Origin of the sequence: Mesorhizobium sp. B2-6-1 (genome assembly GCF_006440475.1) — a bacterium.
Classification (GTDB): domain Bacteria; phylum Pseudomonadota; class Alphaproteobacteria; order Rhizobiales; family Rhizobiaceae; genus Mesorhizobium.
Genome location: NZ_VFUH01000008.1, coordinates 170612 through 228282, shown reverse-complemented (window position 1 = coordinate 228282; position 57671 = coordinate 170612). Strand labels below are relative to the sequence as shown.

The window sequence follows — 57671 nt, the reverse complement described above, 5'->3', positions numbered from 1 at the left end:
CATGGCGGCCGCGCCGGCGCAGATTGGCGATCGAATTGAACGAGGTCGTGGGATGACCGAGTGCATCCATGGACATATGCACGCCGCCATTGGTGATCTGCTTGACCGCCTTGACGACGTTCGGGGTCGTCGCCGCGTTGATGGTCGCCACCGCGCCGATCTTCCTGGCAAAGTCCAGCTTCTCTTCGGTGAGGTCGATGGCGATGACATTGGCACCCATGGCGCTGGCGATCATGATCGCCGACAGGCCGACGCCGCCGCAGCCATGCACCGCCACCCATTCGCCCGGCCTCACCCGGCCCTGGTCGACGATGGCGCGGAACGAGGTGACGAAGCGACAGCCGAGGCTGGCGGCAGTGGCGAATTCCATCTCGTCGGGCAGGCGCACGAGGTTGGTGTCGGCGTGCTCGATGGCGACATATTCGGCGAACGAGCCCCAGGCGTTGAAGCCCGGCTGGGACTGGTGCTCGCAGACCTGGTGATTGCCGGACGTGCATTCGAAACAATGGCCGCAGCCGACGGCGAACGGGACGGTGACGCGCTCGCCAGCCTTCCAGCGGGTCACCTGCTTGCCGGCGGCTACCACGACGCCGGCCAGCTCGTGACCGGGGACATGCGGCAAGCGGATATCGGCGTCATGGCCCATCCAGCCGTGCCAATCGCTGCGGCACAGGCCTGTCGCCTCGACCTTGATGACGACGCCGTCCGGCGCCGGCTTCGGATCGGGAACGGTCTGGATCGTCGGCGCCTCGCCGAATTTTTCGAAGACGACGGCTTTCATCGGCAACTCCACCTTGCGCGCACTTCGGGAAACGATAGCCGATTCCCTGGCCGGTCAAGCGGAAATCGATTCCGCCAGACAAGTCGGCCGTTTGGGCATACGCCGATGGCGACGCTGCGCGTCGCCGAATGAAGGTTACTCGGCATCGATCTGGTTTTGCGGCGCGGCGTTCTGGAAGGCCGGCAGGGCCATGCAAGCGGCATTGATGCGCGAGATCGTCGGGTAGGGCGCCATATCGACGCCGAAACGGGCATTGCTGGTGACTTGTGCCGCCAGGCAGATATCGGCCAGCCCCGGCGTGTCGCCGTGGCAGAAGGTGCCGGTCTCGGGCGAAGCCATCAACAGGTCTTCGAGTGGCTTGAAACCCTCTTTGACCCAGTGCCGGAACCAGTTGGCGACATCCTCGTCGCCGGCGCCGAACAGGGTTCGCAGCGCGGTCAGGATACGCAAATTATTCACCGGATGGATATCGCAGGCAATCATCTGCGCCAGCATCCTGACGCGGGCGCGCCCAACTGCGTCCTTCGGCAGCAGAGGCGGTTCGGGCGTCGTCTCGTCGAGAAATTCGATGATCGCCAGCGATTGCGTCAGCAGGGTGCCGTCGCCCAGGATCAGCGCCGGCACCAGGCCCTGCGGGTTGACCGCGAGATAGGCCGGTTCGAGATGCTCGCCATGGCGCAGGTGATGCGGCACGTAGTCATAGGTCAGCCCCTTCATCTCCAGCGCAATCCGCACCCTGTAGGAGGTGGAGGAGCGGTAGTAGTTGTGAAGGACGATGTCGCTCATGCATTCACCGATTTGGTTGGCCGATGGTCACTTCGATCGTGCCGATGCCGTCGACGCCGCCGGTCATCGTCTCCCCGGGGTTGACCGCGCCGACGCCGGCCGGCGTGCCGGTGAAGATGAGGTCGCCTGGCTGCAATTCCATGCCTTCGCTGCAGATCGAGACGATGTCGGAGATCGGCCAGATCAACTCGGCGAGGTCGGCGTCCTGCCGGATCTTGCCGTCGACAGCCAGCCAGATACGGCCCTGGTTCGGATGGCCGGATTTTTGCGCGGGAACCAGAGGACCGCACGGCGCGGAGCGGTCGAAAGCCTTCGACCAGTCCCATGGCCGCGCCGCTTTCTTGGCTTCGTCCTGGAGATCGCGGCGGGTGAGGTCGATGCCGACGGCATAGCCCCAGACATGATCCAGCGCCTGGGCGCGCGGGATGCGGAAGCCCGACTTGCCGATCGCGACCACCAGTTCGATCTCATGGTGCAGGTTGGTCGTCAGCGGCGGGTAGGGGATCGTAGCGCCGGAGTCTGCCACCGCATCGGCGGGCTTGGTGAAGAAGAAGGGTGGATCGCGCTCGTCATTGCCGAACTCCCTGATATGCGCGGCGTAGTTGCGCCCGACGCAGAAGATGCGGCGCACCGCAAATCGCTCGTTCGAGCCGGCCACCGCGACCGAGGGCGTTGGCGGAGCGGGGAGGACAAAGGCGGTCATGGTCTGTCTCTGCAGTTGGATGTCGGGCCGCGGGCACCTTCGGCCGAATTGAGAGGCCGGGCAAGGCGTCGCTTTTCATAAAGCATTGGCCGGCCGGCCGTATAAGGAATCCGGAGTTTCCATCACTTTCGGGGCGATGCATCGTCCGCTGGGATAGACTATTTGCCAATAAGTCGGCCATGGTCGCGGGATTATACTGCGGGCGGCAAACCGAAACGAGCCACATGACAGCAGCCACTGACAGCGCCCGGTTCCTGATCATCGACGATCATCCGCTGTTTCGCGAGGCGCTGCACAGCGCCGTGCAGATGGCCTACCCGGAGGTCGACACGGTGGAGGCGCGCTCGATCGCCGAGGCACTCGACCTGCTGGCCGGGACAAAGCCGTTCGACCTTGCCCTGCTCGATCTCAGCATGCCCGGGGTGCACGGCTTCGAGGGGTTGCTGCAGCTTCGGACCCGCTATCCGCGCCTGCCCGTGGTCATAGTATCCGGTTACGAGGAGCCCAAGATCATCTCCGAGGCGCTGTCCTACGGTGCTGCCGGCTTCATCCCGAAATCGGCGCGCAAGAGCGATCTGGCCAACGCCATACGCTCGGTGATGGAAGGTGCCATCTATGTTCCGGAAACTTATGAGGGCCGCCCGCCCGACGCCGACAGCACCGACCGCGCCGACATGGTGCAGCGCCTTTCGACATTGACGCCGCAGCAGTTGCGCGTGTTGCAGATGCTACGCCAGGGCCTGCTCAACAAGCAGATCGCCTATGAGCTGCAAGTGGGCGAGACCACAGTCAAGGCGCACGTCTCGGAGATCCTGCGCAAGCTCAACGTCTACAGCCGCACGCAAGCGGTGATCGAGGTTTCGAAGCTTGATAATGCGGAGCTTTTCAGGGATCAGGCGGGGTTTTGAGGGGCAGGTCTAAGCCAGCAGATGTGCCAGCAGCGCCCTTAGTTGCGCGGGCTTGAGCGGCTTGCGCATCAACTCGATGCCGCCGGCCCGCGCCGCCTTGGCGACGGCTTCGGAACTGTCGGCGGTGACGATCAGCGCCGGCACCGCGCGGCCGAGATAGCGGCGGACCTTCGATATGGTGGCGGTGCCGAGATCGCCGCCGTCGAGATGCTGGTCGGCTATGACGATGTCGGGCACCCAGTCCGTGTCGCCGAGCATGTCGAGCGCGTCGTCGGTCGAGGTCGCGGCGCGCACCAGGCATTGCCAGCGTTCGAGCAACGAGGTCATCGCCTGCAGCACCTCGACATCGTTCTCGACCAGCAGAACCTTGGTGCCGAACAAGCCATAGCCGCGCGGCCGCTCCAGGCTTGCAGCGCTGGCGACGGCGTCCGCCGTGGCACCGATGCCGACGGGGACATCGATGTGAAAAATCGTGCCGCGACCGACCTTCGAGGAAAACGTCACGGGATGGCCGAGCGCGCCGGCGATGCGCCGCACGATGGCCAGCCCGAGGCCGAGGCCGCCGCCGGCGAGTTCGGCATTGGCAGGCATGATGCCGCGATGAAATTCCTCGAACACCGCCTCGCGCTGGTCGTCGGGAATGCCGCAGCCGGTGTCGGCGACATCGATGCGGATGGCATCGCCGCGGTGCCTGGTGCCGACAAGGACACCGCCCGAGCGGGTGTAGCCCAGCGCATTGGAGAGGATGTTCTGCAGGATGCGGCGCAGCAGCGTGCGATCGGAGCGAACCACGGCGTTGACGGCGCGGAATTTCAGCGACAGGCCCTTCAGTTCGGCCACAGGCTGGAAATCCGACCGCAGCGACGAGAACAGCGCCTCCAGGCTGACGTCGCCAATGTCGGGCTGGACCACACCCGCATCGAGCTTGGAGATGTCGAGCAGCGTGCGCAGCAGGTCCTCCATCGTCTCCAGCGAGCGCTCGACCTGCCGTACCAGTTTCCGGCCCTCGTCGCTGGTCTGCACTTCGGCAAGGGCGGAGACGGACAGATGCGCCGCATTCAACGGCTGCAGCACGTCGTGGCTGGCCGCCGCGAGAAAGCGGGTCTTGGACAGGTTCGCCTGCTCGGCATTTTCCTTGGCGGCGCTGAGGTCGATGTTCGATTGTTCCAGCCGCCGCAAGGTCGAGTGCAGTTCCTCGGTGCGGGCGCGTACCCTGCTTTCCAGTGAGATCGCGGTCTGGAACAGCGAGAAGGCGTTGCCTTGCTGGTCCATCGAGCGCTCGACGCGGCTGACCAGCGCAGCGTTGATCTTCTTCAGCCTGTCGGGATCGTCTATGTCCTTGAGGGGCACGGCAGCGCTCACTCGGCGGCCGGGCGCTCGCCGAAGGCGATGCCGGTGAAGGTCTGGTTGAGATGCATCGACCGGTATTGTTCGCCATAGGTGCCGAAGCCGATGACGTTGTTGACCCGGTAGAGTTCGGAAATCTCGCGAAAGACCTGGCGGTTGCGCGCATCCAGCCGGCGCAGGACACAGTCGAAGCCGATGATCATGTCGATGCCGCCAAGCCTCGCCTCGACGTCGAGCAGAGCCGCGCGGGTCGATTCCACCATGTCCTTGGGTTGGGCGATCGACAGCACGACACCATCGTCGATGGCGCAGAAGAACGACAGCGAGCCGTCCGCATGCATCTTCTGGATGGAGCGGCAGTAATATTCACCGCCTACCTTCACCACCACCGGATGCGAGGCGAAGCTCAGCGGTGTCAGCGTCTGCGCGACGATGCCGACCGAAGCGGCATATTCCTCGGCCGCATTGGTGGCATTGAACTCGCGCACGATGCGGTGATCGGGATCGGACGCGGTGACCACCAGCTTTTCGTCGGTGGGAACGAAATTGTCGGTCTTGAAGACATGGAAAGGGATTTCCGTGGCGACCAGCACGATGATGGCGCTGTCGGAGGTGACCTTGCCGTTGGAGATCAGGCTCGTCGTCTCGAATTTCAGGTCGTCACCGGCGGAACCGCCGAGCAGTGGTATGTCATCGAGGCCCCAATGGATGGCCGAACTCACCGCTTCCTCGGCATAGGACAGTCCGTCGATGAAACAGAGCGCGAAGGTGTTCCTGGTCCGCTCGCCGCCGATGCGCCCATGCAGCGTACGTCGCAGATCCTCGACATCACCAGTGACCCTGTCCAAGCCCGATGACGAAAGGTTGTCGACCGTGGTGCTGACCGCGGTGAATGAACCCGAAGGGAGCAGCATGGCGAGGATATGGCCTTCCTCGAGGCCCTGCGGCGTGATTTCGCCGGCGGTCGAGCAGCCGGCGTAGTGTAGCGCCGGCGCATGGGCCGCGATTGCGCGCGAAAGGGCGCCGGCCTCGACAAGGCGCTGGGAAAAGAACAACAGGGCGAAGCCGGCCTCGATGGCGGCCGCCTCCGCCGCCACCGCGCGTGCGAAGACGTCCGGGTCGGGCTCGTCCGTGGTCAGCGCCGACAAACCGCATGCGTAGCGCGTCCGTGAAACGGTCAGCGACGTTCTCCCGCATTTCCTCCGACGCTGCCTGTGCGCGGCTGTTGATGTGCTTCTTGCGCCAACGTCGAAAGCCATTGTTGCCGCCAATCGGCATTTTGGCAATGGGGCGAGGGGAATGCGTGTTTCGCCCTGCCATGGCCGAAAGTACAATGATCCGGCTTTTGCGCCGCGCTGTTTTTTACGGCTTGTGCGGTGTACGAATAACGCATGGCCGAAGCCAACACCGCGTCGGCAGCGTGATGACCAAGGTGATACCCAGGGAGGATTCATGTCGGACGTTTCGTTGATGGTGAACGGAAAACAGGTCCGCGGTGCGGCCGAGGACCGGACGCTGCTGGTTCACTTCTTGCGGGAGAATCTCGGCCTCACCGGCACCCATGTCGGTTGCGACACCTCGCAATGCGGCGCCTGCATCGTCCATGTCGACGGCAAGGCGGTGAAGTCCTGTACGATGCTCGCGGTGCAGGCGTCCGGATCGAGCGTGGTGACGATCGAGGGACTTGCCAACGGTGCCGACCTGCATCCCGTGCAGACGGCGTTCAAGGAGCATCACGGACTGCAATGCGGCTTCTGCACGCCCGGCATGATCATGACGGCGACCGACATGATCAAGCGCCACCCCGAAGGCCTCGACGAAGCGACGGTGCGCGCAGAGCTCGAGGGCAACATCTGCCGCTGCACCGGCTACCACAACATCGTCAAGGCGATCCTCGCCGCATCGGAGGGGATGAGCGGCAAGGTCAGGCAAGCGGCGTGAGAAAAGTAGTGAGTAGTCGGTACGAACCGGCGCCGATCTCCACCACTCACTACTTCCTACTCACTATTTCGGGAGGAATTTCTGATGGGCATTGAAGGTGTTGGCGCTCGCGTGGCGCGCAAGGAAGACAAGCGGTTCATCACCGGCGCCGGTCGCTATGTCGACGACATGGTGGTGCCCGGCATGAAGCATGCGGCCTTCGTGCGCAGCCCGCACGCGCATGCCCAGATCGTGAAGATCGACGTCGACAAGGCTCAAGCCATGCCGGGCGTCATCGGCGTGCTGACCGGCAAGGAGCTGAAGGCCGATGGTATCGGCAATCTCATCTGCGGCTGGATGATCCATTCCAAGGACGGCTCCCCGATGAAGATGGGAGCCTGGTCTCCGCTGGCGGTCGACAAGGTTCGCTATGTCGGCGATGCGGTCGTCGTCGTGGTCGCCGACACCAAGGGCCAGGCGCGCGACGCCGCCGAAGCGGTCGAGATCACCTACAATGAACTCGAGGCGGTGGTGGATGCGACGAAGGCGCTCGAAAAGGGCGCTCCGCAACTCCATCCGGAAGCCGAAAACAATCTGATCTTCGACTGGGAGATCGGCGACGCCAAGGCGACCGACGCGGCGATCAAGGCGGCTTCCCACGTCACCCGCATGAAAATCGTCAACAACCGGCTGGTGCCCAACGCCATGGAGCCGCGGGCAGCGCTGGGCCACTACGACAGGGCGGAAGACCACTATACCTGCTGGACGACCTCGCAAAACCCGCATGTCGCCCGGCTGGTGATGAGCGCCTTCTACAACATCGCGCCGGAAAACAAATTGCGCGTCATCGCGCCCGATGTCGGCGGCGGTTTCGGCTCCAAGATCTATATCTATCCAGAAGAAATCGTCTGCCTGTGGGCGTCCAAGAAAACCGGCGTGCCGGTGAAGTGGGTGGCCGACCGCACCGAGAGCTTCCTCTCCGATGCGCATGGCCGCGATCATGTCTCGACAGTGGAAATGGCCTTCGACAAGAACAACAGGATCACCGGTCTCAAGGTCGACACGTTGGCCAATCTCGGCGCCTACATGTCGCTGTTCTCGTCCTGCGTGCCGACCTATCTCTACGCGACGCTGCTGTCGGGCCAGTACGATATCCCGGCGATCCACGCCAATGTCCGCACGGTCTACACCAACACAGCACCGGTCGATGCCTATAGGGGGGCAGGGCGGCCCGAAGCCACCTATCTCATCGAGCGCACGATGGAGACCGCGGCGCGGGAACTCGGCGTCTCGCCGGCGGAGCTTCGGCGGACCAACTTCATCACCACGTTTCCGCACCAGACGCCGGTCATCATGAACTATGACGCCGGCGACTATGGCGCCTCGCTCGACGCGGCGATGGAGGCCGCCGACTATGCCGGCTTTGCCGGACGCAAGGCGGAGGCCGCCAGGAACGGCAAGCTGCGCGGCATCGGCATGAGCTGCTACATCGAAGCATGCGGCCTGGCGCCGTCGGCCGCGGTGGGCTCGCTCGGCGCCGGCGTCGGCCTTTGGGAATCGGCCGAGGTGCGCGTCAATGCCGCCGGCACCATCGAGGTGCTGACCGGCTCGCACAGCCATGGCCAGGGCCATGAGACGACCTTCGCGCAACTGGTCAACGAACGGTTTGGGGTGCCGATCGACAGCGTCTCGATCGTCCATGGCGACACTGACAAGGTGCAGATGGGTATGGGTACCTACGGCTCGCGCTCGGGCGCGGTCGGAATGTCGGCGATTGCCAAGGCGCTGGACAAGGTCGAGGCCAAGGCCAAGAAGATCGCGGCGCACCTGCTCGAGGCCGACGAGGGCGACATCGTCATCGAGAACGGCGCGCTGAAGGTCGCCGGCACCGACAAAAACGTGCCGTGGTTCCAGATGGCGCTGGCGGCCTATACCGCTCATAATTTGCCCGGTGGCATGGAGCCGGGATTGAAGGAGACGGCGTTTTACGACCCGTCCAATTTCACCTTTCCGGCCGGCTGCTACATCTGCGAGGTCGAGATCGATCCGGAGACCGGAACGACCGAGATTATCCAGTTCGTCGCGGCCGACGATTTCGGCAACATCATCAACCCGATGATCGTCGAGGGCCAGGTGCATGGCGGCATCGCGCAGGGCATCGGCCAGGCACTGCTCGAAGGCGCCCACTATGACGCCGACGGCCAGCTTCTGACAGCGAGCTACATGGACTACACCATGCCGCGCGCGGATGACCTGCCTTCGTTCAAGGTCTCGACCTCGAACACGCCGTGTCCGGGCAATCCGCTCGGCATCAAGGGCTGCGGCGAGGCCGGCGCTATCGGCTCGCCGCCGGCGGTGATCAACGCCATCACCGACGCCATAGGAATCTCTGACATCGCCATGCCGGCTTCGCCGTCTACGGTGTGGGCCGCGATCCGTGCGGCGAAGCACTGAAAAAAGGAGAGTGAGTAGTGAATAGTGAGTAGTGAACAAAAACGCGGTTGCCGCGGCAATTGATCACCCGCTATTCACCACATTACCGACCAATGCCTACTCACTAATCACTACTGACTACTGACTATCCACTCTTCACCAGGGAGAGCCTCCAAATGTACGCAGTCAATTACCACCGCGCCGCCTCAGTCGCCGATGCCGCGAAGCTCGTCACGGGCGGCGACGCCAAGTTGCTGTCGGGCGGCATGACCCTGATCCCGGCCATGAAGACGCGGCTGGCGGCCCCCTCCGATGTCGTCGACCTGTCGCGGATCAAGGAATTGCAAGGCGTGACAGTGTCCGGCAGGGCAGTCACGATCGGCGCCGCCACCACGCATTTCGATGTTGCCAGCGACGACAAGTTGAAACAGGCCTGCCCGGCGCTCGCGCATCTGGCATCGCTGATCGGCGATCCGGCAGTGCGCTATAGGGGCACGATCGGCGGCTCGATCGCCAACAACGACCCTGCGGCCGATTATCCAGCGGCCATGCTGGCGCTAAATGCCACCATCATTACCAACACGCGCCAGATCGCGGCCGACAAGTTCTTCACAGGCCTGTTCGAGACGGCGCTGGAGGACGGCGAAATCCTCACGGCCGTCACCTTCACCGCGCCGGCAAAGGCAGCCTATAAAAAATTCCGCAATCCGGCCTCCCGCTACGCCATTGTCGGCGTGTTCGTGGCCAAGGGTGAGGACGGCGTCAGGGTGGCCGTGACCGGGGCCGGCGACGATGGCGTCTTCCGCTCGAAGGAGATCGAGGCCGCGCTCGCGAAGGACTTCGTGGCTTCGGCGCTCGACGGCGTCAAGGTGCCGGCGACCAAGCTGATGAGCGATATCCACGCTTCCGCCGACTACCGTGCCAATCTGGTCGCGGTCATGGCCAAGCGCGCGGTGGCCGCCGCCAACGCCTGATTCCTTCCTGCTCCTGTCAGGCAGGAGAGGGACTTCTCGCCCCTTTTCCGCAGACGGGCGCATTGTGGCAATCTCGCACTTGCACAAAGCGATATTGCACTGCACTATGCCGGCGATCAAACGCGAGCCGGGTTCGGAGTGTTCATCACGACCTGCGACCCTATTCGCATGTTTCAATGCGAAGGGAGCGGCATGACCGACATCTCCGCGACGCATGTTGTGCCGCCAAGATCCGTCGCCGACAGATCCGCCAGGACAAGACTGGCCTATCTCGACGGCTGGCGCGGACTTTCGATCGCGCTGGTGCTCATTGGCCATTTCTTTCCCGTTGCAGGGATCAATCTCGGCGTACTGGGCGTCGAATTCTTCTTCGTGCTCAGCGGCCGGCTGATGGCCGAGATCCTGTTCGTCGAGCGCTACCCGCTGAAGAAATTCTTCAAGCGCCGCTTCTCCCGCATCTATCCCGCGCTGCTGGTGTTCGTGATCGTTTCGATGATTGCGCTGTCGGGCACGTTCGTCGCCTTCAAATGGAAGGCGGCGCTGACGGCGCTGACATTCACCTACAACTATGCCGGAATTCTCGTGAACCGCGCCGGCGCGCTCGACCACATCTGGTCGCTCTGTGTCGAAGAGCATGCCTACATCATCCTGGCAGCGATCAGCGCACTTGTCGCAAGCCGTAGCCGCGTCATCCCGCTGCTCCTGGTGCTGGCGGTGCTGGCCATGGCAAACGGTGCGGTTTCGTACTGGTTCCTGCACATGGACTACGAGACCACATACTGGCGCACCGACGTGCATATTGCGTCGATCCTGCTGTCGGCCGCCATCTGCCTGCTGAAGACCGACGGCAAGCTGCCGGCCCTGTTGAAGGGCCCTTATGTGGCGGTGGCGGCGGCCATCGCGGCGGTGCTTCTGTTCATGGACCCGGTACCAACCCCGATCCACTATCTGGTCGCCGTGCCGCTCCTGGCGCTTGCCGTCAACGCTCTCGATTTCAGCACGAGATTGTTTTCTGGACTGCTGTCGTCCTGGCCTATGGCGACGCTGGGTCTATGGTCCTATTCGCTCTATCTGTGGCAGCAGCCATTCTACAAATTCGTCTATGAGCGAGGCAGCGACCCATGGCTGATGCTGGCTGGGGTCTTTACCTGCGCGCTCTGCAGCTATTATGTCATCGAGCGGCCGTCGCGTGAGTGGCTGAACCGCAACTGGTGAGTGACGCCGCAGTGTCCCTCCCTTGCGTTGCCTAGCGGCCAAGGTCAGCCTCGCTCGATGCCGCCTGTCCGGCAGCTTGTTTGGTAAGTTCGTCCTAATATAGCCAGGGGTGACCTGGCGATCTGCTTGCCGGATAGCCCAATGTCCTTAGACATTGGTATTATGGCAGCTATTCCTTGTTGTCCCGCCCCGTGCTCCGCCTAGTTTATACGAATCGGAGCATTGCATGGGAGGATGGAATGGCAACGACCAGGGAAAACGCTGGCGGCTGGCTCGACCGCTCGCGCACGATCGCCGAGCCCGGTTTCAGCAGATGGATGGTGCCGCCGGCGGCGTTGTGCATTCATCTTTGCATCGGTCAGGCCTACGCGTTCAGCGTCTTTAACCTGCCGATGTCGAAACTGATCGGTATCACCGATTCGGCGCCCGACGACTGGAAGCTGACCGGACTCGGCTGGATTTTTTCGATCGCGATCCTGTTTCTTGGCCTCGCGGCAGCCTTCGGCGGCGGTTGGCTGGATCGCGTCGGCCCGCGCAAGGCGATGGTCGCGGCCGCCTGCTGTTTCGGTGGCGGTTTCATCGTGTCGGCGCTCGGCGTCACCTTGCATCAACTGTGGATCATCTATCTCGGCTACGGCGTCCTGGGCGGCATCGGCCTCGGGCTCGGCTACATCTCGCCGGTCAAGACGCTGATCACCTGGTTTCCCGACCGGCCGGGCATGGCGACCGGCATGGCGATCATGGGGTTTGGCGGCGGAGCCTTCATCGCTTCGCCGCTTTCGGTCTATCTGCTGAAGCTGTTTTCGACCCCGCAGCATATCGGTGTCGCCGAAACCTTCATCGTGCTGGGCATTGTCTACTTCATCTTCATGCTGATCGGCGCTGTCATCGTCAGGGTGCCGCCCGATGGCTGGCGTCCGGCCGGCTGGACGCCGCCGACGACACAAAACACGATGGTGACAACCGCCAACGTCCATCTCGACGACGCGTTGAAGACACCGCAGTTCTGGCTGTTGTGGGGCGTGCTGTGCCTCAACGTGACGGCCGGCATCGGCGTCCTCGGCCAAGCCTCCGCCATGAGCCAGGAGATGTTCCCGGGACGCATCACGCCGGCCGCCGCCGCCGGCTTCGTCGGCCTGCTATCGATCTTCAACATGCTCGGCCGCTTCTTCTGGGCGTCGACCAGCGACTATATCGGCCGCAAGACGACCTACGCGGTCTTCTTCGTGCTGGGCGTGATCCTTTATGCGGTGGTGCCGTGGACGGGCCAGTCGGGCAACGTGTTCCTGTTCGTGCTGTTCTATGGCGTCATCTTGAGCATGTATGGCGGCGGCTTTTCCACCATTCCGGCCTATCTGCGCGATGTCTTCGGCGTGCGGTATGTCGGTGCCATCCATGGCCGCCTGCTGACGGCGTGGTCGGTGGCGGGCGTGCTGGGGCCGGTCCTGGTCAACTACATCAGGCAGTACCAGATCGATGCAGGAGTAGCGAAGGCCGATGCCTACACGGTCACCATGTACATTATGGCCGGCCTGCTCGTCGTCGGTTTCCTGCTCAACCTGATGATGCGGCCGGTGGATGCACGGTTCCACATGAAGGCCGAACCGGCTGCAGCGTAAGGAGAGTGATCATGGCGCAAGACAACAGCAATTCTGTCAAATTGGTCCTTGCCTGGCTGCTGGTCGGCATCCCGCTGTTGTGGGGGTTCTGGACGACGCTGGTCAGTGCAGCGGCGTTGTTCCAGTAGCGGCAGAGACCTGGAAAGGAGCAGCGCTCAGGCGATGATCCGCCTGACGTAGTAGCGCACCGCCTTCTTGCCGCCGTGGATCACCGCGTCGCCGACCTCGGTGAAGCCGAGCGCGGCATGGAAGGCGTCCGAAGCCGGGTTGGGCGGGTCGGCATTGACCTCGCATGTGACCAGTGCATGGCCGGCGCGCGTGGCGTGCTCGAACAGGTCTTGGTAGAGCAGGCGGGCATGGCCGCGGCCACGAGCTTGCGCCGCCACCACGACGCGATCGACATAGACGAAGCGCTCGTAGCGTTCGCGAAACCAGAGAAAATTCGGACTGTCGTACCGAGCCCCTTGATCGAAGGTCATGATGAAGGCTTCGAGCGCGCCGATGCGGCGCGCATAGAACGCCTCGCCAAGCAGGAAAGACAGGCGCTCGGGCTCAAGCCACGACAATTCGGCGGCATGCTCGTTGTTGAGCGCGAGTATGGCCGCTTCGTCGCTTTGCCTGACACGGCTGATCGGGGAGAGGGCGGTCATGCCTTGGCCGCCGCGATCGTCGCTGCCACAAGCGGCGTATCGGTGAGCGTATTGCGATACTCGCGGTCGAGATCGGAGCCACCCATGCCGACCTTGGGATTGCGGTAGCGCATGGCGCTGGGCACGTCCTTAAGGACGGCGAAATGCATTTCGGACAGTCCGGTCCTTTGCCGCACCTCGGCAATGTTGCCGAGATCGAGCCCGCCGCAGCCGAGAATGACGATGCGGTCGCCCCCCTGTCGCACCAGGTCCGCCAGCAGCGACAGGCCCTCCATCGCCGTGTCGCGTTGGCCGCTGGTCAGCACGCGGCCGACCTTGCAACGGATCAGCGCTTCCAAAGCCTCGGCCGGGTCGCGCGTCATGTCGAAAGCGCGGTGACACGTGACGTTAAGGCCGCCGGCGGCCTCCGTCAGTTCGCTCATGCGGCGCTCATCGATGGTGCCTTCGGCGGTGAGGCAGCCGAACACCACGCCGGGCACGCCGAGGTCGCGCAGGGCGGCTACGTCGGCCAGCATCGAACGGTACTCGGTTTCGCTGTAGAGAAAATCGCCGCCACGCGGCCGCACCATGACATGGAACGGCACAATCGCCTGGTCGAGCGCGGCGCGCACGGTTCCCAAGCTCGGCGTGATGCCGCCTTCGACGAGGCTGGCGCACAGTTCGACCCTGTCGGCGCCGCCGGCCTGTGCGGCCAGAAGGCCATCAATGCCCTCGACACAGATTTCGATCAGCGGCGGGCGGGCTTCTTCAGTCAAGGTGTGATCCTGTCCATGATGTTGTGAGAAGCCCGTAGCACCCGCGCGGCGGGCGCGAAAGCAGGAACGGCACGGCGCATTGGACCAGGGGGCATTTCCCTGCTTGACAGTCTTATAACTACATGGTTATGAGTTAACCCATAGCCATCGAGTTATTGATCGCGAGCGGTGGCTCGACGACGACTAAGAGGAGCACGGCATGACACAGACCAAATCGATCGTCGTTGAACGGCTGATTCCGCATTCGGCGGAGAAGATATGGCGTGCGCTGACAGTGCCCGAACTCGTCGCAGAATGGCTCATGCAGAATGACTTCGCGCCGCAAGAGGGGCATCGCTTCACGTTCCGCGCTTCACCGGTACCGGGCTGGTCCGGGGTGACGAACTGCGTCGTGCTGAAAGTCGAGGCGCCACGCCTGCTTGCCTATAGCTGGGGCGACGGAAGCGAATCCGACAGCGGACTGAAAACCGTGGTGACCTGGTCGCTCACGCCTGAGGGCGCGGCGACCCGGGTGCGGATGGAGCACTCGGGGTTCCGGCCGGCCGACGAGCGTGGATATGTCGGCATGGGAAGCGGCTGGCCGCGTATTCTTGAGCGACTTGAGCAGGTGGCTGCGAAGCAAGGCTGAGCGCCGACTCTCCTCGACCAACCGGTCGCCATGGCCGGCGAACCACAACAAGTCTCCCGGATGCGCCGCTTCCGGGCATGGCAAACCGCGCCATGTTCAAAGGTTTCAAACGGAGAAAGACCATGGAAGCCAGGCTCAAGAACCCCGTGATGCTCATCCCCGGCGCCCTGCAGGCGCTGCTGGCGCTGGACAAGTCGACCGAGGCGGCCGATTTGCCCTATGTGACGCGCAAGCTCGTCCATCTGCGCGCCAGCCAGATCAATGGCTGCTCGGTTTGCGTCGACATGCATGCGCGCGAACTCAAGAAGGCTGGCGAGAAGGACGAACGCATCTTTGCCTTGTCGGCCTGGCGGGAGACGCCGTACTTCACCGATGCCGAACGCGCCGCGCTTGCCCTTGCCGAAGCCGGCACAAGGCTGGCCGACAGAACGGATGCCGTGACGGACGAGGTATGGGACGAGGCCGCCCGGCACTATGACGAAAAGGCGCTTGCCGGGCTCGTCATCCAGATCGCCGTGATCAACGCCTTCAACCGGCTGAACGCCACGACACGCCAAATGGTCGGCGCCTGGGGCTAAGGCCGCGCGAAGGCGAGCCGTGCCACGGTGCAATGGCGGCTGGACTCGCGGTGCACCAAACCTGCTTGCCTAGCCGGGCCGGGTCGCGGCCGGCGGCAATTCGAACAGTTTGGCGCCATTTTCCTCGCCGCGTTCGACATAGCCGATGGTGCGAAACCATTTTGCGATTTCCGGTCCCGTGAGCCAACTGCGGGAGTGAATAGGGAGATTGCCGGCGAGCGCCTGGATCTGCCTGATATGCCGCCTGCAGAAACGCACGGTCGCGGCCCTGAAAAAGCCCTCGCGCGCCGCGAACAGCGTGTCCGCGGCGTCGCCATGCTCGTGCCAGGCGACGATTGCTACGGTCCCGTCGCTGTCGACAAGGGCATGGGCGCGGCCCTCCTTCAGGTTCATCATCAGATTGTCGTAGGCGACCTTGCTGTCCTTGCCCGCGGCGATGTATTCGTCGGACATCCGCTTGGACAAATGGCGAAACACGTCTTCCAGATCGCCGACCGTCGCTGTTCGTGCTCTCATTTCTGCTCCTTGAGCCCCGGCAGGGAGTTTGCTCCAGGAAAAGGCATTCACCAAGCAAAGGGATTTCGCGAAAAACCCAACGGGGGGAATCCGGTTCCGCCGGTAAGGCGGGCAACCGGCGTAGCATCGTCAGCCCGGTCGTGCGGAACCGGATGTGAAGAGCTGGGCCAACGCTTAACGCGGCGCGCTCCCGTGGCGAGACAGTTCGAGGAGCCGGAGCAGCGGTGGCTTACTGGCGCAAAACCGTGTTCTTGGTGCCTTCCTCGACCTGGTCGATCACCAGCAGCTTGACCGGGCCTTCACCGATATTGGTGGCCTGATGCCACTGCCCGATCATCTCGATGATGAAATCGCCAGTCTTGTAGGTGTTGCTGTTGCCGGTCTCGACATTGGTGACCTTCAACGTGCCGGCCTCGACATAGGCGTAGCGCGGGAACGGATGCTTGTGCACCGGCAAGGTCGCGCCCGGCGCTATGTCGTAGGTCGACACCAGCACCTGCACGTTCTTCTGCGGCAGCGTGATCGGCTGGCCGGAAGCGGTGGTCGTGCGCGAGGCGAGGGGTGTCACGACGACGGGTGTGCCGCTGCTGTCCAGCGCATGAGCGCCGGTCGCGAACGCCGCAGCCGCCAGCAGCAATGCCGATGCCAGGACTTTTCGCATGATTCCTCCCCAAACCGCCGCATCTATCGCGCCGCGAAGGCCGGTGCGCAAGCATGTCCCTGACGAATCTGATTGGACTCGCTGGCCTGGACGTGGCGGGCGACGTGTCAAATCGCTGCGGTAAGCTGGATCTCGACACGGATCTCGGGCAAGGCGAAGCTCGCCCCGACCGTGGCGCGTGCCGGGGGCTCCACGCCGTCGAGCCATGTGACCCAAGCCTTGTTCATCGCGTCGAAGTCTTCGACATCCCTCAACCAGATCTGCGCGACCAGCAGCTTCGATCTATCCGAACCGACGCTCGCCAGAAGGCGATCCGCCTTTTCCAATATCTCCTTCGTCTGGTCAGACGTGCCGGTTTTCTTGTCATCGGCCGTCAAGCCCGAGAGATAGGCCGTGCCGTTGTGAACGACGATACGGCTAAGCCGTTCGTTCTTGTCGAATCGTTCGATGTTCCCCATGGCGGAGGCCCCTGGTTGCGTTGGTCAAAAGCAGGCCGCCGTACGCAATCCAGCGGTCTGCTGAGCGGGATCAGACGTGCGCGACAGCGGAGCGCTGGGCGTGGGCCTGGAAGAAGCGTTGCGGACGAAACGTTTCCATTTCGTCATGGATTTTGCCGCGCACGACTTCGTCGGCGACCACCTTGCCCAATTGCGGGCCGATGGTCACACCACTGTGCGTTACGGCCATGTAGTGGCCGACGATATCCGGCATGGCGCCGGCACAGGTGTAGCCGTCCTCCGGGAACGGCCGGACCGTCGTGCGAATGGCTTCCACACCTGCGTCGCGGAGCGAAGGCAGGACCTTGGTCGCCGCATCCAGGAGCGTCGCCGCCTCGTTCCCGGCAGGGCTGAGCACCTCCGGCTTCTCCAGGGTCATGTCTACCGAGACCTTATGGATCATGATGCGCCCCGCTCCGTCGGGACGGATATCCAGATCGTCGGCATGCAGCTGGCTTCGGAGCGTCAACGCCACCGGCGGGGTGAAGGCGAGCACGCCTATGGTCGAGGAAAGTGGAATACCCTGGGCATCGCCGAGCCTCTCACTAGACCAGCCGCCGGTGCAGCTCACGACGGCATCCGCAGCGTGTCGGCCTCTGTTCGCCGTCCGAACTGCCCGTACGCGCCCGCTTTCGGTCTCGATCTCGGTCACGCGTGAACCGAGTTTGACCTGTGCTCCCCAGCGCTCCTTCGCCGCCCGCAAAAGCCAGGCCGAGTAGAGCACCGGATCGACCCAGCCCTCTTCCGGATAGTAGGAGATTGGACAATCGCCGAAGGCGGAGGCATCGATATCGGGCTCCATCTCGGCGACGCGCTTCTTGTCGATCCACTCGACGCCGTAGCCCCATTCCTTCATCTGCCTGAAGTTCTCGAAATAATCGTCCATCGACTCCGGCACTGTTCGCCAATCGAAACTGCCGGTCTGGGTGAACCAGGGAGCGACGCCGAAGTCGCGCTTGAGTTCAAGATGGGCGCGCATTCCCGAGACGTTCAGATCGAAATACGGCCGGGGCTGCTTGGTCGTCGCATTTGTCCAGGCAAAGCTTACCGCCGACGTGCCGCCTGCTATCCGTCCGGCCTCCAGCACGACGACGCTTGCTCCCGCCTTGGCGCATTCATAGGCGGCGGAACTGCCGACGATACCGGAACCAATGACCACGACACGCATAAAAATGACCTCCAAAAATTCCCGGGCTAATGACGTCATCCGATACGAGTAATCTCTGAAAGACGAATCGATGCAAATGCCGCTATATCGTTGAGAGATGTTGCTGGAGTTCTTGACAGTACTGCTGACGCCGCTCTTCTTAATTCGATCGGCGCCTGCGATGTGTTTGCAACCCCGCACAACATCCTCGGTTGCCTGAAAACATTGCAATGGGTGCCAACTGCGGTCAATTGAACTGGTCGCTGCCGTTCATGGCCAAAAGTTATGAACCAATGTCCCAGCCATCTGCGGCTGCCCAGGTCGGCCCATTAGCCCGCACGGGCAACTTCTCGTGCGAAGTTATCAAATTCGGGCGCAACCGTTTGCGAGAGCAATGCTACGCTTATCGGCGCATCGGGGATCGCGGAATGGAAGAGACTGCACGGTGAGTGGCGAGCCGGAATTCCTCCTGATCGACAAGAACGCGATCCGGGACATTTTGAGCCTATCCCTGGCTCTTGAAGCGACCGAGGCCGCACTGCGCAAAACATCGAGCGGCATGGCGCGCCAGCAGATCAGGCGCACACTTGAGCTGCCGGGTGCGGCCGGGAGTTGTCTGTCGCTTATGTATGCTGCGCTGGATGACCGGCCGCTGTTCGGGGCGAAGGTGCTTTCCGTGTTTCCTGACAATTTCGCGCATGGGTTCGCGTCTCATCGCGGCGGTGTCTTCCTGTTCGACAAGGATCATGGACGGCCTGTAGCCTTGATCGACGGGGGAGAGCTTACGGCTTGGCGGACCGCGGCGGCCAGTGCTGTCGCGACGAGGGCACTTTCGCGCGAAGACAGCACCTCGCTGACACTGTTCGGATATGGCGAGCAAGCGCGCCGGCATGTCGCGGCTATTGCGGACGTCCGGCCGATCCATGCGATCCATGTTTGGGGTCGCGACTTTGCAAAGGCGCAGCACTTCGCCGAGGAGCAGTCAGCCGCCGGATTCCAGGCGAAGGCACATCGCGACCCTGGCGAGGCCGTTCGCGAGGCCGACATCATCTGCACCACGACATCTTCCGAAAAGCCGGTGCTGTGCGGCGAATGGCTTCCGCCTGGTGTCCATATCAATGCGGTCGGGGCGAGCGTCGCTTCATGCCGCGAGCTCGACCTCGACTGTGTGCGCAGAGCGCAGATCTGGGTCGACTACCTGCCTATGGCGCTGACGGCCGCGGGAGAACTGATCGAGGCGATTGAAACCGGCGTGATCGGCGTCGATCATATCCGTGGCGAGGTCGGCGACGTGCTGGCAGGTGCGAAACCCGGCCGCACTGGCGACGATCAGATCACGCTTTTCCGGTCTCTCGGCGTTCCCGCGCAAGACATCGAGCTTGCCAATCTTGTCTATATCTCCGCCCGCAACGCCGGACTCGGCACCTCAATTGATTTCAGGTTGTGATGCCATGCTGAGCTGCCAACGAGATCTCTTCTCCATTCCCCGCGAGACAGCTTATCTGGATGTCGCATACATGTCTCCGATCCCGACCGCCGCCGTCGCGGCCGGCGAGGCCGGCGTCAGGGTGAAAGCCGAACCCTGGAAAATGACCATCGCCTCCTATTACGACGAGGTGGAAGAGGCTCGGCAGCTCGCCGCATCAATGGTGGGCGCCGATGCCGATGAGATCGCCATTGTGGCCGCCACCAGCTATGGCATGGCTATCGCAGCCGCCAACGTTTTGGTTGCGGCAGGTTCGGCCATCCTTCTGATGGAGAACGAACACACCTCGCACAGATATGTCTGGTATGACCTCGCGCAACGCGCCGGCGCCTGCGTTGATATCGTCCCGCAACCAGCCGACGGCGACTGGACCAGCGCGATCGTATCGGCAATCCAAGACTCGAGCCGTCCCATCGCGGTCGTTGCGGGGACGCTGGTGCATTGGTTCGAGGGCGTGGCGATCGACCTGGAGGCGGTGGCCGCCGCCACACGGGCAGCGGGCGCCAGTCTTGTCGTTGACGGAACCCAGTGGGTTGGCGCGATACCCTTCGATGTCCGGCGCGTCCGACCGGACTTTCTCGTCTTTGCCACCTACAAGTTCCTTCTGGGGCCATATCGCCTCGCATTCCTTTACGCCGACCGGCGTTGGCACACAGAGGGGCGCACTCTGGAGCATCATTCATGGAACCGGATGGGCGGGGACAAATCGGACTTCTACAAGGTGGCCGTGGCCGAGTTTCTTCCCGGCGCGCGGCGGTTCGACATGGGGGAACGCTCCGATTTCGCGGTCCTGCCTATCGCAATCGCCGCAATGAAGCTCATCCGCGGTTGGACCGTCGGGCGCGTGTTTGAGCGCCTGCGTCACCTTAATGAGCTTGTCTGGGCGCAGGCGGAAAGCAGAGGGCTGCCGGTCGCGCGTCCGCGACACCCAACGCCCCATATCGCGATCCTCGACATAGGGGGCCGTCTCGCGCCGAATGCGGCACAAGAGCTGAAGCGGGCTGACGTGCACGTCACGCTGCGCGGCACGAAGATGCGCGTGTCGCCGCATGTCTACAATGACGAAGCCGATATCGGCCGCCTGTTCGAATGCCTGCCGCTCCGCTAGAGGCTTTCAGCGGTGAATGAAAACAGTTCTGTCGGCCTGGCGGCGAGGACCCAGGGCGGTGATTCCTGCCTCTACGCCGTTCATAAAGCTTCGCGTCGTCTGGATAAGATGCTCGGTGAAGGCGTCCGCCGCCGTCGATGCAATGACACCCCAAGGCCGGTAGACGCTGAGGTTCAGATCGAGACGTGGCCGGAAATCCCTGATCTCGATCGGCAGGTCGCGTGCCAGCCACGCCGAAAGCCTGTCGACGACGCTCACGCCCGCCCCGGACGCGACAAGGGCGATGCACGCACTGGACAGACTGGCCTCTATCTTCAACAGACGTCCCACTCCGCGTTCTTCGCACAAGGCATCGAGCTGCTGCCGCATCGGATCAGCGGAGCCCATCGAGATGAAGTCGAGACCGTCGAGATCTTCTGCCTGCACCACGTCGAGCTCGGCCAGACGGTGACCCGCCGGCATGACGCAAACCGGTGGGGTCGCTGTCAGCGCTCGCCTGACGATTGAAGAATTCTCGTCCGATGCCGTTACGCCTATTCCGATGTCGAGCTGATTGCGGCTCGCCCGCTGCACCACCGTGGCGGAGCTGCGGATATCCAGGGAAATCGACACGGATGGATGCTGTTTTGAGAAGCTCGTGATGATGGATGGCAGCAGCGTGGACCCGAAGGCCGGGAGCGCGCAGATATTCAACCTGCCACTTCGTAGCTCGCGTATCTCCCTCGCGGCGCGCGAGATGCCGCGCGCGGACTCGAAAACGCGCTTCACCTCGGCATAGAGCATGTGCGCTTCAGGAGTGGGGATCAGCCGCTGCCGGCTTTTCCTGAACAGCTGGAAATCCGCCTTCTCGCTGAGTTGCTGGAGCATCTTGCTGACAGCCGGCTGCGTGATGTCAAGTGCGTCGGCCGCCTTGGTGGTTGTTCCATGCAGCATGACCGAAGCGAAGACCTCGATCTCGCGAGGCGTAAACTCTGCCTCCTTCGTGACGGTGTCCTTTTCGCCAAATTTCATGCCCGCTTACCTTGCCAGGCAGCTGGATCGCTGTGCCGAAACAGCGAGCTGCGAACGCCAAGATTAATGGGAAGGGTCGGATGTTCCAAGAGGCGCGCGAAGGAAGTTTATTCCTGGAGGTTATGAACTTTCAGCGATTTGGCGGAACTGATTTCAGTTGCTTGTCAACATTTCGGCGAGATCGAGCAAACCGGCGTCCTGACCCGGACCTGCGGCCAGTTGCACCGACACCGGAAGCCCGTCAGGAACCGGCAAAGGAATAGCCAACGCCGGCATGCCAAGCATATTTGCCCAGCGGCGGAAGCGGCCGCCGGCCAGTCCCCACGGCACCATTTCCCCATTCACCTCGGTAAGTTCGTCGGAAAGCCGCGGCGCCGATCCAGGCGCCGTAGGAATGGCAAAAGCGTCCAGGCCCGCGATTTTCTCCAGAAACCGGCCTCGCACGCCGTTACGGATTTCGATGGCGCTATCATAGGCGCCGGCATGGATGCGAATGCCGCCCTGCAGGAATGAGTGAACCGCGTCGCCGACCATGTCCGGCTTCTGCTCGATTGCATTGCGGTAGATTCGCGCGAACTCACATTGGAGGATTGTCAGTCCCGCGGCAACGAACGCCTCCCTGTCGTCGAAGGTGATCTCGACCGTGCGCACTTCAGGACGATTGAGCATGGTAGCCAACGCGATATCGACTGACGTGTCGACGTGAGCGCCAAGCAGTTCGGGGCAGATGCCGATCGTGATGCCCGTTGTCGTTTTGCTGCCCCCGCTTGCCGACGGGGCGAGCCGTTTTCCGGCAAGCGCCTCGGTCACCAGGCGAACGTCCCTGACCGAGCGTGCAAGAACGCCGACGCAGTCCAGCGAACGCGCTATGCTCATGACGCCCTCCACGGCGATCAGATCATTCGTCGGCTTGTAACCGAACAAGCCGGTAGCAGCAGCCGGGGATCGGTTTGACCCGCCGCTGTCCGTGCCAACCGCTGCCAGGCAAAAACCGGCTGCGACCGCTGCGGCCGACCCGCTGCTCGTGCCACCTGTCCCACGGTCCGGATCAAGCGGGTTGGCGACCTTGCCGAACCAAGGGTTGTCATGACCGCCGACGCACAGTTCGTGCAGGTTCGTCTTGCCGATGATGATGGCGCCGGCCGCCTGAAGATTGGCAATGCATGTTGCCGTTTCCGTCGCCACGTGATCCCGAAACAACCGGGAGCCAGCGGTTGTCGGCCAATCCTTGACATCGATAACGTCTTTGACCGCGATCGGCACGCCATGCAGCGGGCCGCGCCTGTGACCGGATCTGATTTCGCGCGTGGCCTGAAGCGCGGCGTCCAGGGCATCAGCTTCGGCCACGAATATCATGGCCTTGATGTGTTCATTCAGTTCCTGGATGCGATCGAGGCAACCCTCCATGATTTCCACGGGCGACAGGCCGGCAGCGATCTTTTCGCTCATCTCCTCGATCGACCGGTAAGGGCTGCTATTCATATGACGACCTTAGAGCGAACGGGCCGGGCCGACTGCATTGCGGCCGGCCATCCCGGAACCGGCCGACGATGCCACATCAGAAATTTGGTGGACAGTCGCGAGCTTATTCCCGTGGACGCGGGACTATCGCTGAAAACTCATAGTCGCGATCAATGGCGGCGTCGTGAACCGTTCAATTCAGCCCTGTCCTCGCACGCGCGGATCAACGAGCGGCGATCGTTTGCCGGTCGCCGGACTGCGTCACTCGAAGGGGCTATCGCTGTCATAACTATTGGTGATGAACCGCACGGCAGGGGGCATTAGATCGAGATCATTTGAACTGTTAGCGTTTTCAAACACCGCCCTGAAAGAAGGTCGACTGAGCCGAATGGCCAAGTTCGCATCGCCGACATCCGAACCAGTCCACGATGCTCGATGCTGCCGGCTGGCCACGGGCCGACGTCGAAAGATCGGCAGATGCCCGGCTACCAGCATCATCATTGCGGAAGATACAAATCCACATAAACAAAAAGGGGAACAATCATGAAAAAGCTTGCACTCGCCTTGTCACTGATCGTGGCGGTATTTGGCGCCGCCAATTCATCGTCGGCGGCCGACGATGTCATCCGTTTCGGTGTCGCCGCGGAGCCATACCCGCCTTTCTCCGTCAAGGATGCCAGCGGCACCTGGCAGGGCTGGGAAATCGACCTGATGAATGCCGTTTGCAAAGAGATGAAGGCGAAATGTGAGATCGTCGATATCGCCTGGGACGGCATCATTCCCGCGCTGTTGGCCAAGAAGTTCGACGTCATCTGGAGCTCGATGTCGATCACGGACAAGCGCAAGGAGGTGATCGATTTCACCGACAAGTACTACTATTCGCCCAACGTGCTTGTCGGCGCCAAGGCGGATACGCGGCAGTTCGACGTGACCAAGCCGGAGACATTCAAGGGGATTGCGGTCGCGGCACAGAGTGCCAGCCTGCAGGCGACCTACATGCAGGATAAGTTCAACGGCATTGCCGAAGTGAAGATCTATCCAACACTCGATGACGAAATCGCGGACATCCAGGCCGGACGCGTGGATCTCATGGCTGCGGCAGGCATCCAGATCCAGGATTTCTTGAAGAAGCCGGAGGGCCAGGCTTATGAAATCAAGGTGACGCTGCCGCATGAGAAAATGTTTGGATACGGCGACGGCGGCGGCCTGCGCAAGGAAGACACCGCTCTGAGGGACCGCCTCAATGCAGCACTCAAGGCGGTGCGCGCCAGCGGCGAGTACGAGACGATCACCAAGCGCTATTTCGATTTCAACATTTACGGCGATTGATCATCTGGTTCAGGCCCGGGAACGGCCGCCACGGGGCGGCCGTCGCCATCTTCATTGAACTGGAACGCGCTGTATGAACTCGACCGTGTCTTGGGCAACCCTGCTCAGCTTCGGGGACAAGGGCTGGGGCGACGAATTGCTTCTTGGCGCTTGCCTGAGCCTTGGAATTTCGATCAGCGCCTATCTCGTGGGCCTGACCCTCGGCTTCATGGGTGCGGTGGCCAAGATCTCGAAGAACCGCGTGGCGGTCTCCGCAGCCGTTGCCTATACGACAATCATCCGGTCCGTACCGGACATTCTCATCATATTTCTCGTCTACTATACCGCGACGGACGCGTTGCGCTGGGCCGTGAGCCTGGCGGGACTGATTTCCGAATTCCAGGTCAATGGGTTTGTCGCCGCGACGCTGTCGCTTGGGATCGTTCAAGGCGGCTACAGCACGGAGGTCCTGCGCGGCGCGATCGTGGCCATCCCGCGAGGTCAGGTCGAGGCAGCCTATTCACTCGGTCTGACACGGCGCCAGACCTTCTTCCTGGTGACCGTGCCGCAAATGGTTCCCCTGGCCTTGCCGGGGCTTGGCAATTTGTGGCTGGTCGTCTTGAAGGAAAGCTCACTGGTCAGCCTGATCGGTTTTACCGAGCTCGTTCTCGCCGGCAAGATGGCTGCCGGCGCGACGCGCGATTACTTCATGTTCTATTGCGCGATCGCGTTCGTGTTCCTCGCCATGTCGGGCATATCGGCGATGCTTTTCCATGCCCTCGAAACAGCCACCGTCCGTAGCGGGAGGCGGGGCTAGCGTGACTGAGTTTGGAGCCTACCTTGCCAATCAGCTTCTGGCCGGCGTCCAGGTCACCATAATCCTGTTCCTCGGCTGTGCGGTGGTCGGCAATTTGCTTGCCATCCCGGTTGCACTGGCCCGGCTATCCAACAGCAAATGGCTGCGATATCCAGCGGTTGCGTTTATCCTCGCGTTCCGGGGGACCCCGCTCTTGGTCCAGCTTTACCTCTGCTACTTCGGTATCGGCCAAATTCTCTCGGGTATCCCCTCGATCCGCTACAGCCCGCTCTGGCCCATTTTGCGAGGCGCGGACTTCTATGCGTTTTTTACCCTTTCCCTGAACACTGCGGCCTACTGTGGCGAGATTTGGAGAGGGGCGATACAGGCCATTCCAGAAGGGCAGCGTGAGGCCGGCCAATCGCTTGGCCTGTCGAAAACACGGATCATGATTTCCGTCCTTCTCCCGCAGGCTTTCAGGTTGGCTTTGCCGGCGATCGGCGGCCAGAATATCCTGCTTTTGAAGGGGACCGCACTGGCGTCGACGATCACGGTGTTCGAACTCATGGGTGCGGCGAACCTCGTTCGCGCGCAGACATTTCGGGTCTACGAGCCTCTGTTCGCCGCCGCGCTAGGATATTTCCTGCTGGCGGCATTGATCACTATCGGCTTTGGTTTCTTCGAGAGACGGCTTGCTCGACGACATTGAGCGGAACGGATCGGCATATTGAGCCGCTGCGTGGAAGGCGACGTGACCTTCAGGCCACGCCGAATGCGCCATAGGATCGCGCCGCTTCGATGACCTCGCCAAATCCCATTTTGCCAGCAGCGGCTATTTCGTCGCGGAACTGATCCCACGCTGTCGGGGCAGTTGGCGCGCTTGACCGCGTCGGACAAAAAACTTCTCGGCCCCTGCATGAACCCCAGGGTATTTCTTGAGGGCCTCCTGGTCAGTGGCGCCAAGCGGGCACGAGGTGTTCTCGCGTGCCCAAAATGGTCCAAAGTTCTTCAGGGGTTTTGCGCCTGTAGCCCCATCCGGCCTTGCCGCGCTTCTGAATGTGGTTCACGCCGATCGTCATAGCCCAGTGTACCCCGCAGTGTACCTCTGGGAGGCGGAAACCCTTGCAGTGCTTGGGTTTAAAGACATTTCTGGATTAAGTGGCTCCCCGGGCCGGATTCGAACCAGCGACCAACCGGTTAACAGAGGTTTTCCACAGCGATTGTATGCGTCGGCAAGCGACAGTCGGCAACGCGTAACCATTTGAATTTCATTTACTTTTCTATCTTTCTACGCCGCGGCCTGTCGCAATGTGTATCGACAAAGCGCATAGTTTTGTGTAGATCACCCTGTAGATCAATTGGATCGCGGAAAAGCCGGTTTCTCCGGAAGCGCCGAAAAATGGCCCAGTGACCGTCGATCGGCGGTGATCTACAGGGAACGGGGAGATCGCCATGCCGAAGGTCGAACTTACAGACAAATTCGTTCAGGCGGCCAAGCCCAAATCCGGTAGGAAAACCGACTATTTCGACACTGTCGTGAAGGGCCTTGTGCTTCGCGCATCCTCGGGCGGGCAAAAGACCTGGTATGTGGTCTACGGGCCGCCGTCAAAGCGGCAATGGTTGAAACTTGGCGCCTATCCGGACATACCGCTCGGCAGCGATAAGGGCGCTCGCCAGCGGGCGAAAGACACTCGGGCAAAGGTTGGCGACGGTGGCGACCCGGTCGCGGAGAAAAAGGCGCATAAGGCATCACAGACCGTTGCTGATCTAGTCGAAAACTATGTTAAGCGCCACGCCTCGACCAAGCGCAGCGGCGACGAGATCGCTCGGCGGCTGCGCAAGAACGTCTCCGGCTATGACGCCGAGGGCAGCAGGATTGAGGGCCGTTCCTCCGGTTGCGTTGGGGAGATCAAGCTAGCGGACCTTCACCGGCGCGACCTGACCAAGGCAATCGATGCGATCAAAGATCGTGGCGCGGGCACCGAGGCCAATCGTGTCTATGAGGATCTGCGGGCAATGGTCCGTTGGGCGCGTGGTCGCGGCGATCTCGACCATAATCTAACGGAAGGTATGCCCAAGCCGACCGCGACGACCGAACGCGACCGGGTTCTCACCGCCGACGAGATCAGGACGTTTTGGTACGCGCTGCCGGGAGCCGACATGCGGGAATCGACGCGGCGAATCATCCGGATGTGCTTGGTTACCGCTCAGCGCGTCGGGGAAATTGCCGGCATGGCCCTCGGTGAACTTGATCTTACGCGCGGCGTCTGGACCATCCCAGCGGCCAGATCAAAGAACAAGCGCGAGCATCAAGTGCCATTATCCAAAATGGCGATCGAGATCATCACCGGCCAAATCGCCGACGGTGAGGCGCTGGCAAAGCGGAAGGGCAGGGCGGTCTCGAAATTCGTGTTCTCGGCCCCTGGCGGCCGCGCCGCCGTTACCGGGGCGTCTGTCCCCAAGGCGATTAAGCGTGAGGAGATCATCAAGGGCGGCGTGGCAACTATCATGGGAATCGAGCCGTGGACGCCGCACGATCTTCGCCGGTCGGCTGCAACAGGCATGGAAGAGATTGGCATCTCGCCGTTTATTGTCGCGCACGTTCTTAACCACGTATCGATCACCAAAGGCACGGTCACTTCACGGGTCTACGCCCGCTATGACTACATGCGTGAAAAGCGACAAGCGCTTGAGCTTTGGGCAGATCGGCTTGCTGCAGTGATCGATGGCGGCGACGTGGCGCAGCTTAAAGCAGGGGTCGCAGCTTGACCCGAAGGAAGCTGTCAACTGTCGAAGCCCAAACCTTCTTGCGTCATGCCCGGCAAGCTGCAGCGCTCACCACAGAACAAGAGGAAACCATATCCGGCTTGGTCGAAGACGCCATCAATCAATACCAGGAGAACTGGCGTTCGGCTGTCAACGAAGAATGCAGCCGGCTCGAAAGGATATTGGATGGGCTGTGTGCGGCGCTGGCGCCAATCATAGCCGAAGGCTGGAAGTTTGCTGACGGCCTTCCTGCGCCATTCCACGATGAGGCAAGTGCATATCGATGGCTGAAGGCGGAAGGGGAACAACCTGCCTGGGTCGGCGGTGACGTTTTCCCAGCGCCGGAGAGAGATGAACACTTCGCGCTATACGGCGGGGACTGGATGACAACCGGCCTTTGGGAGCGGTACAAAAAAATACATTCGCAACTTTCGGATTTGCACGCCTACGGCGATTTCCGCTCGAAAGACCACTGGGCCAAGCCACCAGCGCCAGGATCCAGAATGCCGCTCATTGTTCAGGAATTGATCCATGGTCTCTGCCAGGTTTGGCATGACCACACGGACGCTCGATTAGGGCTGCCTCGGAGAGATCCTGATCCCGAGAATCCGCTATTGCGTTTTGTTGACGCTTGTTTGGCAATTGCGATCGGTGATGACCGGCCGGGCAAAGCCACACTGTTGGATTTCATAGCAAGGCGGAGTCGGCCCGAAATTCTCGAAAAGGGATAGCACCGCCCAAATTGCGGCGGCAGGGTGGACTCGGCGGCTCTCTGAAACGGCCGAAAAGTCCACGGTGACAGCCGGTTGCAACTAGGTGATCGTTCTCGCGGCAACATGAACGCGGGAGATAACTGATGCAGCAGCCTGATCCGCTAGGCGAGATCGATGATCTAGTTGATGAGGCAAGCGCTTGCCGCATCATCGGCGGCAAGAACTCGCCTATTCACCGCTCGACCCTGTGGCGTGGCATAAGCGCGGGCCGCTATTCTAAACCGCTGAAGGTCGGCCCAAACACAAATCGCTGGCGCCGCTTGGAGCTCATCGCCTGTCTCGAGAAAGCTGCCGCGGCGCGAGACATCAGCCCAGGATAAAGGGGCGCAGACCTGACGGCGAACGGCTTCCGATCATCTCCGGAGCCCGCACCTAGACAATCGCCTGTACCTTGACACCGACACCTCAAACAGACTGCCCAACGGTCGTGCTGCAGAGCTGATCAACGGGAGGACTACGCCCCATGGGTCGCCGCTCGAATTTCCCCCAGGTCGCAAAAGACCGCTACTGCACGCCGGCGATGGCGCTTCCGCCGCTGCTGATGCATCTGCCGGATGGCGTTCGCTACCTCGAGCCAACTGCCGGTAATGGCGCGCTAATCCGCGGCTTGGCCGAGAGCGGTCATATCTGCCAACTGGCAATCGATATCGACCCAACAGGACCGAATATCGCCCGTCGGGATGCCCTTTCGCTCACCACGGCCGACGTCGAAGGCATAGACATGATCATCGGCAACTTGCCGTGGTCTTGGGCGCTGTTCCAACCGCTTCTGGAGCATTTGCTGACGCTTGGGCTTCCAGTCTGGATCCTCCGCGACACTCCATGGCTATTTAACCGGCGCTCGTCAGCTTTTGTTTATCGCTGCGCGCTTGTGCAGCCGACGCGCCGACTGCGTTGGATACCAAACACGAGAAACACCGCAAAGGACGACTCCGCCTGGCACTTCTTCCCGCTTGGTCACCATGGCGGGCCACGTGTCAATCCGCGCGTCGACGAGTCACTCTGCTCGCGGAGCTCCCAGTGACCAATGAGAGGCACATCAGGTCGCAGAGAGGAGAGGTAAAACCGGCTGGCCAGTCGGATGATCAGTTTGAACGCGCTGTGCGGTGGTTGGCGGCAACCAATGAACCACCGCGCCCTCTTGTTCCGTATCTTCGCAAGACTTTTGGTCTGAGCGCCGCCGACGCGATCCGCGTTATCCGACGGGCGAATCCCCTGCGGGGGCGGCCGTGAGCAATGTCGACAAATCCGATGGGCGAGGGGGTAGCTGCAAGAAACAAGACCGCAAGCTGACTGGCAAGCATCTGGCAAACAAGGTCTTGGCAAACATCCGTATGACGGAGAGCCGACGCCGTGTTGCGGCCCAGTTAATCGACCATATGCACGGGGCAAACGGTCCGTGCTTTCCCGGCATGCGGCGCCTAGCGTACGTGACAGAGCATTCGCTTCCGACTGTTCGGTCCGCAATCGCATTCCTAACCGATCCAAGCGATCCAAACCGTCTGTTCGACAACTTGAACAGAGGGCAAGGAAAACGTCCGAATTATCGCCCGCGGTGGGAGCGCTTCAAGGCACTTGACGCCGAACTCGATGCAAGATCGCGGCGTCCAAGTGTGCAAGACGCGGCTAACAGTTCAAATCGTCTGACTGTTAGCCCTCCGTTTCACAGCGACTGTGAGCCAAGCGGCACCGCAACTGTTCAGAACCTGCCTAACAAAACCAATTTAAGAACCAAAGGCGCGCGGCCGGCCGCCCCTCAGGCGGCTAGGCCGGCTCGCGCGCCTAGCCACATTGCAGATAAAAATGTCGTTGAAGCCGTCCAGGTGAGGCGCGACACCGCTTTGGACGCTTTCCCCAATGAAATCCCGGTGCCCAGCTACTCCTTCGACCAGAAGACCGAAGGCGTTGAGCCGGCGTCGCCGGGCTCGCCCAGCCGCCTGGATGGCGGCTCGCCGGCTCCGCCTTCAGAGACGATGCACCAATCTTTATCGCAGCCACCCGCCTCACGTGGACCCGAGGAAGGTGCGCCACCGGTTGCGCTGCCCGGCCGAAAGCCGGTCCTGCCGCCAATCAATGATCCGGCCCTTTACAACCGCCTTACGAAGCGGTCGCGCAGGTGAACCCAACCGGCGCCCGGCGGATCCGGGCAAACACGGAGGTAGCAATGACGTTAGATCACAGGATTTCTGAAATGCGGAGGTTTATGCGCCAAGTACGAGCCAAGCCGCCAGTATGGAGCGAGTCAGCGCATGGCAGGACGCCAGATGTTCTGCCAAACCTGCCGCAAGAGATTGAGCCATTGCTCCGCGCAATTGAGAAATATCGCGCCACAATACAAGTGCTCGGCAAAGAAGAATTGGACGAGCTATGCGCAGACTTAGTCGGCCAGTTGCTGAACTGGCGCTATGGCGAAGACTGGAGATGCACTGCGATGGCCTTGTACCATTTGGTGAACGCGGAGTCGTTTCGCCGAGCAGATGAAAAGAGAACAGGCTAGCACGAGGGGGTGTGTTCCTCTGTATCGTTGAACAAGGATTGAAGATGCCAATCGCAAAAGAGCTTTTCAAAGTCAGGACGACCATTGCAGAATTCCATGGCTGCAAGGATGTCTCAATGCGATGGGTTGTTGGGTGCCGTCAGCGACCACCGGTTCCGTATACGGACGCTATCGGCGATTACCACCTCTCGGGCGATCCGTATGCGAGAGCGTGGATTAACGAATTGTTCACGACCGATGAAGCTGCCGCCCTCATTAAATATTTGACGGACGTACACCCGGACGACAGGCACAGCATCGAGAAGATAGAGCTTCCAGCTTCCGGCGACCTGTTTCCCATCAGTGCCGTCGCCATTGGCGGCCCACAAGGCTGTTACCCATTGTCGGGAGAGCAAACCTACGATCTACCGTTTGTGGTCGAAGGCTACTATGACCTCCGGTCGTATGAACCTCTGCCCGATCGCAAATCCGATTTGAATCGACGGAAAGCCTTTGCCCGCAGCACGTTCTTCGTCAAAGGCGACGGTGAGATCGTCAACGCTGCTGATCTCGAAAAGATCGAGCCGCTCCATTAAAGGGCGTCGACAAATCTGTGGTGTAAGCTTGGCATATTCGGTATTATGATACCGCTATGTCAAACGCCAGATTGAACATGCGGCAGGAGCGTTTCTGTCTTGGCCTCGCCGAGGGCCTCCCTCAATCGCGAGCCTATATCGAGGCCGGCTACACGGCGCGCGGCAATGCCGCTGAAGTGGAGGCTTCCAAGATGGTCAGGTTGCCTAAGGTGGCCACGCGCATCGCTGAGTTGCGAGCCGACGCCGCAAGGCGGTCAGAAATCACGGTCGACGATCTGGTTGCTGAACTTAACCTGATGTTGAAGCTCGCGCTGGCAACGAAGAACCCTGCCGCTGGCGTGACTGCTGTTATGGGCAAAGCGAAGCTGCTTGGGCTGATCATCGACAAGGCAGAGGTTGATACTGTTCTACGCAAGCCGGCGCGTTCGCCGACCGACGACACGCGTATGTCACTGGAGGAGTGGGAGCAGCGGTTCAAGCCCAACGCTGGTTCCGCAACTCGGCGGCACTAAGCCTTCCGCCGCGCGCCAGAGAAAGCGGAGCCCGCGAAAGAGACTGGGATCGTCTAGGGCTAGGCCAGAGACGCGAAACAAGCCGACCGACTTAGGATCGGCCCTGTTGAAATAAAATGAGCTTCGGCATTGACGCTGATGAATGTAGGATGTACATCCGTTCATATTCCTAATAAGGAGATGGACATGCCTACACGGACCGACGCACCTGCCGCCCCCTTTAAGTACACTGTCCCGTTTACTGCCTCCGCAAATGCTGCGTTGTTGGCGGCCGCCCAGGCTGAGCGGATGGAACCGACCGAAATCATCCAGCGCGCAACCATCAACTACCTCATCGACGCTGGACACATGCCCCAAGAGGAAGCTGATCGCTTCAAGCTGTTCTGGTGGCTGGTCGACGAAACCGTGCTTGCCGCCCAGAAAATTTGCCGGGACGGCGGTTTTTCTCGGTCTATCACGCTCGATGCCATTCACGCCTGCATGAATGACCCTAAATGGATCGAGAGGTATCGAACCTACGTCCGAGACGACATCTTTAAGAATGGCAATCCTGAAAAGGGCCCGATCAACCGCGAAATCGGCTTTCGGATTCGCGCCGGCATTGGTGGGGTGGTCGAAAAGACCCCTAAAGGCAAATCTGCAACCGTGAAGGTGCTGGGCGAAATCATCCAGAGCTACACGCCCATGGTCGATTATGACCGCGCCGTGTTTGGCCCTTCCAACGCCGCGTAACCGTGAAGCCGTCTGCACCAAGACGAGTGCGTATGTCACTCGCCTTAGTGCAGGATTCCTAAGTGTCGGGGCAAAGCGTCCGACATATCGAAGCCTTGCACAAATGCATCTTGCAAAGCCGTGTTTACAAGAGCCCGTGTCATCGCGGCCGCAAAAATCGCACTGTAAGTTTTACAGACGAGCGTATACATTCCTTACACCAACAAGGAAGTCGCCGATGAAGCCGGCAATCATTTATCTTCGCGTCTCAACCGACCGTCAGGGCAAGAGCGGCCTCGGCCTTGATGCCCAGCGCCAGTCAATCGCCCGCTTCGTCGAGGCCGAGGGGTTCGAGGTGGTCGGCGAGTTCGTCGAGGTCGAAACCGGCAAGGGCTCCGACGCCCTCGACAGGCGACCGCAGCTCAAGGCGGCGCTTGCTACCGCTCGCAAAGCCGATGCCCCGGTGATTGTCGCCAAATTGGACAGGCTCAGCCGCAACGTCCATTTCATCAGTGGCCTGATGGCTAAGCGGGTGCCGTTCATCGTTGCAGAGCTTGGTCCCAAGGTCGACAGCTTCATGTTGAACATCTATGCGGCGGTCGCCCAGCAGGAGCGCGAGTTGATCAGCCAGCGCACTAAGGAGGCCCTGTCAGCGGCAAAGGCGCGTGGAGTGAAGCTAGGTGGCCCGAACCTTCCTATGGCGCAGAAGAAATCACTCGCCGTTCGTATGCAGCAAGCGGACGCCTTTGCCGAGAATGTTATTCCGATCATCCGCGATATCCGCGCGACAGGAGCCTCGCTGCGCCAGACCGCTGCAGCGCTGAATGCTCGCGGCATCGCCACGGCACGGGGCGGAACGTGGACGGCCGTGCAGGTGACGGACATCGTCAATCGTGATGCTCGCTTGAGGTCCAATCAGCGCGAGCCAGTCGCTGTTGAGCCCCAAGATGAAGTGGCAGAAGGTGCTTCGTCTGGATCGCGGACCCCACTCGGCTCCCGCTGGTAGCCATGCGGAGGTGGCCCGCCCCCCCGGCGCGCAAGGCCGAAACAGCCGCGTCCGCCTCCAACCTCGGACCACCCTATTGGCGGGTCGGCACTTGAATATGTTATCGACATCTCGGTGGGGGCCGAGGCTGACCTGATGAACGACGCTTTCAAGGAAGTAGCTGCGCTGGTGGACGATTTTGATCGTCGATTGAGGCGCATCGAAGATGACGTGGCCCACATTCTGGAATTACTGCAGCAGAAGAGGGTAAATCCTCCCGAGGCTGACAACGTTCGCCTGAACAAAAGACTTGCTTACACGCTGCGTGAGGCGAGCGAGACTACGGGTCTTTCGAGGGCAAAATTGTATGGATTGTTTAAAGAGGGGAAATTGCGCCGGAGCAAGGCAGGTGGGCGCACGTTAATCCTGGCGACCGAGTTGGAGCGGTACTTGCGGGAGGTGAGCTAATCAACGGGTGCGAACGGGGCAGCCGCCTCACCGGCAAGCGTTGGACCAATCTCCCCGAACTCATCATCTTCAGAACGCCTTACTTGATGGCTCGGGCGTTTAAGCGCCCACATGACCAGACCATTTCGGTTCGAGTGGCCAACTGGACCGCATTGTCAGCAGACAGCGTGTCAGCCTCTCTGCGCACTCTCGGGGCGGTGCTACAGTCCGGCATGGTCGGCAGCTAATAGGACATAATCCATGCCCGCGATCACCCGCCGTACTCTTCTCGCGCTGACCGGCGCGGCGGCTGCTGTCGATCCCGTGTCCGCTGACGTAAGGACCTCGCCGAAGCTGCAGGCACTGATCGCGGCTCATGAGGCGGCCTATGCGGCGTTCCACCGCGTTGTTCATCGAGCGGGGAGCAACAGGGACGACCGCGACCGGGCCGACAAGGTCGAGCAAGAGGCACTGCTGGCCGTCTGCTCCTATCCGGCGATCAGCCGGGATGACCGCCGAGCCAAGGCGAAATATCTGCTCGCCGTTGAGGCTCGTGGCGAGCTTGATCTGGAAGAACACATGCAGGCCATCCTGCGCTCAACGATGCGGGGCTGATCGCGCCTCACCAGATCTCAAGGAGCGCAAAAGGTGACGGTGATGCGGCGAAGTACTTCCGCACAATGCATGGATCCGAACCGCGGGCGCTACAGCGCGAAGACAACTGCCGAAGAGGTTCGATAGCTGTAGGTAGGACAGCCCAAAACAGAACCAAGAGCAAAGGCTGCGCATCAGGCCAACCGCAGCCCGCTCGGGGGCTAGAGTCGACCCGCCACGCCTTTGATCGCTGCACACCTTGCCCCTGGCACCCTCGCTCACCGTTAACGGGGGGGGCGGCCGGCTTGACGATATAATTTGTGGGCGGCCTTCAGCTTAGCTGGTCGCGGAGCTGCGGGGCGGATTTGGGCGGTAATTTGTTTCAGATCGGGCATGCCCGCCGATCCATACCCATGTGCTGCGCGCGCGAACATGCTAACAGCATTTATCGCGTCAATCGGAGTGGAAAAAGTGCGATTTAATGTGGTCAATGTGCTTTCGATCGCCTATGCATAAATGCGTTAGACCGCTCACCTTGGACGGGATTTTGTGGCGCTGGTGATCACGACTTGTACGAACCGCAAACGCAAACCGGTCACAGATAGTCTCCGTGCGTCCTCTCTTCTGCAAGCAAATCTGGTCGAACTCGCAGGACGATGGTGTGATCGCCTGGCGCTGGCCAAGCCCAGATTCCCGGCCTCACAACTTTATGGGGGTAGGGCGTTCAGGGAGGCTACTGCCGCAGCACAGGCGATAGACGCGCGGCTGTACGTGGTCTCGGCTGGTCTGGGCTTGATCGCCGCCTCGGCCGAGGTTCCGTCTTATGCGTGTACGGTTTTGCTCGACGCTGATGACAGCATCGCTGCGCGCGTCACAGGGAGTTTTGTCCGTTCGGTATGGTGGAAAGAACTCAGCCGGTCCTCGCCATTTTCAGAGCTTCTCCGGCCCATCATTTCGCAATCCGATGGTCTGGTGTGCGCAGCACTTTCTGACGCTTACCTTGATATGATCAGTCTGGATCTGGTCGAGTTAGCGGCAATAGATCGGCACCGCCTTCGAATTTTTACTCGCACCCAAGTCGAGCGGATAGCGCCCGAGTTGCGGAGTTTCGTGATGCCGTACGATGATCGGCTCGACGGACCTGATAGCACGATGCGAGGCACGCGCAGTGACTTTGCCTCGCGGGCCCTTCGGCACTTCGTTGAGTATGTACACATTGCTTTCGGTAGCAATGACGCGGCAACGGACTCCCTGCACGTCACTGCCATGCTACGGGATTGGCGATATCCGGCAAGGGTTGAGCGGGAACGATGTGACGATGACGCGATGCGGCGTCTGATCAATGAACATTGGATTATGGCAAACGGTAGCACCGCCCGCCTTCTGCGGCTGTTCCGAGACGAACTAAATATCGCCTGCGAACAGGGCAGATTGGCGGGGCTGGTGCGCGAAGTCAGGGCGGAACGTTCATGACTGCAGTGGAGCATCTAAAAATTCGAGCTGTTCGTGCTGAACAAGGTGGAACCGGGGTTTTCGCATTCTTTCTTCAAGGCTCTGACATCACGCGCATCGCCGATATCAGTCGTATCCGTCGCGAGGAGCAAGAACTCAAGGGATTTCAGCGCGGCGTGATCCGTGAACATGTGAAGCAGATCACCGCTTTTCTGGACAGCGGTCCGGTGCTTTTCCCAAATGCCATCATCCTCGCAATGGCGCCCGAGGTGGAATTTGCATCGGCGCGCGGGCGAGCACCAGGAAATATCTGCGAGGTTGGGGACGCAGGTACGCTAACGATCCCGATTTACCCGGAGGGACGACGAGCAGCGTGGATCGTTGACGGTCAGCAACGCTCACTAGCACTTGCGGAGGCAAGGGATCGGTCGATTGCTGTCCCGGTAATCGGTTTTGTGTCAGCACAGCTTGCCACACAGCGAGAGCAATTCATTCTGGTAAACAAGGCGAAACCGCTTCCTACGCGTTTGATAAATGAGTTGCTTCCGGAGGTCAGCGTTCTTCTACCGCGTGACCTTGCTGCGCGTCAGTTGCCAAGTGCGCTTTGCGAGGCGCTCAACACAGATCCAAGTTCGCCATTCTACGGACTGATCCGCCGCGAATCTGACGGCAAGGACAAGGTCGGCATCGTCACCGACAATTCGCTCATCGAAACGATGCGCATGAGCCTCAAAACGCCAGCGGGGGCGCTCGGCCAATTTAAGCACAATGGACGTGGCAACGACACAGAGGCAATGTATGAGGCCCTGTTGCTCTATTGGTCAGCGGTCCGCGATACGTTCCCCGACGCTTGGGGTAGGCCCCCGGTTGAGAGCCGTCTTATGCACAGCGCAGGTATAAGAGCGATGGGCGCGCTGATGGACCCTATCATGCTTCGGGCCGATGCTGCGTCCGATCGCGTGGCGGCGGTTCGCGCCACACTCAAGCGCCTCGCGCCTCATTGCGCGTGGACGAGCGGTTCTTGGAAGGGCCTCGGTATTGACTGGAACGATATCCAGTCAACGTCGCAGCACATCAGCAAGCTTAGCGATCATCTGATGCACCTCGAGCGTGACCTCGCGCGAGGCGTCGCATGAAATTCATCTTTGCTGACAGCCTGGACTATGTAGATCCCGCATTCGACTTCATAGCCGATCGCAGTCCGGCGGAGCGGCAACCCTATTGGGACGATGCTTATCCGCACGAGATCTTGGGCTATGCGCCTTATGATGGAGTGCTGGTGTCGCGCGGTATTGTTGGAGACCACCGTGTGAAGGGCAAATACACGGCGAGCCAGGCGCGGCGCTTTGGCTTGGTTGGTGTCCGCAAATTTCTCCGCCTCGACAAGCCAGAGTTCACGCATTTGGACATCTTCGGCGACTGCGGCGCCTTCACCTATGTCAACGAAGAGCGTCCGCCATACACCCCGGCAGAAATGGCCGAGTTTTATGACGAGTGCGGCTTCACTCACGGCTGTTCCGTCGACCATGTCATATTTGACTTCGATCCCGCCGGCGTCGGGATGGAAGGTGGGGCTACCGATGCTAAGCAACGATTCGACATAACGCTTGAGAACGCCGATCACTTTCAGCGTGAAGCCGCGCAGATGGGTGCGAGTTTCACGCCGCTGGGGGTCGTTCAGGGATGGTCACCGGGCAGTATGGCCGAAGCCGCGCGGAGGCTCGTCACCATGGGGTACGAGTATCTGGCAATCGGCGGCATGGTTCCGCTCAAGTCGCCGGAGATCAAGATTTGCCTAGACGCTATTCGCGCCGCGGTGCCAGCCTCAACCAAGCTTCATATTCTAGGTTTCGCTAAGGCTGACGATATCGACAGCTTCCACGGTTACGACATCGCCAGCTTTGATACGACATCGCCGCTGATACGAGCGTTCAAGGATGCCAAGAAGAATTATTATCTTCCGGGCGACGGGCTCGCGCTGCGGTACTTCACGTCGATCCGAGTGCCGCAGGCGATCGAAAATCCTAGGCTCCAGCGTAGCGTAAAAAGGGGAATGTTCCGCGCCGAGGATTTGGTCCGCATGGAGGGGGCGGCGCTTGGATCGCTTCGCGCCTTCGATCGCGGCGAAGCCGATCTTGAAGAGACGCTGCATAATGTTCTCGCCTACAGTGCGCCGCTATTTGAAGAGAAGCCGTACGAAGACTGCAAAAACAGTCCAGCGCTTTTGCAACTCGCGAAGCGCTATCGGGAAACCCTGTCGGAACGGCCATGGCAGCAATGTCCTTGCTCGATATGCGCGGCCACGTCGGTAGAGGTAATCATCTTCCGCGGCAGCAATCGCAACAAACGCCGCGGGATTCACAATCTCGCTGTCTACAAAAATCATATTGAACGATTGGATTTGAAGCGTGCTGTCAATCGAACCGATGAAATATCTCGCTGTCTGTGCCCAGCAGAGTCCTGAGCATCAGGTACTCACCTTCGCGGCGAAAGCTGCTGACGTCTTGCGCTTTGCGTCGATTGAGCGCATTGGCCGCGATGCACAGGGCGAACTCAGCGGGTTCCAGCGACCGCAGGTTGCAGCCCACATTCGAGAAATTCGCGACTATCTCGAAAAGCCAAATGCTGTGCTCCCCAACCCTATTGTAGTCGCGTTCACCGATCGCGTCGCAATTGATGATCTTGGCAACGGGGCCGCTACGCTCACAATCGACATCAGCGGGGGCACGCCCGGGCTCATTGTCGATGGTCAACAACGCCTTTCGGCGCTTACCCAGATTGATCGCGACTTCCAGGTCTTTGTTTCGGCACTGATCTGCCGTGATGATGCAGAACTACGGCGCCAGTTCGTGCTCATCAACAACACTCGACCGCTACCCAAGTCGCTCATCTACGAACTGCTACCGACGGTCGACGACTTGCCGCCGCGCCTTAGCCGGCGGTCCATGGCGGCGAACCTGACCGCGCGCCTCAATTTCGAGAATACCGCGCTGAAAGGCTACATTAAGCAACACACATCCCCGGGCGGTATCATCGCTGATACGGTTATCCAGAAAATAATCATGGAATCGCTTGCAAACGGTGTGATGCGCGAGCTGATAAAATCGCATGACGGTGAAACGAGTTGCGTCCGACTTATCTCGAACTTCTTCGACGGAGTGAAGCGAGCGTTTCCCGAGGCCTGGCATGGCCACAACCCCAGTTCGTCGCGCCTGTTACATGGTGCTGGCATTCAGGCGATGGGGGATGTCATGGAAGTGTTGGCGCAGCGCGGGAGCGCTCGCACCGTCAACGACTTTCAAGATGGCCTCCAGTGTCTCAGGGGCAAAACCGCTTGGACCGAAGGTAAATGGGAGTTGGGCGGGGAGGTTCGAGGCTGGAACGCGCTTCAGAACGTCAATCGCGATATCTCGCTCCTGAAACACTATCTTGTCGGCGTCGTGAAGGCAGATCAGCGCCGGAGGCGCAAAGCGGCGCCGACTCCACTCCTCGATAGGGCAGTTGGCTAACGATGAGCTACGCAGTTAAGGAAATATTCTACACTCTCCAAGGTGAAGGCCGTCAGGCCGGACGCGCGGCCGTTTTTTGCCGTTTCGCGGGATGTAACCTTTGGTCCGGCAGGGAGGCGGATCGCCTCAAGGCCGTGTGCCAGTTCTGCGACACCGATTTTGTGGGCACGGATGGCGACGGTGGTGGTCGCTTTGTAACATGCGACGACCTAGCAAGCGCCATCGAGGCAAAATGGTCTCCGTCACTGTCTCAACGCAGGTTCGTCGTATTGACAGGCGGCGAACCGCTCCTCCAAATCGACCCGCCTCTCATCGATGCCCTGCACGACAAGGAATTCGAGATCGCCGTCGAAACCAACGGTACGCTCACGCCACCCCCAGGGATCGACTGGGTTTGCGTCAGTCCAAAGTCAGGCGCTGAAATCGCGATTAAAACCGGAAACGAACTCAAGTTGGTATTTCCGCAGGTGGGCGCAGAACCGCAGCGCTTTGAAGCGCTGGCCTTCGATCATTTTCTGCTCCAGCCAATGGATGGGCCTGATCGCGTATCGAATACCCAGGACGCGGTCGCCTATTGCCTAGCGAACCCCCGTTGGCAACTCAGCCTGCAAACTCACAAGCAACTTGGAATCAGATGAAAATAACTCAGGCATTCACCTTCGAAGCCGCCCATAGGTTGCCCCATGTGCCGTTGACGCACCGCTGTCACCGCCTGCATGGCCATTCCTATCGAATCGAACTCCGCCTCGAGGGCCCCGTTGACGCTATCACCGGCTTTGTCGTCGATTTCTTCGACGTGGAGGCTGCCTTTAATCCACTGCTCCTTCAGCTCGACCATTATTGTCTCAACGATGTCGAAGGCTTGGAAAACCCCACTGCCGAAAACATTGCGATATGGATCTGGAACCGCATCAAGCCTGCGGTTCCGCAGACGTCTGCCGTTGTCGTCTACGAGACGCCAGATTGCTGGGCTGAATATGAAGGCTGAACAGGAATCCCAGATGGAAGAGTCGAAGGCCATTGTTCTGTTTTCCGGTGGGCAGGATTCGACCACGTGTCTTGCCTGGGCGCTTGAGCGGTTTGCGCACGTCGAGACGATTGGGTTCGACTATGGCCAGCGCCATCGGGTCGAACTTGAGGTTCGTCCGCAAGTGTTGGGCGCCATACGCAACCAATTTCCCCGATGGGAACGCAAACTGGGGGAGGATCGTGTACTTGATCTCAGCGTTTTCGGCCAAATCAGCGATACGGCGCTAACTCGTGACGTCGAAATCGCCATGCTTGCCAATGGCCTTCCCAATACTTTCGTGCCAGGTCGCAATCTGCTGTTCATGATTTTTGCAGCAGCCTTCGCTTATCGCCGTGGCGCGCAACACTTAGTCACTGGCGTCTGCGAGACCGACTATTCGGGGTACCCTGATTGCCGGGATGACACGATGAAGGCGATGCAAATCGCCCTGAACTTAGGGATGGACCAACGCTTCGTCATTCACACCCCTTTGATGTGGATCGACAAAGCTGAAACCTGGCGCCTAGCACAAAGTCTCGGTGGAGCTGTGCTCGTGGACTTGATCCGCGACGAAACGCAGACCTGCTACAATGGCAATCGTGTTGATCAGCGCGACTGGGGATACGGCTGCGGTACATGCCCGGCTTGCGAGTTGCGCGCGCAAGGATATCGACAGTTTGTTGAACGAGATGCAACGCCACCGTTGACGGAGAAAGTTTCCAATGGCTGACGTCGACCGCCTCCGTATGACGGAAGGAGTTGTGTTCGCTTCGTGCTTTGCTGGGTGTATCCCGCTGGCCAACTGGCTAATCGGGAATGTTGGGACGACCTGCATACCGAATGGTCCATGTTTGATTCCCGTGGCGCCCGGAATTGAGGCTCCTAGCGGTGTGTTGGCGGTCGGTCTCGCCTTGGTGCTGCGCGACCTTGTTCAGCGTCGACTTGGACTAAGATGGGCCGCCGCCGCGATTGTGATTGGTGCCTTGTTGTCAGCGAGTTTTGCACCGCCAGCACTGGTCGTCGCTTCCACTATCGCTTTTCTGTTGTCGGAAATTGCTGACTTAGCAGTCTACACTCCGCTGCAGCGCCGGGGATTCATCCGCGCCGCTGTCGCAAGCAGCATGGTGGGGCTTGTCATCGACAGCATCGTGTTTCTCGGCCTGGCGTTCGGTTCTGTTGAATTCTTGGCAGGACAAGTCGTAGGTAAGGCCTGGATGGTATTGGCCGCCCTTCCATTCCTGGCATTGCTGCGCGCGCGAGACCGTCGACTCGGCCTTATGCCGGCTTGAAATCTGGAGACCTGCTGTTCATAGCAGCCAAAAAAGGTCGCTCCGGGACAACGTACAAACCAGGATCACCAAGAATGGGAGCCTTTATCCTGGAAGGCGGCTTCGAAAGCATTTGGCCTCGGCGTCGGTTCGTCCTGTCACTTTGCTGTCGCTTCGCGAACGCGGGGCTTGCGCTTGGGACTATTTTATTTAGCCGAGTTGCGCTGGCGCTAGGTATGTCGGACTCGCGCTTCGACCTTGCCGGCTACCGGGCCAAAGACGATCGCAGGCACTTGGTCAAAGCTGGAAATTACATGATCTGGCTGCACCGAAGCTTGATCGGGTGTCCAGCGTGGCTGAAATCCTCCTGGGAAATAGATTGTTTCAAACCCAACTGCTTTCGCCGGGCCGATATCACGGTCGAGTTGGTCGCCAACCATGAAGGCTCGCTCAGGCGCGCCAGTCAAGGAAAGCATCCGCCTATAGAGGTCCGGTGTCTTTCGGCCTTCTATAATCCGATCAAAAAAATTGGTGAGTTCAAGAAGGTTGGCATTTCGCTCTACCTTAGCCTTTGCTCCTTCGGTCACAATCAGAAGCAGACAGCCCGATTCTTTGAGCTTACGAAGTCCCTGTGCGACACCCTGGCGAATTCTTGGCACCTTTGCCAGATCGCCAAAAAAGCTCTCCTCGATTGCGGGGAGATCTCCCTCCGACAAGAGGTAGTCCTTGCCGCCACCCCATGCAGCCCGGGCCGCCTCGTTAGGCTTCGCACCCCTGAGTGCCAGTTCGGTGGCACGAACAAGCAACCGTGGGGGATAGCGCAAACCAGCATGATGGCGCTCTGCCAGGGCCTGATCGATTGCACGCACGAACCGAAGGCGATCTGCTTGCGGTGTCGTGGTGCCAATCCTGGATTCGACCGCGCCAAGAAGGGCAACCTGTGCGCCGGCGAACACTGCATCCGTGTCCCACAACGTGTTGTCGGCATCGACGAACACCGCAACTAGGTCAGGATTGCGACTCATGAGTTACGGTCCTCTACAAGGGCTTGGGGCTGCGGTCCCTGAGACCAAATTGTTGACCAATGGCCCTAACGACAGGCTAAGTTCAATTCCACAAGAATCCGACGCTGGCCTCGTCGGGTTGATGGTTGTTTTGGCAATCACTAGGAGAACCACAAATATGAGAAGAAAACGTAGGGCGCAAGCGAGCAGAAGTTGAGCAGGTTGTAAATATCTAAGCTTATCTGCAGTTTTCGTAGCAACTAAATACGCTTCGACGACATAATTTTCTAGGTATTTAACCTTTAGCTCTGGCCTCAGAGCGATATGGGTCTTCCCATCTTTTTCTACGTTGGTGACAAAGGAATTAACCCAACCGGTCGGCGAGACACCAATCATCTCTCGAAAAAAGAGGTATGATCGAGTTGGTCCAGCTTGACCATCGACTGTCGCCTCAGCCGGATACTTGAACGTCGTCCGTGTGGCGTGGAAGGTGACGAGGGCACCAGTCAACGCCGACAACACGAAAAGAGAGAAGCTCAAATAGGTACCCGCCAGGAGTAAACCCCACCCGACTGGAACGGCCCTAATCATTTGCAATGGGTACTCTCCGGTGAAGGTGGTGAAGAAGGCTCCGGCCAGTGCAGTTAGAAATGTTGTAACCGTCAGCAAACGAGTCGCCTTTTGGTCCTGATATTCGGTCTGCTGTTTCGCCTCGTTCAGTGACGCGCGGGCGAGGTCGATCGCTTTGTCCAAATCCTCATCAGCAGGATCAAGGTCTTTCCAACGCTTTGTCGCGTCGACCATCTCTTTGATGATCGCACCCGACGATACGCTCTCAATCTTCTCGGTCCCCAGGCGTGGGTAGAAGTCGATACCTTTGTTGCAAAATGAGCGGACGATGGCTTCAAACCACCCCAAATCAGCATGGGTGACGATCTTGTTAGCTCTCGGCCCAGTTTCTCCATTTTGATTCTCACTCATGTCTCCCCCTTCAGCCGATTCACCCGATATAGCACGGCTTATTTTTTTGGGTCGTCGTCTTGCTGAATGAAGGCAGAGCGTTGCAGCCTACTGACGCGCGAATTCGCCGAAAGTGACTGTTGAGAGCCCGGATCAAGTGTGACTCGTGGGATGGCGCCAGCCTGGTGCGTAATACAGGTTTGGGACCGCTTCTAGAGGCAGGTCAGCGAAACAGCTCAACCTCGTGCTGAATTGCCGGCAGCTGGCCAGTGATCGAGGACGGCACGAAGGATGCTGGCCGTTCCCTTTCCCTGGGCCCAGATAGGCTCGCCATTGGTCAGGGCGTCCTTCACGCAATAGAATGCTTGGTGGCTGCTGCTTTTCCAGGCGAAGACGAACATATCAGCGGTCTTCGCTAGGCCCGCGAGTTGCGGTGTTGCCACGAGGTCTGAATTTACAACTACCTTGCAGCCCGGGAACAGCTTCTCCAATGCAGCCTTGGCACGGCTTCCGGCCGCTTCGGCCAGCGTGTAAATGCCGATGGTCTTTCCATTGAGGCTTGGCATGGAGGATGTATCAGCCTCCGCCTCGGATTTGCGTTTAAGCACGCTGACCGCATCAGGCCCGACGCCATAATCCTTTGCAAGGGTCTCGATCGGTATCAGGTCGTGCGGTGCGAGGCGATGCGCGAAGCCAGACGCTTGGCCCAGCAAATGCAGGAACAGTCGTAGTCGCGCTTCGCGTTCCGCAGCGGACGAACAGGGCAAGATTGCCAGCGCTTCGCTGAGGTCTAGGCTCCAGGGTAGATAGGCATAGGAGCCGACCCGCTGCTGAACATCCTCGATATCGCTCATCAGGGAAACATACTCGCTGGACGACAGCCCTTGCTCGATCAGGATGCTGGCTAGCTGCGCTAGCAAGTCGAGATCGGTCCGAGAAAGTGCGTCATCCATCGCGATCAGCATAAACAAGAGCGATGCGATCGGCTTCGTCGCCGGCGGTGGAACGGCATCTGTGGGGAAGATACTCGCGAACATCTGGGGCACTGCCGCCCGCGCGATCGCGCTCGCTTTACCGTGTAGACCGCCGATGATGTCGGCGAACCGCCGCGCCAACTGGCCGCTCTCCCGGAGTTTGGCGGCATCCCAATTAGTCGGCGCGGATTGAACATCCTGTTCAGCCGCGGTGAGGTCGCGGCCTGCCTGCAATTGGTCTGCCCAACTGATCCATGGATTGGCACTCGCATCAGCCGGCTTCTCCGCTGGTGGCGGACCAGGAGATTGCGCCTCCCGAAGGCTTTCGATCTTGCTGGCAATTCCCGGGGGCAGCCCAGCAACCACGTCCGCGCCTGCCTCATCCACCAAAGTAAGCAGTCGTTGGCGCGCCTCGGTTGTCCCGATCGTCCCGACGCACGACACCAGCCGGCTGATGGTCTTCCTGCTAGGAGGAAGCCGCAGATAGAACTCAAAGGCGCGGTCGAATTGCCCGTCATCGAAGGCTTCGTCAGCTTCGTCCGCGGTGGTCGCTGCCAGCAGCGTCAGCGCGGGTTCTGCAGCGCGCGGCGCTGCGGAGAGCGAGGGGGTGCCGGGCGGTAACAGGTCGAGCAGCCCGGCGATGATCGCTGGGTCAGGTTTGGCTTGCAGTTGCTCGAACAGCAGAAACGCCTTGACTACACGTGGCGCCCGAATTCCCCGGCGGGACGCGAATAGCTTCGGATAGGGGATTGCGATATGGCGCGCGAACGCATCACGGATCGCGGCCGGTTCGCCGCCGGCCTCCACCTCATCGACATAGGTTCGGTAAAGTGCCTCGATCAGGTCCGCGAGGATCTGCGGCGGCAGCGCCAGATCGGCCATCGTCTTGATGAGCCAGTGATCGCGCGCGATTTGCGGCCACAGCCCAAGGCCAGCGCTTAGCCGCACCTCAAGGTAGCGGAGGTTCTCCTCATTGAGGCGGCCTGTCTGCTTGAGCTCGGCGATCATCGCCTCTGCTTGGGCTTCGTCGCCGGCGAGTAGCGCACGCTCGAAGTCGCTGCGGATGGCCCCAATTGGGCGGACGCGCGTGCGTGTTGCTGGCGGCCTCCGTTCGAGCACGCCTGCAAACTCGCTCAGCCGTGCAGAGATCGCCTCCATTGCCGCGTCGTCGGGTCCTGTGAACCGATATACAATTCCGCCGAAGCGGTCCCGAAGCGCTGCGGCCATCGGCTCGTTCGAGTCCTCGGCGACCCGCTCGAAGCGGCTAAGCCAGGTCGGGCCCAACCATGCGTTGATCTCATCGCGAAGCTCGTACGCGCCGGAATGACCCTGCGTGGTCGCAAACCAGCCGGCGATCTTGCCGCCCCGCGCGAAAGGCAGAATAAGCGGCGCACCCGGGCGCGGGGCGGCGAGAAGGCCGAGCCACTGCCGCACCTGGTCCGACTCTCGTGCCGAAGCGGACCCGTCGAGCAGCGACGACCAGCTCAACTCGTTGGGCGTCGAAAAGAAGCGCGCCAGCCACTCCTGCTCTCGCTCGGGCAGATGCTCGATCACCTGCCTGCTCCCACATAGGACTCGAAGTTGATACGCGCCTCGGCGAGCGTCTTGGGCGTGGTGTCGTAGACGACCATTTCGTCGTTCAATTCGAGGCCGTTGTAGGTGAGGTTCATAGAGCCCGTCAGAAGGCCGCGCTTCAGCAGCACGCCTTTGGTGTGCAGGTGCCGGCGGCGGACGATGGAAAGCTTGTCGGCGAGCCCGCCTTCGTCCGCCGCCATGGCGAGCGCGTCGATCAGCGGGTCATTGTGACCATCAAGGCTCGTCGCGATGCCTAGCGCCGTCCCGCGGGCCATCACGTCAGTCATCACCTCGATCAGCCGGATCTCGCGATTGCCCCATTCCGGATTGATCGTACCGAAGCCTCCAGCGCGGTTGTCGAACAAGACGATGTTGCTAATCCACGGGCTGACGAGCCAGGCGCGCTCGCCTCCGGGCGCCAGCAGTTCGCCAAGGAACATCATCTGAAGGAGTTCGCGGATCAGGTGCTGGCTTGTCACCGCGCTTTTGAAGATTCGTCGCGTCTCGAAGGTCATTGCAGTGCCTCCGCAACATCGACATCGACATGGAAGACGTTCTCCACTCGCCTGACTGCCTGCACGCGCGCGAAAACTGAGAGATAGACCGTCTGTACCGGATTAGTGGCGAGGAAGCTCAAGGCGTCGGCGAGCAGCGGTGCTGCCGACATTCGACACATCAGGGTGGCGGCCCCGACCTCGGCAAGGCGATCAAGACAATAATCCTGCCAGCCGTCGACTTCCAGATCGATCAGGCTCGCATCTTCGGCAAGATAGGCCTGCAGCAGCAACGGGTCTGGTGCCGGCAGGTCGGCGAAGGGTGAGTAGGTCCTCAGCCCGGACTGGCGAATGTGGGCGCCGCGCGGCCAAAGCAGACCATAGATCACACCGAACCGCCACTGGTCGGGATTGACCGTTGGGGCGTCGATTCCGGCGAGCCCGAGCGCTGCATCGATGTCGTCAGACCGCGCCAGGCGATAGGCCAGCACACGCGCGTCGAGGTCGACGCTCAGCCGCTCTTCCTCGGCATTCCAGAGGCGCACCGCGTCGAGGAAAAAGGCGTCGCTGTCGATGCTCGAGCCGGGACGAAGGATCCGGTTTGTCAGCGCAACAAGGAACGCGTGGAAGGTGACAAAACCCTCATCCGCCAGGGTGTGACGAAGCGCCGTGAAGCTTGCATGGCTCTCCTCGGCACCTGATGCCTGCCGAAACGCGCGCGTTGCAGCGGGCAGCGGCTCGTCGCTGTCGCCTTCGACCACGGCGGCGAGGAAGCGACTCAACTGGAAATCGCTCAGAGAGAAATCATTGTCTCGCAGGGCAGCGGTCATCAGGCTGAAGAAGCGGCGTGGATCTTCTACATATTGACGCTGCGCCTCTTCGATCTGGCCGTTGCCCCCAGGCGTCATCTCACTGATCCAGATCTCGCCATTGGGAACCCCGGCGAGCACATCGTCTTGCTCGCGCGGGCCAGCGGTGACGTCGAGTACCAGGCTGTCGGCGTCGATTTGTGGGCAGAGGTTCGTGATCGCGCTCAAGGCTGCCGCGCCGACGGTAGACGCATAACGCTCGCGAAGCCACGGCTCCCATCCAGCATCGATCGGGATCCATAGGATTGCCGCGAGGCTGAACAGGCTGTCGACAACCTCCTTGTCGGCCAGGAAGCCAGCCAGATCCTGCCGAAGCTTGTCCTGCTGATTACCCTGGGCATTGGCATCGTCGACGATCGGCGACTGGAACAGGATGCTGAGCGTCCGGTCGAGGTCGAGTTCAGCGCTGCCGTCGGCAAGGCGTCCCGCGGCCTCCCTCAGGGAAATCCGATGCGCCATTGCCTCATTGCTGAGCGCGGCCAGCATGAGATGAGCCAGCCAGTCGCGCGCGAACGGGTTGTCGACTGCTTCGAGAAAAGGTCCGTAAACTGCTTGGTGATGAAAGCGCGCGGTCCGCATCGCACGATATCGCGGGTCCGCCTCGTCCCCGAGGTTCGACCACAAGGCTTCAGGGAAGCGAAGCCGGATGCACATCGCGTCGACCGCGAGGCCAAAGCCGAGCGCGGCCGCCTCTCCGGCGACTTCGAAATGGAACTCCTTGTTCAGCGATCTGCCGTCGCGGAAGCGAATGCCGGCATCGCTGCCGAGCGCCATCCGGCGTACCTCGATCGGGCTCAGCCCTTCGTGTGTGTAGAAGCGGATATCCTCGATCAACGGAGTCCAGGGGCCACCCCGGGGCGGGTCCAGCACCAGGCCGGACTCGCGCGCGACAAGCTGGCCGCGCCAGCGAAGTCGAGCGTTCGAGGTATCGACCACCGTGCCGGGCGGCGGCTGAACCTCCAGCACTAGGGGACGATAGACCGGGACCTGTCCTACCGAGCCGGCGACGATAATCCGCCCGTCACTGAGCCTATCCAGACGCGCAAACGGTTCGAGCGGAACTACTTGTACTCGGTTTTGATCGAGTGGCGGACACATCCAATGACGCTCGAACGCATGGCTCATGCCGTAGCGCCGTGACACGCGTCCCGGCGCGAACTCTCGAAGCGCCTGTGCGATGGGCATCCCCACTTTGTCGGGCGTGACGCTACCAGGCTGTGGGAGGACAATACTGACCTCGGGCAGGTTAAGATCGCTGAACAAATTCGCCGGCGCGAACTCCGGCAGGGGCGAATTGAACACTTGGAAATCGTCGCCGGGCTGCCCCCAGGCGCGCCAATTGCTCTCGAGCCGGCGAAGCGCGGTCGGCAGGACCTGCGTCATCAGAGGCCGGGGGTGATCCCAGAGCAGCGGCAAGACTGTACTCTCGTCTATCTTCAAGGCGGAGGCGAGATATGCGGAATAGCGGTCCAGTTCGGCTGGGATGGTGAGGATGCGATTGATGAGGCCTGCAAGCGCAGTCTGGCGCGCGCGCTGGTAGCTGCTGTCGGTGCTGGCCGATAGGTCGAGCCAGACGCTGCCTTGCCGCTGATAGTCCAGTGCCTGGCTGAGATAATCGAGCGTCGCATAGACTGCCTGGATCCGCATGACGTACCGATTGCCTACAGGCAGTGTACGAAGCGGCAGTTCCGGATCGAAAAGCAGGTCATAGCCTTGATAGGCGAGCCGGTCCCGGCCATAGTCCGACAGCACCGCCACAGTCCAAGGCCGCATCCGGCGCGAACGACCCGCGCGGCCCTTGCGCTGGAGGAACTGGGCAACATCGCGCGGCGCCTTGTGCTGAATGACTGCGCCAACTCGCGGATCATTGAAACCGACCTCGAGCGAGGCGGTCGCGACGATAATGTCGAGATTGTTGCCGACGCCGGGGTCCATTGACATCACGCGGCCCACCGACTTTCGGTCCTGGGGCTGTAAGGTGTGGCCGATCTGGACCACTGCCTCCCAATCTTGGCCATGCAGCTTGCGCTGTTCGATCGGCAGCGGCCGGCGGAGCGACGCGAGTCCGCCATCGGGCCTGTTCACCAGGTCTGGCGCCCCGCTGCTCCTGCGACCCTCGGCGTCTAGCATGGCGAAGTACATGCGGTTGGTGACGTCGATGTCGTCGGTGAAGATGAAAACGCGCTCGCCGATAATGCCGCGGCTCTTTCGCTCGTCGGGCGCGTCCAGCAGCCGAGAGAGCAGCATGCCCGTCTGGATCGTGGTCGACAGCAAAGCTGTGCGCGACACCGGATCGCCGCGCAGTGCCAGAAGATACTCAGCGCCCTCGGCGATCATGTCGCTGTTAGCCGGCGCGATTTCGACCGACGACTGCTCATACAAGCCGGTCAGTTGCGCGAAGAAGCGCGCTCCGTCCCTGAGTGTCGCCGACAGTCCGACGAAGCTGACATGCTGGCGGACCAATCGTCGCCAACGGCGAAGTAAGAACGCGACTTGGGCGCCGGAGATGCCAGCATAAGTATGAACCTCGTCCAACAACATCATCTCGACGGGGCGCTGCGCCCGGTCGCCAATTCCGAACAGGTGCCGAAACCGATCGTCCCCCATCCGCTGGTTGAGCATCTCTGTGGTAGTGAACAGAATGTCCGGTGCTTCGGATCGCAACCGGTCGCGAGTCAGGATGATTTCGTCGCTCTCGATCCTGGCAGAGCACTCGAGGCACTCAAGCCGCTCGCGACTGGCTCGCCGATCGGCGTCGCGCCAGGCCATGTCCCCGGCGCAGCCCGGAGCCGGACAGCGCAGATATTCACAAACGAGCCCAGCCGATGTCTGCCGCCAGCCGCTGCGCGCGTCGTGCGCCTTTTCGGCTGAATGCGGCGTCGGACCGAAGAAGGTCCCAATCAGGATCTTGCGGTGGCCGCGCGAGGCCAGCGTCGCGTCGAGCCGCCGGGCCTGACTGTAGACCTCTGCAAACTGGTCTTTCAGCAGTTCGTTCCGGGGGTAAAGAGCCAGAACCTTGACCCAGCGACCCGCGGCGGCATCCCGCTGAATATGGGAGGCCACACGCGACAGCGCGGGCAGATAGAAGGCCAGCGTCTTGCCGCTGCCGGTGCCTGCACTGACCAACGTCGCGATGGATTGCGTGCCCTCTAAGCCCGACAGGATTCGTGCAGCCGCGGAGACCTGGAATCCGGCGAGCGCGAACTGCGGGCCAAAGCTTTCGACCAGCGCCGAAAGCGCCGCACGCGCAGCTTGGTCAGGCGTCGCGGCCGCGATGGTGGCGAGCGCTGCCGCCGCGCTGATCTCACGACGCGGGTAGCGCCGACGACGCCAGATGAACCGGAAGTCAGCTACGAGCGTCGGCGCTGCCTGCCAGCCGGTTGGTCCGCGATGTTGGGGAAAGAGTTGGCGCAACCGGAACAGCAGGCGGACACCTTCGGCCATGCGGGACCGGTATTGCGTGCCTGGCTCCTCGCCGATGTCGAACAGCAATGCTCGGCTGATCAGTTCTGCGATGACATGACCAGCGTCCAGAAAGCTGACGCCGGCCCCCAAGACAGGCTTGTCGAGCAGCGCATCGATGATCCCATGCATCTCGCCGGCCGACACATGTCCGTCGACCAGACCCCAGGTCAGCAACCGGGCTTCAAGCTGCTCAATCTCGTCCAGCGCAGTCAGCAACAGGGCTTCATCGGCTTCCATCTGCGCTCCGCGGCACGATACGATAAGTATCGAATGCATTGTTCTCTTCGAGCCACTTCAGCACGACGTCTGTGAGCAGGTCGAGCTTCGCTCCTCCGGTCTGAATGGCCTCAAGGAAACGCTTCACGTCGGCCGGCACGTCAAAATCGAACCCCTTGGCTGTCTCGGTCAGCCTTGCCGCAAGGGCCTTGACGCGATCGATTGCCGCCTTGTCGGCTGGCAGGTTGTCGAACTCGGCGCGGAACGCTTGATGAAGCTGCTCATAGGTCTTGAAAGCGGCGGTGTTCGCGGGCGTCATCGCAATGCGGCCCTTCACCACCGATGGGGCCTCGCCGGTAAACACGCTCTGCCTGTACTCCTTCCAACTCCTCACGACGCCGGCGCCAAGGTCTGTCGACGCCGTCTTGATCTCCTTGATCAAGTTAGCCCAGCCGCTGCCCTTCTTGAGCGTCGCCGCCTTCTCGTTGGCAGTGAACCTTTCGAGGGTTGAGGCGGCGCGTTTGCGGACAGTCGCAAGCGAAGGCGGCTCCGGCGTTTCGATCCCCGAGCCCATGAGCAGCCTGCGGTTGTCGAGCGCCCGACTGAACTCTGCCGCGGGTGGCGCGAGGTCCGAGCGGAGGTCCTCGAGCAAACCGGTTTCCTCCACGTTGGCCCCAAGTTGGTCTAGCGCCACCAGCCGCTCGTGAAGCGCCTTTGCGCGTGCGGGAAGCGAAGTACTCATGCGTCAGCCTCCACCGGCGCAGGCTGATTTCCACTCACGCCCTCGAGCAAACTCGCGATTTCCGCTGCCGCAATGCTTGGATCGGATTGGCCGCGAATAGCCTGCTGTTGTGCTACACGCGGTGCTGCCTCCATGACGATCTCATTGGCTATGGTCAAGAACGACATGGTGCGTTGGATCAGCCCTAAATCGAGCGATCCAAGTGCATTGAGCAGCTTCGGGATTTGCTCTCGATCGGCTTCATCGACGATCGTCGCCGTCTTGTCCACCAGGTCGACAAAGCGGCTTGTCTGAAATTCTGTGAGACGCGCCTCGAACTCATTTTGCCTGATCATGACGCCTGACGGCCAGCAATTCGTCTTCTGCAGCAGCGGGATGATTTCGCGCAGGTTGGCAACGAACGCGTTCTTGTCGAGATTCTCATCGACGAAATCTGCGATCTCGGCCCGAAAGGTGCGGAGCTTGGCGATGACTGCCTGCAGCTTGCCCCAGAGCCGGGCGTCGGTCATCGTCGGGATGAGCGTGCGTGCTTCCTCGGGAAGGCTCTCGGGAAGCGGACCCACTGGCGGATCGCCGGCCAGCACGTCTAGCAGGCGCGCGCTGTCAATTGCGAACGGTTTGTTTCCTGAACCCTGGAAGCTCGCGCTTCGATCGAGCAGAAGCCCCTGCAGGATGGCGCGCGTGCTTCGGCCATTGACCGAGCCCAGCGCCTGCGCGCGAAGCTGATCCCACCCCTCTTCGAATGTTTGCGTCTCGACCTGTGGGGGCGACGAGAAGAGTCCGCGCAGCAGAGGCTCCGCGGCTGCTGCGCGAACCGGGGGCGAGAGGCCAATGATGCGCGACTGATTGAGCAATGCCCGACCCACCACTGCTGTTTGCGCGTTCGCCTCCGCAACTAGAATCGGCACCAGTTGCCTGACCAGGCGATCAATGATCGCGGCGCTCGCGACATAATCGACGTCGGCCTCCGGATAGTCCCAGCGGTGACCGTTGAAGCCAAATCTCAGTGCGCCGAGGAGGCCCTCGCGAAGTGTGCCATCGTCATCCTCGCGCTGGTCACAGACTACGAGAATGCGTCCGCCTACAGGATTGTTGCGCGCACCAGCAATCCAAAGCCAAGTCGCCTTGATATCCTCGTCTGGAATCCGGAGCGCGGACCAGTTGATCGCGCCCTTCAGCATTGCGGCCAGCGCGCTGCGAAGTTCGCGAGCGTCGGTCTGCACAAGTTCCGTTCCGGACGTCCAGGCATCAAGTTTCTTCAGCCAAGTCGCCACGCGCGGATCCTGCTCGAAAGCAAATGCCGGGGGCGGCGGCGAGGGGGTCGTATCTTCGCCGCCGGTCGGTCCAATCGGCGGCGTTGAATCGCGCTCCGGCACGAAAGTGACTTTGGCGAGTTCGCTAGGTGTCGGAAGCGAGAAGGTCGCAAAGATTGCCGGCGGTACATGGGCGAGGGCAGCTTGATCGGCGGCGTTGCCGGCCCACACTGCGAGCGCGGAAGCCAGGCGCCGCTTGATGGGTTCGGGCTGGCTCGTCTGTCTGACCAAGCCGGCGAGATAGACGTTCGGCCGCAGCCCATGGAAGTCGGGCGGTGGGAAATTGCCGTTGACGAACGTGCTCCGCATCAGAAGCGGGCGACGGAGGATCTCGTTTATGACGCGACGCGGGTTGAAAACGAGCCGGCCTCCTTCCGCCAGATGCCGCTGGACGAGCTGCTCGACTGCGAGACGGTTGAATGGAAATAGCGCGTGGCCTAGTGTGGAATAGCCAAAAGCGTTTAGCGCCTCGCCTTCCTCATCTCTCTGCTCCTCGTCACGCCAGGCGGGTAGCCAGCCGGTGAGCCCGTCGCCTGCACCGCGGCGGTCAAACCGCTTGCGCAGGCCGCCTTCACCCCAGCGCGCCGCGTTCAGATAAGCGCCGACCATCTCGATCACTGCGCCCTTGATCTCATCATCACTCTGCTCACGGTTGCCGATGACCCAGACCCGCTGCGCCCGCGTGAGGATCGTGTCGCGAGAGGCAAGATAGCCATCGGTGAGCGCAAGCGCCGTCCGCATGGTAGCGCGCACCTTCTTGCCGTCATGTGTACCTTCCTGCACGCAGACCTTGAGCAACACGTCCTGGATGCCTGACAGCGCTGCGAAATCCTCGACGAGCAGGACGAGGTCCATTTCGTTCTTCAGCAGGATATCACGGATTCCTAGGATGATGTCCTGTAAGGTGATTCCGCCGGTACTCTGCTCGAGCTGAAAGACGTTGCCGATCGCTGTATCGACGATGGTGTTGAGCAGGTCAGCCGCGGCCTGGCGGCGGCGAACATCCTGGACCGCGAGCTGCGTCTGATAATAGGTCTTAACCGACAGGGCCGCATTGTTAAGATCGATCCCGTCGGGAAGGATGAGATCCTTGGCGAAAAACTGGGACTGGCTCTCGTCGCCCTCGACCCCGTCCTCACGGCCCTGCAAGGCGCGCGCAACCACTCTGGCGAGAACCGCTTCGTCGAAATGGTCCTTGAGTGCCGCGTCACCGAAAAGTTTAGGCAGCATCTGCGCATGGCCGATGAGCGGTCTAAGCTCGGCAGCACGTTCCTTATGCTCGCGCGCCTCGACGACGAGGGCCTCGGCCCGGCTGGCGAGCGCATTCTCGATTTGTGCTCGGAACAAGACGACGGCCTTGCGCTTGTCGACTTCGGCGACGGCGCGGGTGAGGTCCGATCGCGATTTCTCGAATCTCGGGTCGCCGGCCAACGGCTCAAGGATCAACTCGACGACCCGGCGCAGGCTTGCGCTCTTGGGAATTCGGATTATGTGGAGCTGTTCGCGCCGCGGCGAGCGCTGGAGTTGCGCATCAAGCCACCGAATGATGTGTGACTTCCCTACACCCGAGGGACCGGTGATCGGAAACAGCAGATATCCGCCCGGAACGTCGTCGGAGAGAAAGGCATCGAGCAATTCCTGCTCGGACGCCGGAGTCTCGATGTTCGTACCGGCATTCCGCGTCGTGAGCGGAGTCGGCTGATGCACCGCGAGCAGGACCGATACGTCCGCGGTCTCGGCTTCGTTCTTGATGCAGGCATTGACGTGATCGGGCTCGGGCCAATATTTCTCAAGCATCAGCGGGCCTTTCCTGCCTTAACAAGCCCGGCATGCGAGACATCCCGCCATGTGCGCGCGTTGCTGCCGGTAAGCGTTACGACGCCCTCGGGGTCGCTTCGGTTTGAAAGCGTGATGAAGCCCTCACGGTCGAGGCGCTGGATCGCCCGAGACAAGGAAGACGAGACGAGGCCGGCACGAAGGCGGGGCCAGGCGCTGTCCTTCAACGCTGCCTCGACCTGCAACCGATAAGCGCCACCATCGAGGACGGGCAGCACCGAGGCGGTGCGCTCTACGAAGGCTGGGCCGGACAGTTCTCGGCTCGATCCGAAGATGTCGGTGAGCGCGTCGCGGAGCGCCTCGGTGGGGTCGACGACCCATTGCACGCCGTCGCGGGCAAAGCCCAGATATAGCATCCAGGTTTTGAGGCCATTCCAGCGGGTATTGTTCTGAGCGATCTTCTGACTGCCGCTGTCGATCAACTGTCGCGCCTCCAGTTCAGCCAACCGGTCGGAATTGGCATCAAGGGTATAGACATCCTGGGCCAGCATCCACGCCACGCCTCTCGACAGATCGGCGCTCCTAGCTTCCTCGCTTTCCCAGAAGCGCATATTGTTGGCCCGCAGCAACGCCACGGCCCTTGCCACTTTAGGGAGGCGCGCTTCCGCATCTTCTGCGCTCTTGCCGAGGGCAGAGCGGTAAGGCTCGGCGATAATGATGACGCCCATATTTTCGCCGAACAGGCCAAGTTCGGTCCAGCGGTTCAACGTTCTTGTCAACTGGCTGGTGTCGAACGAATCAGCCGCGCCCCCACATGCGAGGATCAGGTCTTCGCGCCCCTTTGGACCGAAGCGAACGAGGGCGCGAACGAGCACGATCAGCACATTGAACAGCCCGTCGCTGGCTTGGTTGAGGATACTCACAGGCGCGCTCCGAGCTTGAATTGATCGACCGACAGGACATTGGTTCCGGTGTCGGCGATGCGGCGCACAGCGTTCCACGGATCCAGCGTCGAGGCCGGCGTCATGATGACATGCAGCGGCCGTTTCATCGTGAACAGATACTTGGGCAGCCCGGCGCCGACCGCGCCAGTCCAGACCGTGACGCGCGGAAGCTCGTACGACGATGGCCGGAGCACTTCCTCCTCGAGCGACTGCAGCAGCAGCACATGGTCGTCGCTGTGCTTGTGTAGTCCGGCAAGCGAGGGGTTTCGCTCCCGGAAGGCGGTCTGCGTGCCGATCTCGCGCACCCCGAACATAGCGACGAAGTCGCGCAGCAGGGAGACAAGAGCGGTATCGTCCATGGGCTCTTCGACGGGAAGGATGACGGGCTCCTCAAGATAGAGTTGCGGGAACCGGCTGACGAAGAGGCTGAGATCGAAATGGCCGACATGCTCGATGCCGTATGCGGGCGGCGCCGAATAGTCGGTGTTCTTCGTCCCCATGCGGCGGTGGGCCGGGCACCCTCCGCAGGCGGGCGATACGATCACCGACCGGCCCGGGGCGTTGCTGCGATAAAGATCGTCCAGCAGCAGCGAGACCTCGCTCGTGCCGCCCAGCAGTTTGTCGAGCAACGCGCGGTTCTCGGTGGCCTCATCGAACGCGCGCTGCCGTTCCTCGCCGATGAGGCATTCGAACCGCGTCTGGCTCATGTGCTCGAAATCGGTCATGCCCACCACCGTGCGCTGGAAATAGTCCGTCCAGTGCTCATCACTGCGAAGCTCGAATGCGAACTCGGTCTCGTCCTCTTGCTGCGCGATGCGCGATGGCGGCTGCGATTCAAGCTCGAGCATGCCGGCCCGCGCCATCATGATCAGCGTTCGCATGTTCCAGGATTGATTGTAATCGGACTGTCTCCGCAGCCGTGGCGGGACGGCAGCCAAATCCACCTCGAGCAA

General features: G+C 61.0%; 54 protein-coding genes (2 of these 54 running past the window's edge). 32 read left to right on the top strand and 22 right to left on the bottom strand.

What is annotated here, in order from left to right:
• The 3 genes from FJ443_RS18410 to FJ443_RS18400 form a co-directional block, all read right to left on the bottom strand.
• A protein-coding gene (locus FJ443_RS18410) for a zinc-dependent alcohol dehydrogenase family protein (protein WP_140517186.1) crosses the window boundary here: on the bottom strand, positions 1 to 781 show its 5' portion. 260 nt of this gene lie to the left of the window's left edge; the window shows 781 of its 1041 coding nt (coding positions 1–781); its start codon is at positions 779 to 781; the stop codon falls past the left edge of the window.
• Positions 782 to 916: 135 nt separating this feature from the next.
• Positions 917 to 1567, bottom strand: a complete 651-nt coding sequence (gene maiA, locus FJ443_RS18405; protein ID WP_140495722.1) for a maleylacetoacetate isomerase — start codon at positions 1565 to 1567, stop codon at positions 917 to 919.
• 4 nt (positions 1568 to 1571) lie between these two features.
• The gene (locus tag FJ443_RS18400; protein WP_140656519.1) at positions 1572 to 2270 is read right to left on the bottom strand and encodes a fumarylacetoacetate hydrolase family protein; all 699 of its coding nucleotides are present in this window, start codon (positions 2268 to 2270) and stop codon (positions 1572 to 1574) included.
• 224 nt (positions 2271 to 2494) lie between these two features.
• On the opposite strand from FJ443_RS18400, the gene FJ443_RS18395 reads away from it, so the two are divergent.
• Complete coding sequence (locus FJ443_RS18395; protein WP_140495724.1) at positions 2495 to 3178, top strand: response regulator transcription factor; 684 nt, start codon at positions 2495 to 2497, stop codon at positions 3176 to 3178.
• A 9-nt stretch (positions 3179 to 3187) separates the two neighbouring features.
• On the opposite strand, the gene FJ443_RS18390 is transcribed toward FJ443_RS18395, so the two are convergent.
• The gene (locus tag FJ443_RS18390) at positions 3188 to 4528 is read right to left on the bottom strand and encodes a hybrid sensor histidine kinase/response regulator (RefSeq protein ID WP_140495725.1); all 1341 of its coding nucleotides are present in this window, start codon (positions 4526 to 4528) and stop codon (positions 3188 to 3190) included.
• 8 nt (positions 4529 to 4536) lie between these two features.
• Positions 4537 to 5673 (bottom strand): FIST signal transduction protein, encoded by a 1137-nt coding sequence (locus FJ443_RS18385; RefSeq protein WP_140685886.1) that lies wholly within the window; start codon positions 5671 to 5673, stop codon positions 4537 to 4539.
• Between the two features lie 304 nt (positions 5674 to 5977).
• Here FJ443_RS18385 and FJ443_RS18380 point away from each other — a divergent pair, with 304 nt between their 5' ends.
• From FJ443_RS18380 to FJ443_RS18360, 5 genes are all read left to right on the top strand, one after another.
• Entirely contained in the window at positions 5978 to 6466 is a 489-nt protein-coding gene (locus FJ443_RS18380; RefSeq protein WP_140665239.1) for a (2Fe-2S)-binding protein, read from the top strand.
• 84 nt (positions 6467 to 6550) lie between these two features.
• Entirely contained in the window at positions 6551 to 8899 is a 2349-nt protein-coding gene (locus FJ443_RS18375; RefSeq protein ID WP_140665237.1) for a xanthine dehydrogenase family protein molybdopterin-binding subunit, read from the top strand.
• A 155-nt stretch (positions 8900 to 9054) separates the two neighbouring features.
• A complete protein-coding gene (locus FJ443_RS18370) occupies positions 9055 to 9852 on the top strand; it encodes a xanthine dehydrogenase family protein subunit M (RefSeq protein ID WP_140555122.1) in 798 nt (265 codons plus the stop codon).
• A gap of 192 nt (positions 9853 to 10044) precedes the next feature.
• Positions 10045 to 11067, top strand: a complete 1023-nt coding sequence (locus FJ443_RS18365) for an acyltransferase (protein WP_140665234.1) — start codon at positions 10045 to 10047, stop codon at positions 11065 to 11067.
• Positions 11068 to 11306: 239 nt separating this feature from the next.
• Positions 11307 to 12686, top strand: coding sequence for an OFA family MFS transporter (locus FJ443_RS18360; RefSeq protein ID WP_140495731.1), 1380 nt, complete (start codon positions 11307 to 11309; stop codon positions 12684 to 12686).
• Between the two features lie 155 nt (positions 12687 to 12841).
• Here FJ443_RS18360 and FJ443_RS18350 read toward each other — a convergent pair whose 3' ends face one another.
• Both FJ443_RS18350 and FJ443_RS18345 read right to left on the bottom strand, forming a co-directional pair.
• Entirely contained in the window at positions 12842 to 13336 is a 495-nt protein-coding gene (locus tag FJ443_RS18350) for a GNAT family N-acetyltransferase (protein WP_140495733.1), read from the bottom strand.
• The gene (locus FJ443_RS18345; protein WP_140555124.1) at positions 13333 to 14091 is read right to left on the bottom strand and encodes a copper homeostasis protein CutC; all 759 of its coding nucleotides are present in this window, start codon (positions 14089 to 14091) and stop codon (positions 13333 to 13335) included. Before FJ443_RS18345 ends, FJ443_RS18350 begins: the two co-directional genes overlap by 4 nt.
• Positions 14092 to 14290: 199 nt before the next feature.
• Between FJ443_RS18345 and FJ443_RS18340 the strand changes: the two genes are divergently transcribed.
• Positions 14291 to 14719 (top strand): SRPBCC domain-containing protein, encoded by a 429-nt coding sequence (locus tag FJ443_RS18340; RefSeq protein WP_140495735.1) that lies wholly within the window; start codon positions 14291 to 14293, stop codon positions 14717 to 14719.
• 122 nt (positions 14720 to 14841) lie between these two features.
• Positions 14842 to 15297 carry a carboxymuconolactone decarboxylase family protein gene (locus FJ443_RS18335; RefSeq protein WP_140495736.1) on the top strand — a complete coding sequence of 152 codons (456 nt, stop codon included), beginning with the start codon at positions 14842 to 14844 and terminating at the stop codon, positions 15295 to 15297.
• 69 nt (positions 15298 to 15366) lie between these two features.
• Here FJ443_RS18335 and FJ443_RS18330 read toward each other — a convergent pair whose 3' ends face one another.
• From FJ443_RS18330 to FJ443_RS18315, 4 genes are all read right to left on the bottom strand, one after another.
• Positions 15367 to 15813: a hypothetical protein gene (locus FJ443_RS18330; protein WP_140495737.1), complete on the bottom strand. Its 447-nt coding sequence runs from the start codon at positions 15811 to 15813 to the stop codon at positions 15367 to 15369.
• Between the two features lie 229 nt (positions 15814 to 16042).
• On the bottom strand, positions 16043 to 16474 hold the full coding sequence (locus FJ443_RS18325; RefSeq protein WP_140495738.1) for a cupin domain-containing protein: 432 nt from the start codon (positions 16472 to 16474) through the stop codon (positions 16043 to 16045).
• A 107-nt stretch (positions 16475 to 16581) separates the two neighbouring features.
• Positions 16582 to 16932 (bottom strand): RidA family protein, encoded by a 351-nt coding sequence (locus FJ443_RS18320; protein ID WP_140555125.1) that lies wholly within the window; start codon positions 16930 to 16932, stop codon positions 16582 to 16584.
• A gap of 70 nt (positions 16933 to 17002) precedes the next feature.
• Positions 17003 to 18349 (bottom strand): FAD-dependent oxidoreductase, encoded by a 1347-nt coding sequence (locus tag FJ443_RS18315; protein WP_246681223.1) that lies wholly within the window; start codon positions 18347 to 18349, stop codon positions 17003 to 17005.
• Between the two features lie 121 nt (positions 18350 to 18470).
• Between FJ443_RS18315 and FJ443_RS18310 the strand changes: the two genes are divergently transcribed.
• Complete coding sequence (locus FJ443_RS18310) at positions 18471 to 19565, top strand: ornithine cyclodeaminase family protein (protein WP_140898298.1); 1095 nt, start codon at positions 18471 to 18473, stop codon at positions 19563 to 19565.
• Positions 19566 to 19686: 121 nt separating this feature from the next.
• Positions 19687 to 20712, top strand: coding sequence for an aminotransferase class V-fold PLP-dependent enzyme (locus FJ443_RS18305; protein WP_246675552.1), 1026 nt, complete (start codon positions 19687 to 19689; stop codon positions 20710 to 20712).
• A gap of 6 nt (positions 20713 to 20718) precedes the next feature.
• Here the strand turns inward: FJ443_RS18305 and FJ443_RS18300 are convergent, their stop codons facing one another.
• Complete coding sequence (locus tag FJ443_RS18300) at positions 20719 to 21723, bottom strand: LysR substrate-binding domain-containing protein (RefSeq protein WP_140495740.1); 1005 nt, start codon at positions 21721 to 21723, stop codon at positions 20719 to 20721.
• 153 nt (positions 21724 to 21876) lie between these two features.
• Positions 21877 to 23172 (bottom strand): amidase, encoded by a 1296-nt coding sequence (locus FJ443_RS18295; protein WP_181175110.1) that lies wholly within the window; start codon positions 23170 to 23172, stop codon positions 21877 to 21879.
• A gap of 555 nt (positions 23173 to 23727) precedes the next feature.
• On the opposite strand from FJ443_RS18295, the gene FJ443_RS18290 reads away from it, so the two are divergent.
• The 22 genes from FJ443_RS18290 to FJ443_RS18180 all read left to right on the top strand — a co-directional run bounded on the left by FJ443_RS18290 (position 23728) and on the right by FJ443_RS18180 (position 42407).
• Positions 23728 to 24513: a transporter substrate-binding domain-containing protein gene (locus FJ443_RS18290; RefSeq protein WP_140495742.1), complete on the top strand. Its 786-nt coding sequence runs from the start codon at positions 23728 to 23730 to the stop codon at positions 24511 to 24513.
• Positions 24514 to 24586: 73 nt separating this feature from the next.
• On the top strand, positions 24587 to 25309 hold the full coding sequence (locus FJ443_RS18285) for an ABC transporter permease subunit (protein WP_140665228.1): 723 nt from the start codon (positions 24587 to 24589) through the stop codon (positions 25307 to 25309).
• Position 25310: 1 nt separating this feature from the next.
• Positions 25311 to 25997, top strand: a complete 687-nt coding sequence (locus FJ443_RS18280; RefSeq protein ID WP_140495744.1) for an ABC transporter permease subunit — start codon at positions 25311 to 25313, stop codon at positions 25995 to 25997.
• Positions 25998 to 26740: 743 nt separating this feature from the next.
• Positions 26741 to 28057 (top strand): site-specific integrase, encoded by a 1317-nt coding sequence (locus FJ443_RS18275; RefSeq protein ID WP_140665226.1) that lies wholly within the window; start codon positions 26741 to 26743, stop codon positions 28055 to 28057.
• Complete coding sequence (locus FJ443_RS18270; RefSeq protein WP_140665223.1) at positions 28054 to 28785, top strand: hypothetical protein; 732 nt, start codon at positions 28054 to 28056, stop codon at positions 28783 to 28785. Before FJ443_RS18275 ends, FJ443_RS18270 begins: the two co-directional genes overlap by 4 nt.
• A 125-nt stretch (positions 28786 to 28910) precedes the next feature.
• Positions 28911 to 29147, top strand: a complete 237-nt coding sequence (locus FJ443_RS18265; RefSeq protein ID WP_140665220.1) for a hypothetical protein — start codon at positions 28911 to 28913, stop codon at positions 29145 to 29147.
• A gap of 143 nt (positions 29148 to 29290) precedes the next feature.
• The gene (locus FJ443_RS18260; RefSeq protein ID WP_140665218.1) at positions 29291 to 29851 is read left to right on the top strand and encodes a hypothetical protein; all 561 of its coding nucleotides are present in this window, start codon (positions 29291 to 29293) and stop codon (positions 29849 to 29851) included.
• A 1140-nt stretch (positions 29852 to 30991) separates the two neighbouring features.
• Positions 30992 to 31324 (top strand): hypothetical protein, encoded by a 333-nt coding sequence (locus FJ443_RS18250; protein WP_140665215.1) that lies wholly within the window; start codon positions 30992 to 30994, stop codon positions 31322 to 31324.
• A 44-nt stretch (positions 31325 to 31368) separates the two neighbouring features.
• Positions 31369 to 31899: a hypothetical protein gene (locus FJ443_RS18245; RefSeq protein WP_140665212.1), complete on the top strand. Its 531-nt coding sequence runs from the start codon at positions 31369 to 31371 to the stop codon at positions 31897 to 31899.
• 56 nt (positions 31900 to 31955) lie between these two features.
• A complete protein-coding gene (locus tag FJ443_RS18240) occupies positions 31956 to 32411 on the top strand; it encodes a terminase small subunit (protein WP_140665208.1) in 456 nt (151 codons plus the stop codon).
• Between the two features lie 186 nt (positions 32412 to 32597).
• Complete coding sequence (locus FJ443_RS18235; RefSeq protein ID WP_140665204.1) at positions 32598 to 33143, top strand: hypothetical protein; 546 nt, start codon at positions 32598 to 32600, stop codon at positions 33141 to 33143.
• 217 nt (positions 33144 to 33360) lie between these two features.
• Positions 33361 to 34128, top strand: a complete 768-nt coding sequence (locus FJ443_RS18230; RefSeq protein WP_140665202.1) for a recombinase family protein — start codon at positions 33361 to 33363, stop codon at positions 34126 to 34128.
• 135 nt (positions 34129 to 34263) lie between these two features.
• A complete protein-coding gene (locus FJ443_RS18225) occupies positions 34264 to 34575 on the top strand; it encodes a helix-turn-helix domain-containing protein (protein ID WP_140665199.1) in 312 nt (103 codons plus the stop codon).
• A gap of 240 nt (positions 34576 to 34815) precedes the next feature.
• On the top strand, positions 34816 to 35169 hold the full coding sequence (locus FJ443_RS18220; protein WP_140665197.1) for a hypothetical protein: 354 nt from the start codon (positions 34816 to 34818) through the stop codon (positions 35167 to 35169).
• 528 nt (positions 35170 to 35697) lie between these two features.
• Positions 35698 to 36621 (top strand): hypothetical protein, encoded by a 924-nt coding sequence (locus tag FJ443_RS18215; protein WP_140665194.1) that lies wholly within the window; start codon positions 35698 to 35700, stop codon positions 36619 to 36621.
• Positions 36618 to 37736, top strand: coding sequence for a DGQHR domain-containing protein DpdB (dbpB, locus tag FJ443_RS18210; protein WP_140665191.1), 1119 nt, complete (start codon positions 36618 to 36620; stop codon positions 37734 to 37736). Before FJ443_RS18215 ends, dbpB (FJ443_RS18210) begins: the two co-directional genes overlap by 4 nt.
• The gene (dpdA, locus tag FJ443_RS18205) at positions 37733 to 39064 is read left to right on the top strand and encodes a tRNA-guanine transglycosylase DpdA (RefSeq protein WP_140665189.1); all 1332 of its coding nucleotides are present in this window, start codon (positions 37733 to 37735) and stop codon (positions 39062 to 39064) included. The genes dbpB (FJ443_RS18210) and dpdA overlap by 4 nt, the downstream gene beginning before the upstream one ends.
• Positions 39009 to 40109, top strand: a complete 1101-nt coding sequence (dbpB, locus tag FJ443_RS18200; protein ID WP_224618979.1) for a DGQHR domain-containing protein DpdB — start codon at positions 39009 to 39011, stop codon at positions 40107 to 40109. The genes dpdA and dbpB (FJ443_RS18200) overlap by 56 nt, the downstream gene beginning before the upstream one ends.
• A 2-nt stretch (positions 40110 to 40111) precedes the next feature.
• Positions 40112 to 40747 (top strand): 7-carboxy-7-deazaguanine synthase, encoded by a 636-nt coding sequence (queE, locus tag FJ443_RS18195; RefSeq protein WP_140665186.1) that lies wholly within the window; start codon positions 40112 to 40114, stop codon positions 40745 to 40747.
• Positions 40744 to 41097 (top strand): 6-carboxytetrahydropterin synthase QueD, encoded by a 354-nt coding sequence (gene queD / locus FJ443_RS18190; RefSeq protein ID WP_140564067.1) that lies wholly within the window; start codon positions 40744 to 40746, stop codon positions 41095 to 41097. The genes queE and queD overlap by 4 nt, the downstream gene beginning before the upstream one ends.
• A 13-nt stretch (positions 41098 to 41110) precedes the next feature.
• A complete protein-coding gene (gene queC / locus FJ443_RS18185; protein WP_140665184.1) occupies positions 41111 to 41848 on the top strand; it encodes a 7-cyano-7-deazaguanine synthase QueC in 738 nt (245 codons plus the stop codon).
• Positions 41841 to 42407 carry a VUT family protein gene (locus FJ443_RS18180; RefSeq protein WP_140665181.1) on the top strand — a complete coding sequence of 189 codons (567 nt, stop codon included), beginning with the start codon at positions 41841 to 41843 and terminating at the stop codon, positions 42405 to 42407. Before queC ends, FJ443_RS18180 begins: the two co-directional genes overlap by 8 nt.
• Positions 42408 to 42616: 209 nt before the next feature.
• Here FJ443_RS18180 and FJ443_RS18175 read toward each other — a convergent pair whose 3' ends face one another.
• The 9 genes from FJ443_RS18175 to dpdF form a co-directional block, all read right to left on the bottom strand.
• Entirely contained in the window at positions 42617 to 43411 is a 795-nt protein-coding gene (locus FJ443_RS18175) for an HAD family hydrolase (RefSeq protein ID WP_140665178.1), read from the bottom strand.
• A gap of 3 nt (positions 43412 to 43414) precedes the next feature.
• Positions 43415 to 44371: a hypothetical protein gene (locus FJ443_RS18170; protein ID WP_140665175.1), complete on the bottom strand. Its 957-nt coding sequence runs from the start codon at positions 44369 to 44371 to the stop codon at positions 43415 to 43417.
• Positions 44372 to 44586: 215 nt separating this feature from the next.
• Positions 44587 to 46878, bottom strand: coding sequence for a protein DpdD (gene dpdD, locus FJ443_RS18165; protein WP_140665173.1), 2292 nt, complete (start codon positions 46876 to 46878; stop codon positions 44587 to 44589).
• A complete protein-coding gene (gene dpdK, locus FJ443_RS18160; RefSeq protein ID WP_140665169.1) occupies positions 46875 to 47414 on the bottom strand; it encodes a phospholipase D-like domain-containing protein DpdK in 540 nt (179 codons plus the stop codon). The genes dpdD and dpdK overlap by 4 nt, the downstream gene beginning before the upstream one ends.
• The gene (dpdJ, locus tag FJ443_RS18155) at positions 47411 to 51964 is read right to left on the bottom strand and encodes a protein DpdJ (RefSeq protein ID WP_181175108.1); all 4554 of its coding nucleotides are present in this window, start codon (positions 51962 to 51964) and stop codon (positions 47411 to 47413) included. Before dpdJ ends, dpdK begins: the two co-directional genes overlap by 4 nt.
• Positions 51951 to 52685, bottom strand: coding sequence for a hypothetical protein (locus tag FJ443_RS18150; RefSeq protein ID WP_140665163.1), 735 nt, complete (start codon positions 52683 to 52685; stop codon positions 51951 to 51953). The genes dpdJ and FJ443_RS18150 overlap by 14 nt, the downstream gene beginning before the upstream one ends.
• Positions 52682 to 55795: a protein DpdH gene (gene dpdH / locus FJ443_RS18145; protein WP_140665161.1), complete on the bottom strand. Its 3114-nt coding sequence runs from the start codon at positions 55793 to 55795 to the stop codon at positions 52682 to 52684. The genes FJ443_RS18150 and dpdH overlap by 4 nt, the downstream gene beginning before the upstream one ends.
• Positions 55795 to 56697: a protein DpdG gene (dpdG, locus tag FJ443_RS18140; RefSeq protein WP_140665158.1), complete on the bottom strand. Its 903-nt coding sequence runs from the start codon at positions 56695 to 56697 to the stop codon at positions 55795 to 55797. The genes dpdH and dpdG overlap by 1 nt, the downstream gene beginning before the upstream one ends.
• Positions 56694 to 57671, bottom strand: the 3' end of a protein-coding gene (dpdF, locus tag FJ443_RS18135; protein WP_140665156.1) for a protein DpdF. 1608 nt of this gene lie beyond the right edge of the window; the window shows 978 of its 2586 coding nt (coding positions 1609–2586); the start codon falls outside the window, past its right edge; the stop codon is at positions 56694 to 56696. Before dpdF ends, dpdG begins: the two co-directional genes overlap by 4 nt.

What these genes read in the sequence shown, in the direction of transcription:
- maiA (WP_140495722.1), bottom strand. Translation starts at nt 1,567, where the DNA reads ATGAGCGACATCGTCCTTCACAACTACTACCGCTCCTCCACCTCCTAC.
- FJ443_RS18400 (WP_140656519.1), bottom strand. Translation starts at nt 2,270, where the DNA reads ATGACCGCCTTTGTCCTCCCCGCTCCGCCAACGCCCTCGGTCGCGGTG.
- FJ443_RS18395 (WP_140495724.1), top strand. Translation starts at nt 2,495, where the DNA reads ATGACAGCAGCCACTGACAGCGCCCGGTTCCTGATCATCGACGATCAT.
- FJ443_RS18380 (WP_140665239.1), top strand. Translation starts at nt 5,978, where the DNA reads ATGTCGGACGTTTCGTTGATGGTGAACGGAAAACAGGTCCGCGGTGCG.
- FJ443_RS18375 (WP_140665237.1), top strand. Translation starts at nt 6,551, where the DNA reads ATGGGCATTGAAGGTGTTGGCGCTCGCGTGGCGCGCAAGGAAGACAAG.
- FJ443_RS18370 (WP_140555122.1), top strand. Translation starts at nt 9,055, where the DNA reads ATGTACGCAGTCAATTACCACCGCGCCGCCTCAGTCGCCGATGCCGCG.
- FJ443_RS18365 (WP_140665234.1), top strand. Translation starts at nt 10,045, where the DNA reads ATGACCGACATCTCCGCGACGCATGTTGTGCCGCCAAGATCCGTCGCC.
- FJ443_RS18360 (WP_140495731.1), top strand. Translation starts at nt 11,307, where the DNA reads ATGGCAACGACCAGGGAAAACGCTGGCGGCTGGCTCGACCGCTCGCGC.
- FJ443_RS18350 (WP_140495733.1), bottom strand. Translation starts at nt 13,336, where the DNA reads ATGACCGCCCTCTCCCCGATCAGCCGTGTCAGGCAAAGCGACGAAGCG.
- FJ443_RS18340 (WP_140495735.1), top strand. Translation starts at nt 14,291, where the DNA reads ATGACACAGACCAAATCGATCGTCGTTGAACGGCTGATTCCGCATTCG.
- FJ443_RS18335 (WP_140495736.1), top strand. Translation starts at nt 14,842, where the DNA reads ATGGAAGCCAGGCTCAAGAACCCCGTGATGCTCATCCCCGGCGCCCTG.
- FJ443_RS18330 (WP_140495737.1), bottom strand. Translation starts at nt 15,813, where the DNA reads ATGAGAGCACGAACAGCGACGGTCGGCGATCTGGAAGACGTGTTTCGC.
- FJ443_RS18325 (WP_140495738.1), bottom strand. Translation starts at nt 16,474, where the DNA reads ATGCGAAAAGTCCTGGCATCGGCATTGCTGCTGGCGGCTGCGGCGTTC.
- FJ443_RS18320 (WP_140555125.1), bottom strand. Translation starts at nt 16,932, where the DNA reads ATGGGGAACATCGAACGATTCGACAAGAACGAACGGCTTAGCCGTATC.
- FJ443_RS18300 (WP_140495740.1), bottom strand. Translation starts at nt 21,723, where the DNA reads ATGAAATTTGGCGAAAAGGACACCGTCACGAAGGAGGCAGAGTTTACG.
- FJ443_RS18295 (WP_181175110.1), bottom strand. Translation starts at nt 23,172, where the DNA reads ATGAGCGAAAAGATCGCTGCCGGCCTGTCGCCCGTGGAAATCATGGAG.
- FJ443_RS18290 (WP_140495742.1), top strand. Translation starts at nt 23,728, where the DNA reads ATGAAAAAGCTTGCACTCGCCTTGTCACTGATCGTGGCGGTATTTGGC.
- FJ443_RS18285 (WP_140665228.1), top strand. Translation starts at nt 24,587, where the DNA reads ATGAACTCGACCGTGTCTTGGGCAACCCTGCTCAGCTTCGGGGACAAG.
- FJ443_RS18275 (WP_140665226.1), top strand. Translation starts at nt 26,741, where the DNA reads ATGCCGAAGGTCGAACTTACAGACAAATTCGTTCAGGCGGCCAAGCCC.
- FJ443_RS18265 (WP_140665220.1), top strand. Translation starts at nt 28,911, where the DNA reads ATGCAGCAGCCTGATCCGCTAGGCGAGATCGATGATCTAGTTGATGAG.
- FJ443_RS18260 (WP_140665218.1), top strand. Translation starts at nt 29,291, where the DNA reads ATGGGTCGCCGCTCGAATTTCCCCCAGGTCGCAAAAGACCGCTACTGC.
- FJ443_RS18250 (WP_140665215.1), top strand. Translation starts at nt 30,992, where the DNA reads ATGACGTTAGATCACAGGATTTCTGAAATGCGGAGGTTTATGCGCCAA.
- FJ443_RS18245 (WP_140665212.1), top strand. Translation starts at nt 31,369, where the DNA reads ATGCCAATCGCAAAAGAGCTTTTCAAAGTCAGGACGACCATTGCAGAA.
- FJ443_RS18240 (WP_140665208.1), top strand. Translation starts at nt 31,956, where the DNA reads ATGTCAAACGCCAGATTGAACATGCGGCAGGAGCGTTTCTGTCTTGGC.
- FJ443_RS18235 (WP_140665204.1), top strand. Translation starts at nt 32,598, where the DNA reads ATGCCTACACGGACCGACGCACCTGCCGCCCCCTTTAAGTACACTGTC.
- FJ443_RS18230 (WP_140665202.1), top strand. Translation starts at nt 33,361, where the DNA reads ATGAAGCCGGCAATCATTTATCTTCGCGTCTCAACCGACCGTCAGGGC.
- FJ443_RS18225 (WP_140665199.1), top strand. Translation starts at nt 34,264, where the DNA reads ATGAACGACGCTTTCAAGGAAGTAGCTGCGCTGGTGGACGATTTTGAT.
- FJ443_RS18220 (WP_140665197.1), top strand. Translation starts at nt 34,816, where the DNA reads ATGCCCGCGATCACCCGCCGTACTCTTCTCGCGCTGACCGGCGCGGCG.
- dbpB (WP_140665191.1), top strand. Translation starts at nt 36,618, where the DNA reads ATGACTGCAGTGGAGCATCTAAAAATTCGAGCTGTTCGTGCTGAACAA.
- dpdA (WP_140665189.1), top strand. Translation starts at nt 37,733, where the DNA reads ATGAAATTCATCTTTGCTGACAGCCTGGACTATGTAGATCCCGCATTC.
- queE (WP_140665186.1), top strand. Translation starts at nt 40,112, where the DNA reads ATGAGCTACGCAGTTAAGGAAATATTCTACACTCTCCAAGGTGAAGGC.
- queD (WP_140564067.1), top strand. Translation starts at nt 40,744, where the DNA reads ATGAAAATAACTCAGGCATTCACCTTCGAAGCCGCCCATAGGTTGCCC.
- queC (WP_140665184.1), top strand. Translation starts at nt 41,111, where the DNA reads ATGGAAGAGTCGAAGGCCATTGTTCTGTTTTCCGGTGGGCAGGATTCG.
- FJ443_RS18180 (WP_140665181.1), top strand. Translation starts at nt 41,841, where the DNA reads ATGGCTGACGTCGACCGCCTCCGTATGACGGAAGGAGTTGTGTTCGCT.
- FJ443_RS18175 (WP_140665178.1), bottom strand. Translation starts at nt 43,411, where the DNA reads ATGAGTCGCAATCCTGACCTAGTTGCGGTGTTCGTCGATGCCGACAAC.
- FJ443_RS18170 (WP_140665175.1), bottom strand. Translation starts at nt 44,371, where the DNA reads ATGAGTGAGAATCAAAATGGAGAAACTGGGCCGAGAGCTAACAAGATC.
- dpdK (WP_140665169.1), bottom strand. Translation starts at nt 47,414, where the DNA reads ATGACCTTCGAGACGCGACGAATCTTCAAAAGCGCGGTGACAAGCCAG.
- dpdJ (WP_181175108.1), bottom strand. Translation starts at nt 51,964, where the DNA reads ATGGAAGCCGATGAAGCCCTGTTGCTGACTGCGCTGGACGAGATTGAG.
- FJ443_RS18150 (WP_140665163.1), bottom strand. Translation starts at nt 52,685, where the DNA reads ATGAGTACTTCGCTTCCCGCACGCGCAAAGGCGCTTCACGAGCGGCTG.
- dpdH (WP_140665161.1), bottom strand. Translation starts at nt 55,795, where the DNA reads ATGCTTGAGAAATATTGGCCCGAGCCCGATCACGTCAATGCCTGCATC.